Annotated in this window: 53 protein-coding genes (2 of these 53 cut by a window edge); 19 read left to right on the forward strand and 34 right to left on the reverse strand. The window is 71.9% G+C overall.

Translation table 11 applies throughout. The features are described from left to right. On the reverse strand, positions 1-1,057 hold the 5' portion of the coding sequence (locus ABD841_RS02215) for an SPFH domain-containing protein (RefSeq protein ID WP_344967244.1). The gene continues 191 nt to the left of window position 1, outside the view; 1,057 of the gene's 1,248 nt are visible here — the first part of the coding sequence; it begins with the start codon at positions 1,055-1,057; its stop codon lies off the left edge, out of view. A 39-nt stretch (positions 1,058-1,096) separates the two neighbouring features. Further along, the gene (locus tag ABD841_RS02220) at positions 1,097-2,692 is read right to left on the reverse strand and encodes an SPFH domain-containing protein (RefSeq protein ID WP_344967247.1); all 1,596 of its coding nucleotides are present in this window, start codon (positions 2,690-2,692) and stop codon (positions 1,097-1,099) included. A 190-nt stretch (positions 2,693-2,882) separates the two neighbouring features. Between ABD841_RS02220 and uvrB the strand changes: the two genes are divergently transcribed. Next, on the forward strand, positions 2,883-4,994 hold the full coding sequence (gene uvrB / locus ABD841_RS02225) for an excinuclease ABC subunit UvrB (protein WP_344967249.1): 2,112 nt from the start codon (positions 2,883-2,885) through the stop codon (positions 4,992-4,994). 264 nt (positions 4,995-5,258) lie between these two features. Then, on the forward strand, positions 5,259-5,846 hold the full coding sequence (locus tag ABD841_RS02230) for a hypothetical protein (protein ID WP_344967251.1): 588 nt from the start codon (positions 5,259-5,261) through the stop codon (positions 5,844-5,846). Here ABD841_RS02230 and ABD841_RS02235 read toward each other — a convergent pair. The 4 genes from ABD841_RS02235 to ABD841_RS02250 form a co-directional block, all read right to left on the reverse strand. Next, on the reverse strand, positions 5,833-6,414 hold the full coding sequence (locus tag ABD841_RS02235; protein WP_344967253.1) for a Uma2 family endonuclease: 582 nt from the start codon (positions 6,412-6,414) through the stop codon (positions 5,833-5,835). The two genes, ABD841_RS02230 and ABD841_RS02235, sit on opposite strands and share 14 nt — an antisense overlap. A 115-nt stretch (positions 6,415-6,529) precedes the next feature. Beyond that, positions 6,530-7,144 carry a hypothetical protein gene (locus tag ABD841_RS02240; protein ID WP_344967255.1) on the reverse strand — a complete coding sequence of 205 codons (615 nt, stop codon included), beginning with the start codon at positions 7,142-7,144 and terminating at the stop codon, positions 6,530-6,532. 330 nt (positions 7,145-7,474) lie between these two features. Next, positions 7,475-8,065 (reverse strand): DUF4126 domain-containing protein, encoded by a 591-nt coding sequence (locus tag ABD841_RS02245; RefSeq protein WP_344967257.1) that lies wholly within the window; start codon positions 8,063-8,065, stop codon positions 7,475-7,477. 185 nt (positions 8,066-8,250) lie between these two features. Beyond that, a complete protein-coding gene (locus ABD841_RS02250) occupies positions 8,251-8,955 on the reverse strand; it encodes an acyltransferase (RefSeq protein WP_344967259.1) in 705 nt (234 codons plus the stop codon). Positions 8,956-9,111: 156 nt separating this feature from the next. Here ABD841_RS02250 and pyrG point away from each other — a divergent pair, with 156 nt between their 5' ends. From pyrG to scpB, 6 genes are all read left to right on the forward strand, one after another. Then, a complete protein-coding gene (gene pyrG, locus ABD841_RS02255; protein ID WP_344967262.1) occupies positions 9,112-10,782 on the forward strand; it encodes a CTP synthase in 1,671 nt (556 codons plus the stop codon). Beyond that, complete coding sequence (locus ABD841_RS02260; RefSeq protein ID WP_344967264.1) at positions 10,779-11,432, forward strand: NUDIX domain-containing protein; 654 nt, start codon at positions 10,779-10,781, stop codon at positions 11,430-11,432. The genes pyrG and ABD841_RS02260 overlap by 4 nt, the downstream gene beginning before the upstream one ends. Before the next feature lie 12 nt (positions 11,433-11,444). After that, positions 11,445-12,371 carry a tyrosine recombinase gene (locus ABD841_RS02265; RefSeq protein ID WP_344967478.1) on the forward strand — a complete coding sequence of 309 codons (927 nt, stop codon included), beginning with the start codon at positions 11,445-11,447 and terminating at the stop codon, positions 12,369-12,371. A gap of 99 nt (positions 12,372-12,470) precedes the next feature. Further along, the gene (locus ABD841_RS02270) at positions 12,471-13,418 is read left to right on the forward strand and encodes a ParA family protein (protein WP_344967266.1); all 948 of its coding nucleotides are present in this window, start codon (positions 12,471-12,473) and stop codon (positions 13,416-13,418) included. Positions 13,419-13,457: 39 nt separating this feature from the next. Next, positions 13,458-14,291 (forward strand): segregation and condensation protein A, encoded by an 834-nt coding sequence (locus ABD841_RS02275; RefSeq protein ID WP_344967268.1) that lies wholly within the window; start codon positions 13,458-13,460, stop codon positions 14,289-14,291. Then, a complete protein-coding gene (gene scpB / locus ABD841_RS02280) occupies positions 14,284-14,844 on the forward strand; it encodes an SMC-Scp complex subunit ScpB (protein ID WP_344967270.1) in 561 nt (186 codons plus the stop codon). Before ABD841_RS02275 ends, scpB begins: the two co-directional genes overlap by 8 nt. Before the next feature lie 230 nt (positions 14,845-15,074). On the opposite strand, the gene ABD841_RS02285 is transcribed toward scpB, so the two are convergent. Continuing rightward, positions 15,075-15,605 (reverse strand): hypothetical protein, encoded by a 531-nt coding sequence (locus tag ABD841_RS02285; RefSeq protein ID WP_344967272.1) that lies wholly within the window; start codon positions 15,603-15,605, stop codon positions 15,075-15,077. Between the two features lie 120 nt (positions 15,606-15,725). On the opposite strand from ABD841_RS02285, the gene ABD841_RS02290 reads away from it, so the two are divergent. From ABD841_RS02290 to ABD841_RS02315, 6 genes are all read left to right on the forward strand, one after another. Beyond that, positions 15,726-16,592, forward strand: coding sequence for a pseudouridine synthase (locus tag ABD841_RS02290; RefSeq protein ID WP_344967274.1), 867 nt, complete (start codon positions 15,726-15,728; stop codon positions 16,590-16,592). Positions 16,593-16,672: 80 nt separating this feature from the next. Beyond that, complete coding sequence (gene aroH / locus ABD841_RS02295) at positions 16,673-17,032, forward strand: chorismate mutase (protein WP_344967276.1); 360 nt, start codon at positions 16,673-16,675, stop codon at positions 17,030-17,032. A gap of 97 nt (positions 17,033-17,129) precedes the next feature. Next, positions 17,130-18,209, forward strand: a complete 1,080-nt coding sequence (locus ABD841_RS02300; RefSeq protein WP_344967278.1) for a prephenate dehydrogenase — start codon at positions 17,130-17,132, stop codon at positions 18,207-18,209. Positions 18,210-18,402: 193 nt separating this feature from the next. After that, complete coding sequence (gene cmk, locus ABD841_RS02305; protein ID WP_344967280.1) at positions 18,403-19,059, forward strand: (d)CMP kinase; 657 nt, start codon at positions 18,403-18,405, stop codon at positions 19,057-19,059. Then, the gene (der, locus tag ABD841_RS02310; protein WP_344967282.1) at positions 19,056-20,486 is read left to right on the forward strand and encodes a ribosome biogenesis GTPase Der; all 1,431 of its coding nucleotides are present in this window, start codon (positions 19,056-19,058) and stop codon (positions 20,484-20,486) included. Before cmk ends, der begins: the two co-directional genes overlap by 4 nt. A 573-nt stretch (positions 20,487-21,059) precedes the next feature. Next, complete coding sequence (locus tag ABD841_RS02315) at positions 21,060-21,602, forward strand: RICIN domain-containing protein (protein WP_344967284.1); 543 nt, start codon at positions 21,060-21,062, stop codon at positions 21,600-21,602. Between the two features lie 76 nt (positions 21,603-21,678). Here the strand turns inward: ABD841_RS02315 and ABD841_RS02320 are convergent, their stop codons facing one another. Both ABD841_RS02320 and ABD841_RS02325 read right to left on the reverse strand, forming a co-directional pair. Continuing rightward, positions 21,679-23,895 carry a multicopper oxidase family protein gene (locus tag ABD841_RS02320; RefSeq protein ID WP_344967286.1) on the reverse strand — a complete coding sequence of 739 codons (2,217 nt, stop codon included), beginning with the start codon at positions 23,893-23,895 and terminating at the stop codon, positions 21,679-21,681. Positions 23,896-23,994: 99 nt separating this feature from the next. Further along, positions 23,995-24,468 carry a DUF6220 domain-containing protein gene (locus ABD841_RS02325; RefSeq protein ID WP_344967287.1) on the reverse strand — a complete coding sequence of 158 codons (474 nt, stop codon included), beginning with the start codon at positions 24,466-24,468 and terminating at the stop codon, positions 23,995-23,997. Positions 24,469-24,844: 376 nt separating this feature from the next. Here ABD841_RS02325 and ABD841_RS02330 point away from each other — a divergent pair, with 376 nt between their 5' ends. Next, complete coding sequence (locus tag ABD841_RS02330; protein WP_344967289.1) at positions 24,845-25,306, forward strand: BP74-related protein; 462 nt, start codon at positions 24,845-24,847, stop codon at positions 25,304-25,306. A gap of 48 nt (positions 25,307-25,354) precedes the next feature. Here the strand turns inward: ABD841_RS02330 and ABD841_RS02335 are convergent, their stop codons facing one another. The 18 genes from ABD841_RS02335 to ABD841_RS02420 all read right to left on the reverse strand — a co-directional run bounded on the left by ABD841_RS02335 (position 25,355) and on the right by ABD841_RS02420 (position 44,435). Then, positions 25,355-26,968 carry an MFS transporter gene (locus ABD841_RS02335; RefSeq protein ID WP_344967291.1) on the reverse strand — a complete coding sequence of 538 codons (1,614 nt, stop codon included), beginning with the start codon at positions 26,966-26,968 and terminating at the stop codon, positions 25,355-25,357. Positions 26,969-26,970: 2 nt separating this feature from the next. Then, positions 26,971-27,651 (reverse strand): LppX_LprAFG lipoprotein, encoded by a 681-nt coding sequence (locus ABD841_RS02340; protein WP_344967293.1) that lies wholly within the window; start codon positions 27,649-27,651, stop codon positions 26,971-26,973. 75 nt (positions 27,652-27,726) lie between these two features. Next, positions 27,727-28,281, reverse strand: a complete 555-nt coding sequence (locus tag ABD841_RS02345) for a MarR family winged helix-turn-helix transcriptional regulator (protein ID WP_425581935.1) — start codon at positions 28,279-28,281, stop codon at positions 27,727-27,729. Positions 28,282-28,348: 67 nt separating this feature from the next. Then, positions 28,349-29,320: a hypothetical protein gene (locus tag ABD841_RS02350; RefSeq protein WP_344967295.1), complete on the reverse strand. Its 972-nt coding sequence runs from the start codon at positions 29,318-29,320 to the stop codon at positions 28,349-28,351. Positions 29,321-29,322: 2 nt separating this feature from the next. After that, positions 29,323-30,660: an MCE family protein gene (locus tag ABD841_RS02355; RefSeq protein ID WP_344967297.1), complete on the reverse strand. Its 1,338-nt coding sequence runs from the start codon at positions 30,658-30,660 to the stop codon at positions 29,323-29,325. Then, complete coding sequence (locus ABD841_RS02360) at positions 30,657-31,721, reverse strand: MCE family protein (RefSeq protein WP_344967299.1); 1,065 nt, start codon at positions 31,719-31,721, stop codon at positions 30,657-30,659. The genes ABD841_RS02355 and ABD841_RS02360 overlap by 4 nt, the downstream gene beginning before the upstream one ends. Beyond that, the gene (locus ABD841_RS02365) at positions 31,718-32,791 is read right to left on the reverse strand and encodes an MCE family protein (protein WP_344967301.1); all 1,074 of its coding nucleotides are present in this window, start codon (positions 32,789-32,791) and stop codon (positions 31,718-31,720) included. Before ABD841_RS02365 ends, ABD841_RS02360 begins: the two co-directional genes overlap by 4 nt. Next, on the reverse strand, positions 32,788-33,813 hold the full coding sequence (locus ABD841_RS02370; RefSeq protein ID WP_344967303.1) for an MlaD family protein: 1,026 nt from the start codon (positions 33,811-33,813) through the stop codon (positions 32,788-32,790). The genes ABD841_RS02365 and ABD841_RS02370 overlap by 4 nt, the downstream gene beginning before the upstream one ends. Continuing rightward, complete coding sequence (locus ABD841_RS02375) at positions 33,813-34,871, reverse strand: MCE family protein (protein WP_344967305.1); 1,059 nt, start codon at positions 34,869-34,871, stop codon at positions 33,813-33,815. Before ABD841_RS02375 ends, ABD841_RS02370 begins: the two co-directional genes overlap by 1 nt. Positions 34,872-34,875: 4 nt before the next feature. Next, positions 34,876-35,892, reverse strand: coding sequence for an MlaD family protein (locus tag ABD841_RS02380; RefSeq protein ID WP_344967307.1), 1,017 nt, complete (start codon positions 35,890-35,892; stop codon positions 34,876-34,878). 6 nt (positions 35,893-35,898) lie between these two features. Beyond that, positions 35,899-36,765 (reverse strand): ABC transporter permease, encoded by an 867-nt coding sequence (locus ABD841_RS02385; protein ID WP_344967309.1) that lies wholly within the window; start codon positions 36,763-36,765, stop codon positions 35,899-35,901. Next, positions 36,765-37,574: an MlaE family ABC transporter permease gene (locus ABD841_RS02390; RefSeq protein ID WP_344967311.1), complete on the reverse strand. Its 810-nt coding sequence runs from the start codon at positions 37,572-37,574 to the stop codon at positions 36,765-36,767. Before ABD841_RS02390 ends, ABD841_RS02385 begins: the two co-directional genes overlap by 1 nt. Positions 37,575-37,769: 195 nt before the next feature. Further along, positions 37,770-39,206: an aminopeptidase P family protein gene (locus tag ABD841_RS02395; protein WP_344967312.1), complete on the reverse strand. Its 1,437-nt coding sequence runs from the start codon at positions 39,204-39,206 to the stop codon at positions 37,770-37,772. Positions 39,207-39,306: 100 nt separating this feature from the next. Next, on the reverse strand, positions 39,307-40,581 hold the full coding sequence (locus tag ABD841_RS02400; protein WP_344967314.1) for an ABC transporter substrate-binding protein: 1,275 nt from the start codon (positions 40,579-40,581) through the stop codon (positions 39,307-39,309). 4 nt (positions 40,582-40,585) lie between these two features. Continuing rightward, positions 40,586-41,704 carry a branched-chain amino acid ABC transporter permease gene (locus tag ABD841_RS02405; RefSeq protein WP_344967316.1) on the reverse strand — a complete coding sequence of 373 codons (1,119 nt, stop codon included), beginning with the start codon at positions 41,702-41,704 and terminating at the stop codon, positions 40,586-40,588. Beyond that, entirely contained in the window at positions 41,697-42,587 is an 891-nt protein-coding gene (locus tag ABD841_RS02410) for a branched-chain amino acid ABC transporter permease (RefSeq protein WP_344967318.1), read from the reverse strand. Before ABD841_RS02410 ends, ABD841_RS02405 begins: the two co-directional genes overlap by 8 nt. Beyond that, on the reverse strand, positions 42,584-43,459 hold the full coding sequence (locus ABD841_RS02415; protein WP_344967320.1) for an ABC transporter ATP-binding protein: 876 nt from the start codon (positions 43,457-43,459) through the stop codon (positions 42,584-42,586). The genes ABD841_RS02410 and ABD841_RS02415 overlap by 4 nt, the downstream gene beginning before the upstream one ends. 130 nt (positions 43,460-43,589) lie before the next feature. Continuing rightward, positions 43,590-44,435, reverse strand: coding sequence for an ABC transporter ATP-binding protein (locus ABD841_RS02420; protein ID WP_344967323.1), 846 nt, complete (start codon positions 44,433-44,435; stop codon positions 43,590-43,592). A gap of 186 nt (positions 44,436-44,621) precedes the next feature. On the opposite strand from ABD841_RS02420, the gene ABD841_RS02425 reads away from it, so the two are divergent. Both ABD841_RS02425 and ABD841_RS02430 read left to right on the forward strand, forming a co-directional pair. Beyond that, on the forward strand, positions 44,622-45,821 hold the full coding sequence (locus ABD841_RS02425) for a PucR family transcriptional regulator (protein ID WP_344967325.1): 1,200 nt from the start codon (positions 44,622-44,624) through the stop codon (positions 45,819-45,821). A gap of 95 nt (positions 45,822-45,916) precedes the next feature. Next, positions 45,917-46,345, forward strand: a complete 429-nt coding sequence (locus tag ABD841_RS02430; RefSeq protein WP_344967327.1) for a CBS domain-containing protein — start codon at positions 45,917-45,919, stop codon at positions 46,343-46,345. Between the two features lie 209 nt (positions 46,346-46,554). On the opposite strand, the gene ABD841_RS02435 is transcribed toward ABD841_RS02430, so the two are convergent. The 6 genes from ABD841_RS02435 to ABD841_RS02460 form a co-directional block, all read right to left on the reverse strand. After that, positions 46,555-49,863, reverse strand: coding sequence for a S8 family serine peptidase (locus ABD841_RS02435; RefSeq protein WP_344967329.1), 3,309 nt, complete (start codon positions 49,861-49,863; stop codon positions 46,555-46,557). A 239-nt stretch (positions 49,864-50,102) separates the two neighbouring features. After that, on the reverse strand, positions 50,103-50,750 hold the full coding sequence (locus ABD841_RS02440; RefSeq protein ID WP_344967331.1) for an ABC transporter ATP-binding protein: 648 nt from the start codon (positions 50,748-50,750) through the stop codon (positions 50,103-50,105). Then, a complete protein-coding gene (locus ABD841_RS02445; RefSeq protein WP_344967334.1) occupies positions 50,743-51,684 on the reverse strand; it encodes an ABC transporter ATP-binding protein in 942 nt (313 codons plus the stop codon). The genes ABD841_RS02440 and ABD841_RS02445 overlap by 8 nt, the downstream gene beginning before the upstream one ends. Next, positions 51,681-52,541, reverse strand: a complete 861-nt coding sequence (locus ABD841_RS02450; RefSeq protein WP_344967336.1) for an ABC transporter permease — start codon at positions 52,539-52,541, stop codon at positions 51,681-51,683. The genes ABD841_RS02445 and ABD841_RS02450 overlap by 4 nt, the downstream gene beginning before the upstream one ends. Before the next feature lies 1 nt (position 52,542). Then, complete coding sequence (locus ABD841_RS02455; RefSeq protein WP_344967338.1) at positions 52,543-53,520, reverse strand: ABC transporter permease; 978 nt, start codon at positions 53,518-53,520, stop codon at positions 52,543-52,545. A gap of 227 nt (positions 53,521-53,747) precedes the next feature. Further along, a complete protein-coding gene (locus ABD841_RS02460; RefSeq protein WP_344967340.1) occupies positions 53,748-55,304 on the reverse strand; it encodes an ABC transporter substrate-binding protein in 1,557 nt (518 codons plus the stop codon). A 229-nt stretch (positions 55,305-55,533) separates the two neighbouring features. Between ABD841_RS02460 and ABD841_RS02465 the strand changes: the two genes are divergently transcribed. After that, the gene (locus ABD841_RS02465) at positions 55,534-55,788 is read left to right on the forward strand and encodes a Smr/MutS family protein (protein WP_344967342.1); all 255 of its coding nucleotides are present in this window, start codon (positions 55,534-55,536) and stop codon (positions 55,786-55,788) included. 441 nt (positions 55,789-56,229) lie between these two features. Further along, positions 56,230-56,856, forward strand: coding sequence for a Uma2 family endonuclease (locus ABD841_RS02470; RefSeq protein WP_344967344.1), 627 nt, complete (start codon positions 56,230-56,232; stop codon positions 56,854-56,856). A 37-nt stretch (positions 56,857-56,893) separates the two neighbouring features. Here the strand turns inward: ABD841_RS02470 and ABD841_RS02475 are convergent, their stop codons facing one another. After that, on the reverse strand, positions 56,894-57,312 hold the 3' portion of the coding sequence (locus ABD841_RS02475) for an ACT domain-containing protein (RefSeq protein ID WP_344967346.1). It continues 52 nt past the right edge of the window; 419 of the gene's 471 nt are visible here — the last part of the coding sequence; its start codon lies beyond the right edge, outside the window; the stop codon is at positions 56,894-56,896.

Below are 57,312 nucleotides of genomic sequence, written 5' to 3' on the forward strand. Positions count from 1 at the left end.
GGAGCACCGCGCGGTTGTCGCGGTAGGAGTCGGCCAGTCTGCGCAGCCCCTTCGCCTCGTTCTCGGCGGCGGTGAGCTCGGCCCGGCCCTTGGCCTCGATCTCCCAGCGCACCCGCTGCGCCTCGGTCTCGTGCTCCTCCAGCATGCGGGCGACGTCCTTACGCGCGGTGTTGGCGGCGGCTCTCACCTCGACGATACGCGCGTCGCGCGTCTTCTTGGCGCGTTCGATCTCCATCAGCAGCGTGTCGATGCGGCGCTTGCGGGTGAGCTCCCACTCGCGCTCGAAGGCCGACAGCTCCTTGGCGACCTTCTCGCGGGTGGCCAGGTGCTGCTGGTACTGGTCGGGCAGCTGCACGTCCGGGATGTTGGCGCCGGTGATGCGCACCCCGTACCGGCCGAGCTGGCGGGTCAGCAGCTCCTGCATGTCGCCCACGTCGGAGCCGCGCAGGTCGTAGGCGCGCTCGGTGTGGACCAGGCGGCTGCGCTGGCGGATGGCGTCCTGTACGGCGCTGCTGAGCACGAGGTCGAAGTTGCCGGCGCCGATGGTGCGGACGAAAGCCACCGGGTCGACGATGCGGAACTTCAGGAAGAACTCGATCGACTTGAGCGGGACGTTCTCCGCCGTCGGGCAGGCCGCGATCGGCGCCGAGTAGGGGATCTCGGTGGAGGTGTCGACCACCGCGTCCACCCGGTCCCACGGCAGCCACAGGTAGTGGCGGCCGGGGGCCAGGGTGCCGACGACGGCGCCCCACCGGCTGCGCACGCCGGTGGTGCCCTCCTCGATCTCGATGATCGCCCGGCGCCAGAGCCATACCAGCGCGGTGACGAGGAAGAACACGGCCCCGACCGCGGCCAGGAGTGAGAACACCCCCCCGGCGAACACCGCGGTGCCGGCCAGGTAGATCGCCAGGAGCAGCAGCGTCACCCAGGCGAAGCCCCGGCGGTCCTTGGGGATCACGACCGGGACGAGCTGTCCCGACTCGCCGCCGCGCAGCAGCTGGCGGATCTCCGACCACGTGGCCAGGGATTCCTTGATCTTCGAGAACTCTTTGCTCACTGCTCGCTCACCGTTCCTCGTCCGTCACACATGTCCGTCTCACGCCTCTTCTTCTCGCGCGGGGGGAGCCGGGGCCTCCCGCACCGGCGCGACCGGCGCGGCGGCGTCGGCGGGCGGGTTGAGCAGGGCGTCGATCTCGGCGGAACGCTCCTCGACACGGCTGCTGATTTCGATCACGCGTGCCCGGATCGCGGCCATGTCCGCCTCGGAGAACAGTTGCGTCTCGCGGCTGCCGACCAGCTGCCGGGCCAGGGCGAGCAGGTCGATGTCGGTGGTCTCGCCCACCTGCACCACACGGGGCAGGTGGGCGGCGACCGCCTCCAGCTTGTCGAGCAGGTCCTGCTGGAACCGGTAGTCGAGGATCTCCGGGGCCTCGGCGGCGCTCAGCGCCCGGATGTCCAGCGCCTGCGCCTCCAGCAGCGCCGCGTTGGCCTTGGCGGTCGACTCCGCCTCCACCAGCCGCTGGCTGGCCTGGGCCTTGGCCTGGTGGGACGCGCGCTCCAGCGCGGTGTCCATCCGGGCCTGGTAGCCGGCGATCTCGGCCTGGATGGCGGACAGCTGCTCCTGGAGACCGGCCAGCTCCTTGACCAGGTCACCCTCGTTCTGCTCCTTGCGGAGCTGGAGCTCGTACTCGTAGGTGTACGCCTCCTTGGCGACCCTGATCATTTCCGGGGCGGCCAGGTCCATCCGGTACTCCTGGCTGGACGGCTCGGCGTGGGTGATGTTGACGTCGGTGAGCCGGACGGCGGGCAGGAACTGCTGGTTGAGGCTGTCCAGCATGCCGATGGTGCTCTCGCCGACCAGGTCGTAGATCTCCTCGGCGCGCTGGGCGTAGATGAGGGAGCGGGTCACCTCGCTGATGGCGTTCTGCAGCTTGGCCTGGAAGCCGCCGACCGAGCCGAGCACGAAGATGAACTCGGCCGGGTCCTCGATCCGGAACTGCAGGAACAGGTCGACGCTGGCCTTGACGCCCTGCTGGGTGGGAGCCTCGCCGATGGGCGCGTTGAAGGGGTACTCGCGGGTGGTGTTGACGATGTAGCTGACCCGGTTCCACGGGTTGAACAGCGTCACCCGGCCGGGGTCGGCGATCTGCACGAGCTTGCCGAACTTGGTGATGAGGGCCTTGCAGCCCTCGGGCACCATGACCACGCTCCGGCGCCACCACAGGAACGCCGCGGCCAGCACGAGCACCACCCAGTAGTGGGGGCCGAACAGCGCGCGGGCGCCCTCGGGCAGGCCGGTGGCGACGAGCCCGGCCAGGCCGAGCACCGCCAGCACGATCAGCGGGAGGACCATCCGGGCGGTGGTGCCCTTGGGGATCACGACCGGGGAGATGACGTGGACCGGCTCGCCGCCCGAGCCGTTGGCGGTGAAGCTGCGGTTGACGATCTCCCCGGCCTCGGTGAGCGACGCGCTGCGCGCCTCGATGAGCGTCCCCGGGGAGGCCGCCTGGTCGCGGGCGGCGACGAAGTCGGAGGGGTTGAGCGCGAAGCCCTTCTCCCCGGAGGACTGACCGGTGATCTGACCGGCGTACTGCCCCACGGCCTGTCCGACGACCTGCCGCACGTCCGCACCCTGTCCTATCGCCTGGGCCGCAGCCATCGCGGTCTGCACGGCTTCTCTTGGCCGGGACATCAAACCTCCGGGATCGCTACACGTCGAAAGGCCGATATATCACGCGTGGTGAGCATTCGCACGCATGACAGTCAAACGGGTGCTACTTGCGGTTCGCTTGTTGTGCAGTTGAAACCCGGGCGGCCTTCCGGCGGAGGGCCGGGCGGTGTTCCGGGAAGGAATGTCGGTGGCGCCGCCTACAGTGGGTCAGGTGAGGCCGGTAACTGATTTGCAGCGCAAGGTGGCCCCCATCGAGGTCGTCACCGACATGATCCCCTCGGGTGACCAGCCCGCCGCGATCGCCGAGCTGGAGCGGCGTGTCAAGGCGGGGGAGAAGGACAACGTCCTGCTGGGCGCCACGGGCACGGGCAAGACCGCGACGGTCGCCTGGCTGATCGAGCGCCTCCAGCGGCCGACCCTGGTCATCCAGCCCAACAAGACGCTCGCCGCGCAGTTCGCCAACGAGCTGCGCGAGATGATGCCCAACAACGCGGTCGAGTATTTCGTCTCCTACTACGACTACTACCAGCCCGAGGCGTACGTCCCGCAGAGCGACACCTACATCGAGAAGGATTCCTCGATCAACGAGGAGGTCGAGCGGCTCCGCCACTCGGCGACCAACTCGCTGCTCACCCGCCGCGACACCGTCGTGGTGGCCTCGGTCTCGTGCATCTACGGCCTGGGCACCCCGCAGGAGTACGTCGACCGCATGGTCCGGCTCCACGTCGGCCAGGAGATCGAGCGCGACCGGCTGCTGCGCCGCCTCGTCGACATGCAGTACACCCGTAACGACATGGCCTTCACCCGGGGCACCTTCCGGGTCCGCGGCGACACCGTCGAGATCATCCCGAAGTACGAAGAGCTCGCCGTGCGGATCGAGATGTTCGGCGACGAGATCGAGAGGCTCTCGACCATGCACCCGCTGACCGGCGAGGTGATCACGGACGACGAGGAGCTCTACATCTTCCCCGCCTCCCACTACGTGGCGGGCCCCGAGCGCATGGAGAACGCCATCCGGGGCATCGAGACCGAGCTGGCCGAGACCCTGGAGAAGCTGGAGCGGCAGGGCAAGCTGCTCGAAGCCCAGCGGCTGCGCATGCGCACCACCTACGACCTGGAGATGCTGCGCCAGATCGGCACCTGCTCCGGCGTCGAGAACTACTCCCGTCACATGGACGGGCGTCCCGCCGGCAGCGCGCCCAACACCCTGCTCGACTACTTCCCCGAGGATTTCCTGCTGGTCCTGGACGAGTCCCACCAAACCGTCCCGCAGATCGGCGCGATGTACGAGGGCGACGCCTCCCGCAAGCGCACGCTCGTCGACCACGGCTTCCGCCTGCCCTCCGCGATGGACAACCGCCCGCTGAAGTGGGAGGAGTTCCTGGAGCGCATCGGCCAGACCGTCTACCTCTCGGCCACCCCGGGCCCCTACGAGCTGGGCCGCACCGGGGGCGAGGTGGTCGAGCAGGTCATCCGGCCGACCGGCCTGGTCGACCCCGAGGTGGTCGTCAAGCCGACGAAGTCGCAGATCGACGACCTGGTCCACGAGATCCGCATCCGCGCGGAGAAGGACGAGCGCGTCCTGGTCACCACGCTGACCAAGAAGATGGCCGAAGACCTCACCGACTACCTGCTGGAGCTCGGCATCCGGGTGCGCTACCTGCACAGCGAGGTCGACACCCTGCGCCGCATCGAACTCCTGCGCGAGCTGCGGATGGGCGAGTTCGACGTGCTGGTCGGCATCAACCTGCTGCGCGAGGGCCTCGACCTGCCCGAGGTGTCGCTGGTGGCCATCCTCGACGCCGACAAGGAGGGCTTCCTCCGGTCGGAGACCTCCCTGATCCAGACCATCGGCCGCGCGGCCCGCAACGTCTCCGGCCAGGTGCACATGTACGCCGACCGGATCACCCCCTCGATGGAGCGGGCGATCGACGAGACCAACCGCCGCCGGGCCAAGCAGATCGCCTACAACGAGGCCAACGGCATCGATCCGCAGCCGCTCCGCAAGAAGATCGCCGACATCCTCGACTCGCTCACCCGGGAGGACGCCGACACCGCCCAGCTCTTCGGCGGCGGCGGCCGTCAGCAGTCGCGCGGCAAGGCCCCGGTCCCCGGCTTCGCGGTCAAGCAGGTGGGCCAGCACGCCAAGGCGATCGCGGGGGAGATGCCCCGGGCCCAGCTGGAGGCGCTGGTCGAGTCGCTCACCGAGCAGATGCACCAGGCCGCCGCCGACCTCCAGTTCGAGGTCGCCGCCCGGCTCCGCGACGAGATCAAGGAGCTCAAGCGGGAGGTCCGCGACATGCGCGAGGCCGGCGTCTCCTGACCCGCCGCCTCCCGGACTCCCCGGCGCCCCGCGCCGGTGGGCAGGCGGGAAGCGGGCGAGCGCGGGCAGGTGGGAGGCGGGCGAACGCGGGGAGGTCAACCGCGGCGGGCAGGCGGGAGGCGGGCGAACGCGGGCAGGCGAAACGCGGCGGGCAGGCGGGAGAGCGCGGGAAGACCCCGGGGAGGTGGGGGCACCGGAGAAGCAGGCGGGGCACACCCGGAAAACGGCTCGCCCGGCGCCGGGCCGGGCGGATACGGTCGCGGCATGCGACGGTGCGCCGCCTGCGGCTGCTGGGAGTACGGCGGGGCGCCGGAGTGCGCCCGGTGCGCGGAACTGGTCGACCGGATCGTCGAGGACGGCTGGCGGGGGTTCCTGCGCGAGCGGTTCGGCACGGACGCGTTGCCCGCGCAGGAGGAGACCGCGATCGCCGAGATGGTCGCCGACGAGCCCGACCGGCACGACTGGCGGGTCGTCGACGGCGCCCTCGACCGGCTGGCCTGCGGCGCCTGCGGGGCACCGCTCGGCCGGGGCCCCCGGGGCTGTCCGCCTTGCGACCTCGCCGACGGGTTCCGCTACTCGGCCGTCGAGACCGACCGCCCGGGGGTGCCGCCCGGCAACGAGCACGCGATCAGGGTCGGTGTCTCGGTGCTCCGCGCCGGGCACCGGCAGTCGCCACAGGCGCTGCTGGGATGGCGTCTCGGCCTGCCCAACCTGCTCGACGGCCTCCTGCCCACCACCGCCCAGGCACAGGCCCTGCGCGCCCGCATCAACGCCGGCGCCACCTACGCCGACCTCGCCGACCTCTGGTCCGACCTCGCCGCCGGCTCCGGATCGGGCCTCACGAACCGATGAACCTGCCGAGGTCGAGATCGATGTCGACCTCGAAGCCGATGCCCGTCTTCAACCGTCCACGGTGGATGCCCGTCGGGACGTAGGCCCTGACCGCGGGTTCCAGCTCGAAGGTGTAGACGACGGGGTTGCCGTTCTCCTGCTCCACGCGCCAGAGGTATCTGATCCCCGCGTCGGAGTATTTGATGGGTTTGGTGCTTCGGTCGCGCTCGACCGACTCCGGAGAGGTCACCTCGACCACGAGGTGGACGTCCTCAGGACTGAACGAGGTCGTCTTCAGATTCGTCAGTGCCGATCTCGCCACCACCATGATGTCGGGCTGGGGGCGTTGCCGAATTCCCAGGGTCACGGTCATCTCACGAACGACGATGAGATCGTCGGGCGGCGTGAGCGCTTGCTCGAAGAGCCTGAGCATGAGCATGTGGAGGGCGGTCTGCGGAGACATCAGGATGAGTGACCCGTCGATCAGCTCGACGTGCCGGGGCGCGTCGGGGGGAAGATGATCGAGCATGTCGGCGGTCCATCCGCCTGCCGGCCCCGGGTAGAACCACTCGGGGAAGGCGGCTGTCATCGGAGGACCTCCTTCGGTGACACTCCGAAATCTCACTCGATGGATCCATCCTGCCACTTTCCGTAGTCGGCCCGCAGGTGATGGGATCCGCGGGCCTGCCGCGCCCTCCCGCGGGTCAGCGGGGGTCGTCGGGATGGGCGCGGTTGATCATCGTGCGGTTGTAGAGCTCGTCGATCTGGTCGAGCGGGTCGGGGGTCCGGCGGCGGGCCTCGATCTCCAGGTCGGTGCGGCTCTGGATCTCGTCGATACCTCCGCCCGAGTGCGCCATCTGGTCGTTCAGCAGGTCGGCCCGGATCCGGGCGCAGGACGTGGTCAGCTTGGCGTGGTGCTCGCGCAGGCGGCTGAGGGCGGTGTGGTCGACGTAGGCCGACACGCGCCGCTCCTGGGCGTAGCGGGCGAGCTGGGCGTCCAACTGCTCGGCGTGCATCGAGATCTCGGCGACGAGCTGGGGGAGGTCGCCCAGACCCCACCCGTCGTGCAGCGCGCCGTCCACGGCCTGACGGGTCAGGGAGACCTCGCGGCGCAGGTCCAGGCGCATCCGTTCGGTCTCCGCGGCGTCGCCGGTGCCCATCGCCGCCACGTTGGAGGCGATGCGGCCGGAGACCTTCCTGGCCTTCTTCGCGGCCTTCTTACCGACCTTGACCAGCAGGTAGAGCCCGACCGCTCCCAGGAGAAGGAAGAACAGCAGGATCACCAGCAGGACGATGAGCAGATCGCCGATCGGAGCCACCTCCCGGCACAGGCTGGATGGAGTGTTTCGAGCATATCCCGCGTCCCCAGGTACTCGCGGGCGTCGAGCGATCCGGGGTCGGTCACCGGGGAACCCGGCCGCGGCTCGCGGGAGCCGCTGAGGCACGGCCGGGCCGTGACGCCCGGGGGTCGCGCCGGGCGGCCTCCGGTCGTGATGACCCTGAGATGCGAGGGACTTCTCCGGCCACGGCCTCCGGGAGCGGGGCGGGCACGGCCGGAAGGATCATCGCGGCCCCGGCCGGGTGGGCCGTCGCAGGCCCGGCCGGTCGGAAGGGGCGCGGCAGGCCCGGTCCGGCCACGGGTTCCGAGATCATGACGGGCTCGGTCCGGCCAGGCGCCGCCGGCGCATCCGGCGGGTCGCCCGCCAGGCGAACAGCGCCAGTCCCGCCACCACCACGACGACCAGGACCGGCAGGAAGATCGCCACCAGGCTGATGCCGAGCGATCCCGCGTCCTCCACCGTGCTGACCACGGGTGCGCCCACCCCGGCCGTGGTGGCGTTCACCACCGGTCTGGCGGCCGACTTCATCAGGTGCACGGCCAGCGCGATCCCGATGCCCAGCACCCAGCCGACCCAGGGGTGGTCGCTCATCCACGCCGAGCCGTCGAGCCGGGCCGCGGCCTCGGTGGCGCTGAAGACCACCCCGCCGGACGCCGGGCGGACGACGGTCTGGATCATGTCGTTGACGCTGTCGACCACCGGGACCTTGTCGAGCACGAACTCGGCCAGGAGAAGCACGCCGATGATCCCCAGAACCCACCCGTCGGCGAGCCAGGCGAACTCCTGCGGCAGCCGCACCTGATCGGTGAGGTTGGCGAGCAGGCCGACCACGAGCAGCGGGATGTAGGCGTTGAGCCCCGCCGCGGTGGAGAGCCCCAGCCCTGTCAGTGCCGCGAGCATCGCACCTCCGTTGTGTTCCCTCCTCCTCAACGATCCGGGGCCCGTCATCGATCCCGGGCTTGCCACCGGGTTCGGGTCCGCCACTGGGTTCGGGTTTGCCACCGGGTTCGGGTTTGCCGCCGGGTCTCGGGCCCGCTGCCGGTTCGGGGCTCGCCGCTGGTCTCGGGCTCTCGGCCCCGGTCGGCTCAGGTGGTGCCGACCGGCTCGCTGGGCTCGGCGGGCCCGGCTCCGGCGCCGTTCACACCGGTGCCGCCCAGGTGGGGCGGGAGCCACCCCTCACCGGGTACGTAGCGGCGCACCACCTTGGCCGGGATGCCTGCGATCACGCTGTGGTCGGGGAACGTCCCGCGCACCACCGCCCCGCCCGCGACCACGCACTGCCTGCCGATCCGGGTGCCCGGGAGGATGATCGCGCCGGTCCCCAGCCACGACCCCGAGCCGATCACCACGGGGTTGTTGCGCGGCCACTGGCGGCCGATCGGCGTCTCCGGGTCGTCGTAGACGTGGTTCTGGTCGGTGATGTAGACGTACGGGCCGGTGAAGACGTCGTCGCCGATGTCGATCGACTGGTGGCCCACGATGTGGCTGCCCCGGCCGATCGAGCAGCTCCTGCCGATCCGTACGATCGAGTCCGGGCCCAGGTCGACCCCCGGGCCCATGCCGGCGGAGATGGAGACCCGCTCGCCGACGAGGGTGTGGTCGCCGATCTCGATCCAGGCCTCGCCGAAGACGGCCCCGATCGGGAACGACAGGCAGGCGCCCTCGCCGAGGCGCCGGAAGCGGTATCCGGCGGGGCTGGCGGGGCTGACGGTGCCGGCCGCGCGGACCGCCTCCCAGACACGGTGCACGAGAGCGCCCGCAGCACGCCGTACCACACCACGAAGTGACATAGCGGCCAAGTTACCGCTAGGTCAGGTTTCGCCTGCACGCGGGGCCGGGATGTTCGGGCACTTCGCCGGTACCGTTTGATATTCTGAGAGCCCGTGGACCTTCAGGCCATTCATCAGAGTGCGCCGACTGATCTGTAACGACCACGGGAGCCCCTCTTGCGCAGCGCCGCACACACCAAACATCTGTTCGTCACCGGCGGCGTCGCCTCCAGTCTTGGCAAGGGGCTGACGGCGTCGAGCCTCGGGCGCCTTCTCAAGCTGCGTGGCCTGCGCGTCACCATGCAGAAGCTCGACCCGTACCTCAACGTCGACCCGGGCACCATGAACCCGTTCCAGCACGGTGAGGTCTTCGTCACAGACGACGGCGCCGAGACCGACCTCGACGTCGGCCACTACGAGCGCTTCCTCGACACCGAGCTGCACGGGTCCGCCAACGTCACCACCGGCCAGGTGTACTCCAACGTCATCGCCAAGGAGCGCCGCGGCGAGTACCTCGGTGACACGGTGCAGGTCATCCCGCACATCACCAACGAGATCAAGGACCGGATCCGGTCCATGGCCGGTCCCGACGTCGACGTGGTCATCACCGAGGTCGGCGGCACGGTCGGCGACATCGAGTCGCTGCCCTTCCTGGAGGCCGTCCGCCAGGTCCGTCACGAGGTCGGCCGCGACAACGTCTTCTTCCTCCACGTCTCCCTGCTGCCGTACATCGGGCCGAGCGGGGAGCTGAAGACCAAGCCGACCCAGCACTCGGTCGCCGCGCTGCGCAGCATCGGCATCCAGCCCGACGCGATCGTCCTGCGTTCCGACCGGCCGGTCGGCACCTCGATCAAGCGCAAGATCAGCCTCATGTGCGACGTCGACGAGGACGCGGTGGTCTCCGCCGTCGACGCGGCGAGCATCTACGACATCCCCAAGGTCCTGCACTCCGAGGGCCTCGACGCGTACGTGGTGCGCCGCCTCGGCCTGCCCTTCCGCGACGTGGTCTGGAAGGAGTGGGAGCAGCTCCTGCGCCGGGTGCACCACCCGGCCAAGGAGGTCACCATCGCGCTCGTCGGCAAGTACATCGACCTGCCCGACGCCTACCTCTCGGTCACCGAGGCGCTGCGCGCCGGTGGCTTCGCCAACGACGCCCGGGTCAACATCCGCTGGGTCAAGAGCGACGACTGCGAGACCCAGGAGGGCGCGGCCCGCGAGCTCGACGGCGTGGACGGCGTGCTCATCCCCGGCGGCTTCGGCGTGCGCGGCATCGAGGGCAAGGTCGGCGCGGTCCGGCACGCGCGGGAGAACAAGGTCCCGCTGCTCGGCATCTGCCTGGGCATGCAGTGCATGGTCATCGAGGCCGCCCGCAACCTGGCGGGCGTCGAGGGCGCCGACAGCACCGAGTTCGACCCGGGCGCCGCCCACCCGGTCATCTCCACCATGGCCGACCAGGAGGACGTCGTCTCCGGCGAGCGTGACATGGGCGGCACCATGCGCCTGGGGCTGTACCCCGCCAAGCTCGCCGAGGGCTCCCTGGCCCGCCAGCTGTACGGCATGGCCAAGGTCGACGAGCGCCACCGCCACCGCTACGAGGTCAACAACTCCTACCGCGACCGGCTGGAGAAGGTCGGGCTGGTCTTCTCGGGCCTGTCGCCCGACGGCCGCCTGGTGGAGTACGCTGAGCTGCCCACCGACGTCCACCCCTTCTTCATCGGCACGCAGGCGCACCCGGAGTTCCGCTCCCGGCCGACCCGCTCGCACCCGCTGTTCAAGGGTCTGATCGGCGCGGCCCTCGCCTACGCGGACGTGCGCGGCGCCGTCGTCAAGGCCGGGCGGGGCAAGTGAACGCGTCCGGCACCCGGGCCGAGGGACGCGGGGACATCCTGGAGATCCGCGACGTCCCCGAGGAGTGGAAGACCGTCTCCTCCGCCGAGCACTTCCGCGGGCGCGTCATCACGGCGGTGACCGACGCCGTCGTGATGCGGGACGGGGAGGTCGTCAACCGCGACTACGTCCGCCACCCCGGGTCGGTGGCCGTGGTCGCGCTCGACGACCGGGGGCGGGTCCTGATGATCCGCCAGTACCGCCACCCCGTCCGGCGCCTGCTGTGGGAGCTGCCCGCAGGCCTGCGCGACGTCGAGGACGAGCCCCTGCACGTCGGCGCGGCCCGCGAGCTGGCCGAGGAGGCGGGCTACCGGGCGGCCACCTGGCACACCCTGGTCGACGCCTTCACCTCGCCCGGGATGACCGACGAGCGGACCCGCATCTTCCTCGCCAGGGACCTCGAACCCATCCCCGAGGGGGAGCTCGACTTCGTCCACCGGCACGAGGAGGCCGACATGCCGGTGGCCTGGATTCCCCTGTCCGAAGCGGTTCGGCGTGCCATGGCGGGAATGATCCACAATTCCCAGGCGGTGGCCGGTATTCTCGCCGCATACGCCGCTTCGGCGGATGGATTCGCCTCGCTGCGGCCCGCCGACGCACCGGAGGCATGACAGGAGGAGACCCTGAGCGAGACGGAGGCCGTCCTCTCCAGCTACCTCGCCCATCTGGCGGTGGAGCGTGGTCTGGCGGCCAACACCCTGGCCTCCTATCGCCGTGATCTCATCCGGTACGTGGAGCATCTGAAGCGCCGTGGCCGCGTCGCCTTCGGCGAGGTGGCCCAGGACGACGTCACGGCGTTCCTGGCCGCGCTCAGGGAGGGCGACGAGGAGCACCAGGCCCTCGTCGCCAGCTCGGCGGCGCGCGCCGTCTCCGCCGTGCGCGGCCTGCACCGCTTCGCGCTGAGCCGGGGCGTCTGCCGGCACGATCCGGCCCATGACGTGCGGCCGCCGCGCCAGCTCCGGCGGCCGCCCCGGGCGATCAGCGTCGACGAGGTGGAGCGCCTGATCGCCGCCTGCGGGCCCGACGGAGCGCCGCTGACGCTGCGCAACCGCGCACTCCTGGAACTGCTGTACGGCACCGGTGCGCGCATCTCCGAAGCCGTGGGGCTCGCCGTCGACGACGTCGACCTGGCGGCCGGGGCCCAGCGGGTGCGGCTGCGCGGCAAGGGCGGTCGCGCCCGGCTGGTGCCCCTGGGGCGCTTCGCCAGGGAGGCCCTCGGCGCCTATCTATCCTGTGCCCGCCCGCGCATCGTCGCACAGGGGCGCGGCGGCTCGGGGCTCTTCCTGAACGCCCGGGGCGGGCGGCTGACCCGCCAGGGCGCCTGGGAGGTCCTCCAGGCCGCCGCCGAGCGCGGCGGGCTCGAGGGCGTCTCGCCTCACATGTTGCGACATTCGTTCGCAACGCACCTCCTTGACGGGGGTGCGGACGTTAGGGTTGTCCAGGAACTGCTCGGCCACGCCTCGGTGACCACCACCCAGGTGTACACCCAGGTCACGGTCGACAAGCTCCGCGAGGCCCATGCCGCCGCGCACCCGCGCACGCGGCATTGACCTTACTTGTGTCCGGGCGTGCCGCCTTGCCGCATACGTGTTGACGCCATAGTGTCCGTCCGGACGGTCCGGTTCGAGGCCGTCAGGGAGGTTCGACTGGTGACTGTGACCACCGACGGTTCTATCCGGGGAACGACCCCCGCAAACCCCGAGAATCCCTGGGGTGACACCAAGACCGCCGGGGCCCCTCACAGCGGGGGTGTCCTCGGCCCGACCGGGCGGCCCCGTCCGGTCTTCCCCGACCCGCCCCCCCGGACGGTGCACGGTCCGGCGCGAGTCGTCGCCATGGTCAACCAGAAGGGCGGCGTCGGCAAGACGACCACCACCATCAACCTCGGCGCCGCGCTGGCGGAGGCCGGGCTGAAGGTCCTGCTGGTCGACTTCGACCCGCAGGGCGCGCTCTCCGTCGGCCTCGGGATCAACCCCCTCCAGCTCGACCTGACGGTCTACAACCTCCTCATGGAGCGGCAGATCACCGCCAGGGACGTGCTGCTGGAGACCGGCGTCGAGAACATGGACCTGCTGCCCAGCAACATCGACCTGTCGGCGGCCGAGGTCCAGCTCGTCACGGAGGTCGCCCGCGAGCAGGTGCTCGGCCGGGTGATCAAGCCCCTCCTGCCCGAGTACGACGTGTGCCTGATCGACTGCCAGCCTTCCCTGGGCCTGCTCACGATCAACGCGCTGGCCTGCGCGCACGGCGTCATGGTCCCTCTGGAGTGCGAGTTCTTCGCGCTGCGCGGTGTCGCGCTGCTCATGGACACGATCATCAAGGTCCAGGAGCGCATCAACGACGAACTGGTCATCGAGGGCCTGCTCGCCACGATGTACGACGCGCGCACCCTGCACGGCCGCGAGGTGCTGGCCCGGGTGGTGGAGGCGTTCGGCGACAAGGTCTTCCACACGGTGATCAACCGGACGGTCCGCTTCCCCGACGCGACGGTGGCCGGTGAGCCGATCACCAGCTTCGACTCCTCGTCGCTCGGCGCCAGCGCCTACCGTGAGCTCGCCCGCGAGGTTCTCGCCAGGTGGGCCGCGCTGGAGCGGTGACCCGGCTCCCGGGCCCCGCCGGTGCGGGACAATGGAAGGATGACCGAGACCGAGCAGCCGCAGACCTCCGATGACACCTTCAAGGTGCATCTGGAGGTCTTCGAGGGGCCCTTCGACCTGCTGCTCGGCCTGATCTCCAAGCACAAGCTCGACATCACCGAGGTCTCCCTCAGCCAGGTCACCGACGAGTTCATCGCCTACATCCGGGCCAGAGGCCCGGAGTGGGACCTGGACCAGACGAGCCACTTCCTGCTCGTCGCGGCCACCCTGCTCGACCTGAAGGCCGCCCGGCTGCTGCCATCCGGCGAGGTCGACGACGAGGAGGACCTGGCCCTGCTCGAGGCACGTGACCTGCTGTTCGCGCGCCTGTTGCAGTACCGGGCCTACAAGGAGGTCGTGAAGGTCTTCTCCGCGCGGATGGCCGAGGAGGCTCTGCGTTTCCCCCGGTCGGTGCCGATGGAGGCCCCGTTCGCCAACCTGCTGCCCGAGCTCGTCCTGGGCATCGGCCCCGAGCGCCTGGCGGAGATCGCCCGGCGGGCCTTCACCCCCAAGGCGCCGCCGTCGGTCTCGGTGGCCCACATCTACCAACCGCTCGCCAATGTCCGCGAGCAGGCGGCTATCCTTGTCGAGCGGCTGCGGCGGGTGCGCCGGGCGACCTTCCGGGCACTGACCTCCGACTGCGCGGGCACCTTCGAGGTCGTCGCGCGTTTCCTGGCCGTCCTGGAGCTCTACCGCGAGGCGGCCGTCACCTTCGAGCAGGTGGAGCCCCTCGGGGAGCTGCACGTGACCTGGACCGGCAGCGACGACGGTGACGTCACCGTCGTCGACGACTACGACGAGAGCCCGAAGAGGAAAGAGCCCGCCGATGACTGACGCGGCACCCGAGCCGGACCTGCGCGCCGGGCTGGAGGCCATCCTCATGGTGGTCGACGAGCCGGTCGCCGAGGTGACCCTCGCGCAGGTGCTGGAGCGGCCCACCCAGGAGGTGGCCGGGGCGCTGCGGGAGCTCTCGGCGGAATACATCGCCGCCGGCCGGGGTTTCGACCTGAGAGAGGTCGCCGGCGGCTGGCGGTTCTACACGCGGCCCGAGTGCGCGCCTCTCGTGGAGCGGTTCGTCCGCGACGGCCAGCAGGCGCGGCTCACCCAGGCAGCGCTGGAGACGCTGGCCGTGGTCGCCTACCGGCAGCCGGTCAGCCGGGCCCGGGTCGCGGCCATCCGCGGCGTCAACAGCGACGGCGTCATGCGCACGCTGATGACCAGAGGGCTGGTCGAGGAGGCCGGCACCGAGCCGGAGAGCCAGGCCGTGCTCTACCGGACGACCCCGTATTTTCTCGAGCGGATGGGCCTGCGGGATCTCGACGAGCTTCCCGAGCTGGCACCGTTTCTGCCCGACGACATGGATTCCTTAGAGGAGCGAAAGCAGTGAACAGCAGGCGCAGCACCCCGTCCGGTGATGGACGCGGTCGAGGCCGTGGCGGAGCCCCGCGCGGCGGCAACTCCCGAGGAAGCGGTGGCTTCCGGGGAGGTTCGCAGTCCGGCGGCTCCCGGGGCGGGTTCCGCTCCGACACGCCGCGCCGTGACGACCGCGGTGGCTTCCGCGCCGACCGTGACGGTTCCCGTGACGACCGCGGTGGCTTCCGCGCCGACCGCGACGGCTCACGCAGCCGGTACGACCGGCCCGCGGGCGGCCCCCGCGGCGCCCTCCGGTCCCCCTCCGAGCGTCGTGACGACCGGGGTGGTTTCCGTGACGACCGGGGTGGCTTCCGCGCCGACCGCGACGACGCCCGGTCCCGTCAGGGCGAGCGTGACGGCTTCCGGTCCCGTCAGGGCGAGCGTGACGACGCCCGGTCCGGCTTCTCCGGCCGTGGTGGTCGCGACCGCTCCGGCGGCGACTTCCCGCGCCGGGACGAGCGGGACGGTTTCCGCGCGGAGCGCGGCGGTTCGCGCAGCCGGTACGGCCGCGCGGAGGGCGGTTCCCGCCCCGGCGCGCCGCGTCGTGACGACCGGGGTGGCTTCCGCGCCGACCGCGACGACGCCCGGTCCCGTCAGGGCGAGCGTGACGGCTTCCGGTCCCGTCAGGGCGAGCGTGACGACGCCCGGTCCGGCTTCTCCGGCCGTGGTGGCCGCGACCGCTCCGGCGGCGACTTCCCGCGCCGGGACGAGCGCGAAGGGACCCGTGCGGAGCACGGGCGAGGCCCGTCGGCCGCTGGAGGCTCCCGCGGCCGGTACGGGAGGACCGGGCGCCGCGACGAGGTCCGGACGATCGGCGGCGGCCGTGCCGACGCGTACGGTGAGCGCCGGGGGGATGTGAGCCGCGCGGGCGCCGCCAAGGCCGAGCGGCGGCCCGGCACGATCGAGAACGACCGGTTCAAGACCGCCCGCCAGCCCCGCCGCGACCCCGACTTCTACGACAGCGACTACACCGACGAGCGCGACACCACCGAGGTGCCCGACGGCGTCCGCCTGCAGAAGGTTCTCGCCCAGGCGGGCGTGGCCAGCCGGCGCGCCTGCGAGGAGATGATCGGTGAGGGCCGCGTGACGGTCGACGGCCAGGTGGTCCGCCGCTTCGGCGCCCGGGTCGACCCGGCCCGGCAGGTCATCCACGTCGATGGCAAGCGCCTGCCGACCATGCCCGACCTGGTCTACCTCGCCATCAACAAGCCGATCGGCGTCGTCAGCACCATGTCCGACCCGGAGGGCCGCCCCTCGCTGGCCGACTACGTGGCCGACCGCCCCGAGCGGCTGTTCCACGTCGGCCGCCTCGACACCGAGACCGAGGGCCTCATCCTGCTCACCAACGACGGCGAGCTGGCCAACCGGCTCACCCACCCGAGCTACGGTGTGCAGAAGAAGTACTGGGCGAAGGTCCCCGGCAAGATCGAGCGTGATCTGGCCCGCCGCCTGAAGAAGGGCGTCGAGCTGGAGGACGGCATCGCCAGGGTCGACTCGTTCACCGTCGTCCAGGAGCACGGCCAGCAGGCTCTGGTGGAGGTCGTGCTGCACGAGGGCCGCAAGCACATCGTCCGCCGCATGCTGGAGGAGGTCGGGCACCCGGTCATCGACCTGGCCCGCATCGAGTTCGGCCCGGTCAAGCTCGGCCGTCTCAAGCCGGGCACCGTCCGTGCGCTGACCGTGAAGGAAGTCGGCGACCTCTACGCCGCCGTGGGCCTGTAACCTTCCCTGATACGCACGTTCAGGACACGCCGGGCCGTCTTCGCGTACGGTCCGGCGTGCGGCGATACGGAGGAACGAGGATGGTGCGGGCGATCCGCGGAGCGATCCAGGTCGAGGCGAACGACCGGGACGCGATCCTGTCCGGGGTCACCGAACTGGTCACCGAGGTGATGGGGCGCAACAGGCTGACCACGGACGAGGTGATCAGCGTGATCTTCACCGCGACACCCGACCTCACCGCGGAGTTCCCCGCGCTGGCCGCCCGCAAGCTCGGCTTCCACGACGTTCCGCTCATCTGCGCGTCCGAGATCGACGTCCCGGGCGCGCTCCCGCGTGTGGTGCGGCTGATGGCCCACGTCGACACCGACCGGCCGCGCCATGAGATCCAGCACGTCTACCTGCGCGGCGCGGTCGCACTGCGGGTGGACATCGCCCAATGATTCCGTCATGCGGTCACACGATCCGGGGAGCACTCGTGAGCGAGCGATCCAGTGGGCGCGGCGGCGCCACGCGAACGCCGCCGGCGAAGGAGACAACGTGAGCCTCATCGAGAGCGTCCTCGTCGTCGGCACGGGCCTCATCGGCACCTCGGTGGCCCTGGCCCTGCGTGATCAGGACGTCGCCGTCCACCTGACCGACCGCGACGCGGGCGCGGTGCGGCTCGCCCGCGAGCTGGGCGCCGGCGTCGAGTGGGCCGAGGGCGTGACCGTGGACATGGCGATCGTCGCGGTCCCCCCGCACATGGTCGCCGATCAGCTCGCCGCCCTTCAGAAGGCCGGCGTGGCCCGTTTCTACACCGACGTGGCCAGCGTCAAGGCGCTCCCGCTCCGGCAGGCCGCGAGCCTCGGTTGCGACCTGACGACCTACGTCGCCGGGCACCCGCTCGCCGGTCGGGAGCGTTCGGGGCCCGCCGCGGCGCGCGCCGACCTGTTCCTCGGGCGCCCATGGGCGGTGTGCCCGACGCGGGAGACCTCCCCCGAGGCCGTGGAGGCCCTGCACGGTCTCATCAAGCTCTGCGGCGGTGAGGCCGTGACCGTGGACGCGGCCGAGCACGACAGGGCCGTGGCGGTCGTCTCGCACGCCCCCCACGTGGCCGCCGCGGCGGTGGCCGCCCGTCTCGCCGACGCGCCCGGTGTCGCGCTCAGCCTGGCCGGGCAGGGGGTCCGCGACGTCACCCGCATCGCCGCGGGTGACCCCGCCCTGTGGACCGGCATCCTGTCCGGCAACGCGCTGCCGGTGGCCGAGGTGCTGGAGGCGGTGGCGGCCGACCTGGCCGCCGCGGCGGCCTCGCTGCGCACCGCGGCCGGCGCCGACCCGGACGCCGTGGCCCAGGTCACCGCGCTGCTGCACCGCGGCGTCACGGGCACGGGCCGGATCCCCGGCAAGCACGGCGGTCCCGCCCGCACCTACGCGACCGTCCAGGTCATCATCGGCGACCGCCCCGGAGAGCTGGCCCGGCTCTTCCAGGTGGCCGACGAGGTGGGCGTCAACATCGAGGACGTCCGGCTGGAGCACGCCCCCGGTCTGCCGCTGGGCGCCGCCGACCTGTCGGTGCAGCCGGAGGCGGTGGAGACGCTCTCCGAGGCCCTGCGGACGCGCGGCTGGCATCTGCCCTGACGGGCCGGGTGTCCGCCGTACCGGTGCGGGCGCCGGCCGTGCGCGCCGGGCGGTCGGGGCCGGGCGGCCGTACGGCGGTGCGGGGCGGGCAGGGCGTTCCCGGGGATCCCCGTGGCCGCTCGATGCGCGGTTCCCCGCCCGGCCCCGGTAGCCTCGTACGGACAATTGAAACGGGCTGCAAGGGAGAGGCGTCGTGACCGGACTGGTCGTCGCCATGGACGGTCCCTCGGGATCGGGCAAGTCGAGCGCGTCGCGCGGGGTCGCACGGGCGCTGGGGCTGCGCTACCTCGACACCGGGGCGATGTACAGGGCGGTCACCTGGTGGATGCTCCAGCGGGGCGTCGATCTCGCCGATCCCGAGGCGATCGCCGCTCGGGCGCTCCAGCCGGTCCTCACCATGGGCACCGACCCGGACGCCCCGGCGGTGGCGGTCGACGGCGTCGACGTCGCCGGGCCCATCCGCACCGCCGAGGTCACCGCGGCCGTCTCGGCGGTCAGCGCGGTCCCGGAGGTGCGTCGCCGGCTGGTGGCCGAGCAGCGTGAGATCATCGGTGCCGGAGACATCGTCGTCGAGGGCCGGGACATCGGCACGGTGGTGGCGCCCGACGCCCCGGTCAAGATCTTCCTGACCGCGAGCGCGGACGCCAGGGCGCTCCGCCGCACCGCGGAACTCACCGGCACCACGGTGGAGGCGCAGCGGGCCGCGATGGCCCGCCGCGACACCCTCGACTCGACACGGAAGACCGACCCGCTCGCCAAGGCGGCCGACGCCGTCGAGCTTGACTCCACGGCGTTGAACCTCGAAGAGGTCATCGCCGAGATACTGCGCGTCATTAAGGAAAAAGAGTGACCGGGGAATACGACGACGACAGCGGCTGGATCGACGCGGAGCTCGCCGATCTGGGTACCGACGACAGCTCCCGGCAGGCCGGTCCCGACACCGGCCCGCAACCGGTCGTGGCCGTGGTGGGCCGCCCCAACGTGGGCAAGTCCACCCTGGTCAACCGGATCATCGGCCGTCGCGAGGCGGTCGTGGAGGACGTGCCGGGCGTGACCCGTGACCGGGTCACCTACGACGCCACCTGGCGCGGGCGCCGATTCACGGTGGTCGACACCGGCGGCTGGGATCCCGACGCGACCGGCATGGCGCTGCGGATCGCCGAGCAGGCGCAGGTCGCGGCCGAGCTGGCCGACGTGATCCTGTTCGTGGTCGACGCCACGGTGGGCGTGACCGACGCCGACGAGATCGTCGGCCACGTGCTGCGCGGGTCCGGCAAGCCGGTCATCCTCGCCGCCAACAAGGTCGACAACCAGCAGATGGAGATGGAGGCCGCGGCGCTGTGGTCCCTGGGCCTGGGGGAGCCGCACCCCGTCTCCGCGCTGCACGGCCGTGCCAGCGGCGACCTGCTGGACGTGATCCTCGACAAGCTGCCCGAGACGCCCGCGCAGCGGTTCGGCGCCGAGCGCGGCCCGCGCAGGATCGCCCTCGTCGGCAAGCCGAACGTGGGCAAGTCCTCGCTGCTGAACAAGCTCCTGGGAGAGGAGCGCGTCCTCGTCGACCCGATGGCGGGCACCACCCGCGACCCGGTCGACGAACTGGTCGAGCTGGGCGGCAGGACCTGGCGCTTCGTCGACACCGCGGGCATCCGCCGGCGTGACCGCGAGCTGAAGGGCGCCGACTTCTACGCGAGCATGCGCACCCGGGGGGCCCTCGAACGCTCCGAGGTCGCCGTGGTGCTCATCGACGCCAGCGAGGTGCTGACCGAGCAGGACCTGCGCATCATCTCACTGGTGATCGAGTCCGGCCGGGCCATGGTCGTGGCGTTCAACAAGTGGGACCTCCTGGACGAGGACCGCCGCTACTACCTGGAGAAGGAGATCGACCGCCAGCTCGTCCGCGTGCCGTGGGCGCTGCGGGTCAACATCTCCGCCAAGACCGGCTGGCACGTCGACAGGCTCGTCCCGGCCATCGAGAAGGCCCTCGACTCCTGGTCCACCCGGGTGCCCACGGCCCGCCTCAACGCCTTCCTCAGCGACCTGGTCGCGGCCACCCCGCCCCCGGTCCGTGGCGGCAAGCAGCCCAAGATCCTCTTCGCCACCCAGGCGTCGACGGAGCCGCCGAAGTTCGTCCTGTTCACCTCGGGCTTCCTGGAGGAGACCTACCGCCGCTTCATCGAGCGCCGCATCCGCGAGGAGTTCGGCTTCGCCGGGTCCCCGATCGAGGTCACGATGAAGATCAGGGAGAAGCGGCAGGCGCAGGCCCCCAGGAGGAAGTAGCCGCTTCCGGGCGGCCCCCGGGGCAGGCGCCCGCGGCGCCACTTCCCACCCGGGGGAACGACCCTTGTCACGAACGACCCGGCCCGCGCCGGGTCGTTCGTCGTGTCGGGCGTCTGTCGTGTCGGGCGGCTGCTGCGTCCGGTGTTCGCCGTGTCGGCCGCCCGCTGTTCCGGGTGCCCGCTGTGCCGGGCGTCCACCGCGGTGCGCACCTGTCGCGGCCGGAGCCGCCGTGTCCGGCGCCTGCCTTTTCGCCTCCCCGGCCGCTGTGTCCGGCGCCTGCCTTTTTCGCTTTCCTCGCCTCCGCCCCTTCCCGGTCCCTTCTCCGGGCCGGCGGGTTCCATCGCCTCCCGGGGCCACCGGCGCGGGGGGCGATTCCCCGTGAGGTCGTTCCGCCGGCCGGGTCTTTGGGGGAGGCGGTCATGGAAGGTGCCGTACGGGTCCTTCATCCCGTGTGCGAGGTCTCAGATGGGTTATCCGCGACACGAAGCGATTACCCACGGTCACTTCTCGATGCGCTCCGTAATTCGTGCTACGAAATCCCTGTTGATCTTTCAGAGCGCCTGAGGAGGCCTGATGAAACTCGTCAATGCTGGTCGCGCCCTGGCTGCCGCGGCCGCGCTGCTCGCTTTCCCGGCCCTGACCGTGTCGGTGGCGGACGCCGCCGCCGACCCGGCGGAGCGGTCGGGTGCCAGGTTCACCGCGACCCTGGTGGCCCGGCACAGCGACAAGTGCCTGGACGTGGAGGGCGTCAGCACCCAGCAGGGGGCCAACGTCCACCAGTGGACGTGCATCAACGGTCAGCCGAACCAGCAGTGGCACCTGGTGGCGACCAGCGGTGGTTACTACACCATCCGGGCCGCGCACAGCGGCAAGTGCCTGGACGTCTGGGGCGTCAGCACGGCGGACGGGGCCAACGTGCACCAGTGGACCTGCCTGCCCAACCAGCGCAACCAGGAGTGGAAGCTCGTCCAGAAGGACAACGGCTACTTCACCGTCGTGGCCCGCCACAGCGGCAAGTGCCTGGACGTCTCCGGGGTCAGCGCGGCGGACGGGGCCAACGTGCACCAGTGGACCTGCCTGCCCCGCCAGCGCAACCAGGAGTGGCGTCTCGGCTAGCCGGTGATCCGGCGGGATCGTCCCGCCGTGGCCGGGGCGGTGCCGGGGTCCTCCCGGTCCGCCCCGGCCCCGCGGGTCACTCGGGGTTGTTGCCCGAGGCGTGACCCGCGTCGTACGGGGTGGTGACGCCCTCGTACGAGAAGTGGAACGTCATGCCGAGGGTCGCGTGGCTCAGGTCGTGGCAGTGGGACAGCCAGATACCCGGGTTGTCCGCCCGCATGGCCACCTCCCAGACCTCGCCGGGGCCGACGTCGAAGGTGTCGGTCCACAGCGCGCCGGTCGCGGGTACGCCGTTGCGCGACAGCACCAGCACGTGGTGACCGTGGGGGTGCATGGGATGGGTGTCCCGGCTCCGGTTGACCACTGTGATCTTCACGAGCTCGCCTTCGCGCAGCACGGGGGTGGGGATGCGAGGCCAGACGTCACCGTTGACCGTGTGGGCCAGCGTGGGAATCCCGTCGAGCATGGCCAGGCCCCGGTCGAGCGTCCAGGCGATCTCCCGGTCGAAGCGGCCGAGCTCCGGCAGCCCACCGGAGTCGTACGTCGCGATGTCCAACAGCGGACCCGCCGCGGGCGGCGGCGCGGTGCCCGAGCCGGGGGACACCAGCACGCCCAGGTCGGAGCGGTCGTCCACCGAGAGCAGGACGGGCGTGGCGGGCATGGTGAAGGTCAGGTCGTAGCGCCCGCCCGCGGCCAGCCGTACCCGCCCGCCCCGGATCTCGCCCGGCCGCGCCAGCTCCCGCCCGTCCACAGCGGCGATCCGATACGGCGCGCCGCTCAGGCCCAGCGTCCGGCGGGCGTTGTCGGTGCCCGTGACACGCAGCCGCACCGGCGTTCCGGGAGCCGCCCGGAGCTCCGCCACCCCGTCCACCGGGCCGCGGTCGTCCACGGCCACTGTCTGCACCCCGCCCAGCACATGGGTTGAGACGGTGTGGTCGGAGACCTTCCCCGTGGAGTCCGCCGAGTCCGCCGAGCCGATCGAGCCGGCCGGGCCCGCCGGACCCTCGCCGGCGCCCGGAGCGGAGGGCGCAGCGGTCCCGCTCCCCGTGCCGGTGCGGCCCGCGCCCGCCGGCGGTCCGGCCGGTCCGCTCGCGGTGCGATCCGGTTCGCCCGCCGATAGGGCCGGTCGGCCCGCGGCGGGAGACGTCTTCTCGCCGGGTGCCGCGGGATCGACCACGAACATGCCGTACAGGCCCATCCGGACCGCCGGGTCGGACAGGTCGTGGCTGTGGTACCAGTAACTGCCCGGGTCGTCGGCGCGGAAGCGGTAGACGAACTCGCCTCCCTGCCGGACCGCGTCCTGGGTGACCCCGGCGACGCCGTCCTCGCCCGCCGGGACGTCGTACCCGTGCCAGTGGAGGGTCACCCCGACACCGGGGATCTCGTTGCGCAACCGCACCTCGACCGTCTCCCCCTGGCGGACACGGAGGGTGGGACCCGGCACCGTGCCGTCGAACCCCCACGCCTCGACGCGTTTCCCCGAGGGGAGGGTCACGGTCGTGGGCTTCGCGGTCAGCGTGAAACGCCGGGTCGCCGGGCCCGCGGCCGGTCCCCGCAGGTCGGTCACCGCCCTCGTCTCGGCCGCGGGACGCGCGGTGCCGGGGTGGTGGGCGCCGAGGTTGAGCGTCGCGGGAGTCCGGCTCGACCACGCGGACAGCCCCGCCCAGACGAGCGCGGCGCACAGGACGGCGATCCCCGCCGTCGTGCTCCAGCCTCCCCACGCTGCGGCCCCGGCCACCGCGGGGCCCGTGACGCCGTCGCCGTCGCCGTCGCCGGAATCGGAACCGGGAGGGGCCGCGGGTGCCGGGCCGAACCGGAGATCCGGGTCGGCGGCGCGGAGCCGGCGCCAGGTGATCGCGGTGGCGGTGACCACCAGGGCGACGAGTATGCCCGCGGTCACCGGGGGCACGGGGTAGGACACCGTCAGCGCCGCGACGGCGCCTCCCAGCGCGCCGTACGCGGCGCTCAGCGCGGGGACGGCCGCCGAGGGCGGCGGCGACGGGCGCAGCAGGCGTGGCACGGCGACGGCGGCCACCAGGGCCGGGATGCCGACCAGCGGGAGGGCGAGCAGGAGTTTGTCCGCGGCGAACCACCACCCGGAGTGGCTCAGCGCGATCACCAGGGCGGCGCGCAGACCGGTGGCGGCCAGGGCGGCAAGCGTCAGACCGAGGGCGACCAGGCGGGTACGGCGGTCGCGGTGGGCCAGCGTCGTGCTCACCCCGGCGCCGGTCCAGAGCGCGGCGACGAGGACGAGCACGATGTGGTCCAGGGCGAGGAGTTGCGCGGTGTTCATGGTGTCCCGGAAGGATCGAAGGAGCGGGCTCGACGGCTCGGTGGCGGCCGACCGGGTGGCCGGGGGCGGGCCGGAACAGGGAGAAGAGGGAGAAGGAGGTCAGAACGAGGAGGAGAGCGTCCGGGCGGTGTCGCCGTGCGGCGCGACGGTGGCGGCCGACGCCAGGTTTCTGGCCCCGCGGAAGAGCAGCACGGAGGTCAGGAGCAGCAGCAGCTCGAGGACGGCGTGGAAACCCATGACGATGTGGGTGAGCGTGTTGGTCCGCTCCGGGGTGCCGCCGGACAGTTCGGCCAGGGGGAAGATCACGAAGAGTTGTCCCACCACGACCCCCACGGGGGCGATGCTCAGCCAGACCAGCCGGGCGCCGGCCTTGGCCACGGCGGCGACGATCGTGGTGAGCAGCGACAGCACCGGGATCACCATGACGCCGTTGATCACGTGGGGGGTGGTGGCTCCCCAGTCTCCCAGGGTGGTCGGGGCGGGGCGCTGGAAGGCGCCGAAGGTGGCCAGATAGAACTGGGTGATCACGGTGAGCAGCAGGAGTGCGGCGAAGCCGAAGAAGACCTTGCGCATGGAGCGCTCCTCGGGAGTCGTGTTTGGAGATTGACGCCCCAAGGGTGGTTTCCGGGGCTTGGCGGCTTCTTGTGGCTGTCTGCGCGCTTGGCGGCTTCTTGTGGTTGTCTGCGGGTTCGCTTGGTGCCGCGTACCCGCCGGGCAGATCCGTGTCCGTCCGGGGCGCGCGCCCGGGTGGGTGGTGGCCGACCCCACCTCGCGTCCGAGCGCGTGAACGGCGACATCGGGCCGCCCCTGACCCGGCGGCCCGGCTCATCGGCGTCCCCGGGCCGATCCATGGACTTGCGACGACCAATGATTTCACTTTGTGTAATCATTGCGTTACGCTGCGTTGCGAACGGTCGTGGACACGGCCCGACAGGCACCGGAGGTGCCCATGCGACGTCTCATCACCAAGGTCGGCATCCTCGCGGCGGTCGCGATGCTCGCCCTCACCCAGCCCGCCGCAGCGAAGCAGGCCGACGGCACCGCGCACCGCGCCGCGGCCGAATCGGAGGCCTACTTCGAGTTCGACTACCCGCCGCTCCCCGAGCGGGTCGTCTTCAAGCTCACCGACCCCGCCAGGATCCAGGAGGCCAGAGACATCCTGAGCGGCACGCAGGCGGACAGGACCCACGTCCTGGGGAGGATCGTCAAGCGTCCCGTCCCGTACAACCCCGGCTGGGACTTCCACCTCGACCCGGCCTCGATCTCGTTCTTCCAGGTCGCCATCGAGGTGTGCGACGCGAGGCCGCAGTACGTCGAGGACCACCTCGACGAGGTGGGCGGCGCGTTCCTGCCCGGCGCCATCTGGTGCCCCTGGGGGTCCCGCCTGCTGCGGGAGGTCCCCGCGCCGTAAGGCCCCGCACCTCCGGTCGCTGACCGGCCTCGCAGGCCGCGGGGCGGGTCAGTCCGTGCCGGCGGCCTCGGATCCGGAGCCGGCCGCCGTCCCCGGACCGTCTCCCGCCCCCCGGCCGCCTCCCGCACCGTGACCGCGCGGCAAAGCCAGCGCGACCAGCACGCCCACGGCACAGAGGACGGCGGTGATGAGGAAGATCTCGCTGTACTCGGTGTGCAGGGCCGCCCGGATCCGGGTCTCGTACTCGGCGAGCCGTTCGGCGTACACGGCGGGGTCGACGCCGAACGGCAGCGGGGTGTCCAGGTCGGCGGTGAGCGACTGGAAACGGTGGAAGCCCCAGGCCGACAGCCCGGCGACGCCGAGCAGCATGCCCATCATCCGGGCCACGACCACCGCCGCCGAGGCCACGCCGTGCTGGGCAGCCGGGGTGGCCCGCAGCACCGCGGAGGAGACGGGCGCGATCACCAGGCCGAGGCCCAGTCCGGTGACGACCAGGTCGGCGTCCATGCGGTAACCGGTGGAGGCCAGGTCCAGCGGCCACTGGCCGATGCGGACGTAGCCGACCGTGGCCACCGCCAGCCCGACCACCGTCACCGCGCGCTCGCCGTACCGGCGGGCCATGACCCCGCCGGCGAGCGCGGCCACCGACAGCGCGACGAGGAAGCGCGAGAGCACCAGCGCGCCGTCCAGGGTCTCCAGCCCCAGCAGCGTCTGCGCCGACAGTTGCACGTCGACGAGGGTGACGAGCAGCGCCGCGCCGGTCAGGAAGCTCACCCCCAGGGTGGCGAAGAACGGGCCGCGGCGGACCCCCGCCATGTCGACCAGCCGGGTCGCGGACCGTGTCTCCCAGACGACGAACGCGGCCCCGGCCACGGCACCGGCGACGATCGCGGGCAGGCCCCAGGACGGCAGGACCGACTTACCCGGGTCGGGGTTGTACAGACCGGCCACGAGCAGGCCCAGCGCGAGTGCCAGCAGCAGCCCGCCGACCACGTCGACGCGCCCGGCACGGCCGGTGCGGGCCCGGTCGCGGGCGGGCGGCGGCACGGACCGCTGTACGGCGAACGCGGCCAGGGCGACCAGCGGGACGTTCAGCCAGAAAATCGATCGCCAGCCGCCGAGCTGGACGCCGCCCACCTGGAGGGCGGGCGGGACCAGAGCGGCCAGGGCCGCGCCGTACAGGGGGCCGAGCACGCTGCCGAGTTCCTGGGCCGATCCGACGGCGCCGAGCGCCACCGGGCGCTCGTCCTCGTCCCACAGGTCGCCGATCAGCGCCATGGTGATGGGCAGCAGCGCGCCGCCGGCGACACCCTGGAGGGCGCGGCCCACCACCAGCCAGGTGACGTCGCCGCCCAGCGCGGTGACGACCGACCCGGCGGCGAAGCCCGCCAGGCAGAGGTGGATGAGCGGACGCCTGCCGTACCGGTCGGAGAGCTGGCCGAGCAGCGGCATCGCCGCGACGTAGCCGAGCAGGAACCCGGTGACGATCGGGGTGGCCCGCTCCAGATGGTTCAGCGGGACGTCGACGTCCTTGGCGATGTCGACGAGGACGGTGACCACGACGTAGGCGTCCAGGGCCGCCAGCAGCACCGCGGTGCCGCCGACGCCGAGGGCGACCCGCCGCCGGGCCGCGGGGACGCCGTCGAGGGCGGGGCGGGCCACCGTCACTCCGCCGGCGCGGTCACCTGGACCGGCACGTCGTAGTCGCGGAAGGTCACCAGCACCTTGCCGTCGGTCAGCGGCAGGTCCGCCTTGAGCAGACGGCTGGTGGCCTTGTCGATCCAGAGCTTTCCGGTGACGTCCTGGCCGAGGCCGGGCACCATCGTCGAGAGGACCTGCTGGGAGAGGGTGGCCGAGACCCGGTAGGCGTCGGCGCCGTCCAGCTTCTCCTCGGCCTCGGCCTTCGGGTCGAGCGCGTTCGTCAGCAGTTGCACGACGCCCCTGTCCGGGTTGAGGATGACGGACGGATCGTAGATCGCGGCCAGTTGGCTCCGCGACATCTTCTGGAAGCCGCCGGTGACGCCTTTGAAGTGCACGGTGTCGCCGATCAGCACGAAGCTGATCTCCTGGAGGTTGCCCAGCACGTCGACCTGGATGGTGCCGTCCCCGTCGCCGGTCTCGCTCAGGCGGCCGTCGGCCTTCTTGACCTGGACCGGAGGGGTGCCCTCCGTCTCCATCGAGAAGGCGGCGGACTTGACCGTCCGCATCGCCTCCGCGGCCCTCTTCACCAGTTCGGGGCCACTTGGCAGAGCCGCGCCCGTGCTGGAGGCTCCGCCACCGCTGCACGCGGTGACCAGGGAGAGCGCGGTGACCACCGCTACGATGAAGATCCGGCGAGGAGACATGGGCGGATCGTAGCTACCGGTCGGTCTACTACCGGAGTACTCGCGGTATCGGTTTCGCTTCGGCGCCGGTCGCGGTCAGCGCAGGCTCTTGAGGTGCTCCACCACCGGGGCGTAGGCCGTCTCCAGCTCCCGCAGCTGGTCGTCGGTGAGCAGGTCGATGAAGTGGCGGCGGACGCTGGCCACGTGGTGCGGGGCGACCTTCTGGATGGTGGCCCAGCCGTGGTCGGTGAGAACGGCGAAGGTGCCGCGCCGGTCGTCGACACACGTCTCACGCGCCACCAGGCCGGCCACCTCCATGCGGGAGATCTGGTGCGACAGGCGGCTGCGGGACTGGATCGTGGCGTCGGCCAGGTCGCTCATGCGCATGCGGTGACCGGGCGTCTCCGACAGGTTCACCAGGATCTCGTAGTCGTTCACGGAGAGCCCGAAAGCCTGGAGCTCACGGTCGAGCCGGTGCTCCAGGAGCTTGTGCGCCGCCAGGTGCGTGCGCCATGCCCGCTGTTCCACCGACGACAGCCAGCGGGTGTCCTCGTCGTTCACCGCTCGCTCACCACTTTCGCTCGCCGCGTGGGCGGAGGCGTCCCCCAGCCGGCCACTCCGCTCACCGGGCGGGGCTTGCTTCAGGCTCATGGTCAGAACCTACCCCAGAAGGCGGCGCTGCCCTCGTAACGGGCGGGGTGGTGGCCGGTTCGGGTCGCTACCTGCTTTTCTTCTTCGCGCCGGAGGACGCGCTGGGAGTGGGGGAGGGCTCGACGGGGTCGCCGTCGGGATCGGTGACCAGTTCCTCGGCCGCGCCCATGACGGTCGCGTCGTTCACCTTCCACTCGCCCCCGGTCTTGATCAGGCCCAGTTCCATGTACGTGCCCAGCATGCGGCGGGTGCCCGCGGTGCTCGTCACCTGCGAGTCGACGACCGTGATGGCCTTGGCCCTGCCCTCGGCGACCTCGGAGACGTAGACGCCGCGGATCGACGCCGACGAGCGCGCCTTCATCGAGGTGATCACGCCTTCGAGCGGGCTGAAGGCCGTGTCGTAGGTCTTCTCGAAGTCCTCGCCCGAGATGGCGAAGACCCGGTCGCGGTAAGCCTGGAGGTCGGTGTGCTCGTAGGTCTGCAGCGCCACGGCGAACTCACCGGCCCGTGCCGACACCGCGCCGCGCTCGGCCTTCTCCTCGGCCAGCCGTTCGGCGGCCGTCCACTGCAGCACCGCGGTGGCCGCGGTCGCCGCGAAGGCCATCGCCGCGACCGCCCCGACCGCCTTCGCCCGCCACCCCCGCCGCGCCCGGCCGGGCTCCCCGGCCCCGGCCCCGGCCTCGGCCTTGGTTCCGGCCCCGGTCTCGCCGGTCCCGGCCTCGATTCCGGCTTTCCCGGCTCCGGTCTCCGTCTCCGTCTCGGCTCCGGTCTCCGTCTCGGCTCCGGCCTTCCGGGCCCCGGCTTCGCCGGTCCCGGCCTTCGCCTCGGCCCGGGGCTCTGCCGTGTCCGGCTCCGCCCGTGTCGGGGTCTCCGGCTCCGTGCCCGGCGCCGCCGTGTCTCCGGTCGTCGCCTGCGGCTCCGGGGGCGCGGGTGACGCGGTGCTTCCGAGACCCTCGGCCGGCCCGGGGGCCGGGGGGTCGGCGGGCGGGGTGCCGGGAACGGCTGCGAGCTGCTGGGACGGGCGGGGGGTGGGGCTCATGGTTACTCCTGTCCGCGGCGGCCGGCCCGGCCGACGGCGATCCAGCCGATCACGCCGCCGGAGATGACGACCGCGACGAAGATCGCGACGATGAAGGGGGTCAGGTTCTGGGCGGCGGCCCCGGTGCCCGGGGCGGTGTCGCCGGTCGCGGCGGGGGCGTCGCTCTCGGCGGCCTGCGGCGGCCCCTGCGTCTCCTCGGGCGCCGGGGTCTCCTCATCGGGCGCGGCGCTCGCCTCGTCGGTGGGTTCGTCCGAGATCTCCTCGTCCTCGTCGCCGGTCCCCACCTTGCTCGCGGGCCCCTTCGGGCAGGCGCGGAGCGCGGGGACCGTCGGAGGGGCCAGCGGGTTGCGGTACTCGGCCGGAACCCTGGGCCCGCCGGGGACGCTGAAGAGGAACGTCGCCCTGCCGTACACCCCGTCGGCGCGCCGGTCGGTCACGTCGGAGAGCAGCGCCTGGGCGGTGGGCACGATACGCAGCAGGTGGTCCACGTTGGCCCGGGTCCGGGCGGTGAACACCACGCCCGGCCTGGTGCCCAGGGCGGTCAGCGCGCACGACAGGCCGGGGCGCGCGGTGGTGAGCAGGTGATCGACCTGGCGGAAGAAGCCCGGCCCGTGGTCGAGGGCGGCGTTGAGCCGCCGGCGCGACTCGCGGAGCGCCCCGGTCACCCCGGCCAGGTCGGTCACTCCCCGCGCCAGCTTCTCCCGCCTGCCCGCCAGGGTGCCGGTGACCCGGGTCAGCTGCACCGAGAGCTCGTCCAGCAGGTCGGTGTTCTCCGCGAGGGTCTCGGTGAGGTCGTGCGCGTTGTCGACGATCTCCCGGATCGAGGTCGTCCGCCCCTCCAGGCCGGTGGCCAGTTCGTGCACGATCGTCTGGGCGTCCTCGGCCGGCACCGCGTTGAGCAGCTTGCCGACGCCGTCGAACAGCTTCTTGTAGTCGAGCGGCACCGAGGTGTCGCTCAGCGGGATGGTGTACCCCGCGGCCAGGGTGGCGCCGCCGGTTCCGGACCGCGGTGGGGAGATCTCCACGTACGGCTCGCCGATGGCCGACTTGCGGCGAACTTGGGCGGTGACGCCCCGGGGCAGCCGCACGTCGCGGTCGATGGCGAGGGAGACCACGATCTTCCCGGGGGCCAGCGCCACGTCGTCGATCTGGCCGACGCGGACGCCGAGGTAGGCGACGTCGAAGCCGGGCACGAGGCCGGGGGAGGAGAGGAACTCCGCGTTGATCCGGTACGGCCGCTCGACGACGTCCAGCTTGATGATGGTGGTGAACGCCCACACGGTCATCACGACGCCGAGCGCCGCGAAGAAGCCGAGGTTGATCCAGATGCGGTTCTTCATCGCGGCGGCTCCAGCAGCAGGCGGAAGTCGTCCACCGAGTTCGGCAGGCGGGGCCGTTTCCCGTTCCTGCCGTTCTCGTTCTCGCCGGGCCGGGGCAGCAGCAGCCCCTTGAGCCACACGAAGATCAGTAGCTGGCCGTTCACCACGATCGGCGGTGAGTCGATGAACTGCTGCACCCGGGCGACGAGGAGCTTCAGGTCCTCCCTGCCGCGGACCATCGCGCCGGAGACCGCGTCGAGATCGCGGAGCAGGGTCCGCAGCCGGGCCTCGTGCCGGGGATAGACGGTGTCGTTGATCTCCCGGGCCAGCGCGGTGAGCTCGCGGAGCGTCTTCTTGACGTGCTTGCGGCCGTGGCCGAGCCGGGCGGTGGCGTCGGCGAGCGTGCCGGGCAGTCTGTCCAGTTCCTCGGTTCCCTTGGCCAGTTCCTCGCCCAGCTCGGCCAGGCCGTCGATGGTGCGGGCCAGGTCCTCGCGGGAGCGCGCGTAGGCGGCGGTGACCTCGGTGGTCTGCCGGAGCAGCCGGTTGAGGTCCTTGCCCTGGCCGCCGATCCCGGTCGCCGCGGCGTCCAGGACGGCGTTCACGTCCTGGGCGCCGAGCGCGTCGATGAGCGGGCCCGCGCGCTCGGTGACCTGTTCGATGTCCGGTTCCACGGAGGTCCGGGCGATGCGCGCGCCGTCGGGCAGGAACGGGCCGGTCGTCATGTCCTTGCCGTCGGGCAGGTCCAGTTCGACGTAGTTCTCACCGAGGATGGAGGTCTTGGCGATGACGGCGCTCGTCCCCTCGGGCACCCGGTTGCCGTCCTCGATGGACATGGTGACCGTGGCGCGGTACCCCTCCAGCCGGATGTCGGTCACGCTGCCCACCCGCACGTCGGCGACCTGCACGCTGTGCCCGGCCACCAGGCTCTGCACGTCGTCGAAGGTCGCGGTCAGCGTGAGCTCGCCGGTCGGCGCGCCCAGGGTCTGCAGGCTGCACGCCGCGGTCAGCCAGAGCCCGGCCAGTCCCGCGGCCGGGCGCGTCCAGGCTCGCGGCCGGCGCGTGTCTCCGCCGGCGGCGGTCATCGGCCCCTCCTCGTCTGCCAGGGGCAGTTGCTCAGCTCACCGGGCAGGCAGGGCACCCTGCCCAGGCCCAGCGACTCGAACAGCGGGGTCAGCCAGGCCCGCGTCATGGCGTTGAGCACCAGGCGGATCCTGAGCAGGTGGTGCTCCTTGTCCCAGGCCAGGAGCAGGTTGTCGACGAAACCCCGGGCACCGGCGATGGCCTTGACCGCGGACTCGCTGTTGACCTTCAGGGTCAGTATCAGCTCGGTGAGGTTGGCCACGCCCCTGGGCAGCCGCTCCTGGTAGGCCTCGATGAGCACGTCGCCGCGCTGGACGAGATCCGCCAGGCCGGTGATGAAGCTCTTCAGGCGCCGGCGCTCGTCGGCGAGCGCGGCGCTGGCCTCGGAGAAAGCGTCGATGGTGGTCTTCACCTGGTCCTCGCGCCGGTTGAGGCTGGAGGCGATCCGGTTGAGGCCCTCGGCCAGCTCGATCAGCTGCTCGTCCTGACCGGCGAGGGTGCGGGTCAGGGACGCCGCGTCGTCCACCGCCCGGTTGATCTGCTCGCCCCGGCCCCGGACCGTGTCGGCCAGGTTCGCGGCCACGTCCCCCATCGTGTCGGTGTCGAGGGCGTCGGTGAGCTTGGTGAAGGCCGCCAGGGCGTCGTCGATCTCCACGGGCAGGTCGGTCCGCTCCAGGGGGATCACCGCGCCGGGCGCGATCCGGGGGCGGCCGGGCTTCCAGGGCGGGTGGAGCACCACGTTCCGCTCGCCCAGCGTGTTCTGCGCGGCCACGACGGCGCCGACGTCGGCGGGCAGTGGTATCCCCCCGTCGATCAGCAGGTCGGCCCGGACCCGGTTCCCCTCCACGGTGAGCTTCTCCACCGTTCCCGCGTCCAGGCCCATGACCTTGACCTTCGCCTGCTCGTACAGCGAGGGTGTCGCGCTGAAGTAGGCGGTCAGCCGGTACGGGGCCGACCCGCCGGGGAGGATCGAGCACCCGCCCGTGGCGGCCAGCAGCACGGTGGTGAGCAGCGCCGCGACCATCCCGCGCGCCCGCTCCCGTGCCGCCTTCCGCGGTCCGTGTGGTCTCACCGGTTGTTCCTGTTCTCGCGGATGGCGCCCAGCACCTCGGGGTTGATCGGTCCCAGCCCGGTGGCGATCGCCTCCACCCACGGCCCCTGGCCGCCGGCCGTGGCCAGCCCGGAGAAGGTGGGCCCGACCCAGGCCAGGACGGAGTTCAGGGCCTTGCCGCTGGTGGAGTCGAGACGGTTGCCGACGGCCGTCACGTCGTCGACCACCGCGATCAGGCTCTTCTCGTGCCGCGCGACCAGGGTGGTGATCTCGTTGACCAGGTCGCTGCCGTCGCCGAGCAGGGTTCTGAGCTCGTCCCGGCGGAGCCGCAGCTCGTCCAGCATGACCTCGATCGAGTCGATCAGGCGGCCGATCTGCGCGTCCTTCTGCTCCAGCACGTCCATGATCTTGTTGCCGTTGTCCAGCAGCCGCCGCAGCTGGGGCTCGCTCCTGCTGATGATCTCCGACAGCTCGCCGATGTTGTCCAGCAGCCTGCTGACCCTGCCCCGGGGGGCGGGCTTGAGCTCGGCCAGCTCTTCCAGGAGTGTGTCGACCGCGTCGGTGTCGAGCTTCTGCACCAGGCGGGTGGCGTCCTTGAGCGCGTCGGTGATCAGCACCGGCGTGCTGGTCCGCTCCATGGGGATCCGCCGCTGCTCCTCGGGCAGCTCGTCCATGTACGGGCGGACGACGGGCCCGGTGAGCCTGATGTACCGCCCGCCCAGCAGGTTGGACAGGGCGACCTCGGCCCGGGTCTGCGGGCCGAGCCTGATCCCGTCGTCGACCTTCCAGGTCACCACCACGTGGCCGAGGGCGTAGTCGGCGCGGACGCCGGTGACCTTGCCGACCGGCACGCCTGCCACCCGGACGTCGTTGCCGGAGCGCAGGCCCGCGGAGTCGGGGAACACCGCCGACATCGTGTAGCCGCCCTCCAGCAGCCCCAGGTTGCCGACGAGGAAGGTGACGAGCAGCACGGTGCCGAGGACCGTCATCGAGACCAGGCCGACGACGGTCTTGTTGCGGTCGCGGAAGGACTTCAGCGCCATCACGGCCCCACCAGGACCCGGCGGAGGTTCCCCGCGTCGGTGAGCTTCAGGCCGCCGCGCAGCGGCGGGGGGCTGTTCATCGGGTACGGGCACGGCAGCGGGCCCAGGGCCAGGCAGGGTACCGCCGTGGTGACGAAGTGACCCCGGCTGGTCACCTGGAACGAGCGCCGCATCGGCGGGGTGAACGTGTTGAGCATCTTCTCGATGCTGCCGATGTTGCGCCGGACCCCGCCGGTGAGCCGGGTCATGCGGTCCACCACCCGGCCGAACTCCTCGGCGTTCGCGCCGAGCACCCGGTCGCCGACCTCCATGGTGGTGGACAGCTCCACCAGGGCCTCGTCGACCAGCTTCCGGTTGCGGGCGAACGCGCCGGTCAGCGTCACCAGGTTGTCGACCAGCCGGGCGATCTGCCGGTCCCTGCGGGCGACGACGTCGGTGACGGTGGCGTAGTCCTCCAGCAGCCCCTGAATGATCTCCTTGCGGTCGGCGACCGTGGTGGTCAGGTCGTCGAGGTTCTCGACCAGCCGGGGGATGTTCTCCTGGTTGCCGTCCAGCGCCTCGCCCGCGGCGGTCAGCAGCTGGTTGATCTGCTCGGGGTCGAGGCTGCGGGTGAGCGGGCCGAGGTCGCTGACGAGCTCGCCGATGTCGACCACCGAGCTGGTCCGCGGCACCCGGGCGCCGTCGCCCAGCATGTCCTTGGCGGTGCCCGGCTCCAGGTAGACGACCCGCTGCCCGATCGTGTTGCGCCAGCGGACCGCGGCCGCGCTGTCGGAGGGCACCCGCACCGAGGTCCGTACGCTGAGCGTGACCTCGGCCCGGCCGGCGACCACCTCGATCCCGTCGACCTGGCCGACCGGGGCACCCGCTATCTTCACCTGGTCTCCCACGTGCAGCCCGGAGACGTCGTCGAAGGTGGCCACGAGGGTGTAGGTGTCACCGACGCTCACCCGGGCGATCTGGGCACCGATCAGCACGATCAGCGTGCCCGTCACAAGGAGGAAGAGGACGAACTTGGCGAGCGTCCACCGGCGCTGCACCTGCTCTCTCGACCTGGCCATCGGTTCACCTGCCGTCCGTGGGGCCGCACGCGCCGACGAAGAGCTCGCAGACGTCGGTCGAGACGAAGGCCTCCATCTTGATCTGGTTGGCGCCGTCCGGGCCCTGACCCGAGACCAGGTCGTTGAGCACGACGAGGATCTGGTTCAGCCCCCGCACGCCGCGGCCGGCGACGCCGAGCTCCGCGTACAGCAGCGCGGCGGCGCGCTCGCCGGCGTTGACCGCGGCCTTGAGGTCGCGGCGGTGCTTGCGCAGGCCGTGCGCGGTCAGGTGGGAGATGTCGTCGAACTCCTTGAACAGCGCGCGCACCTTGTCGGCCCGTTTGAGCAGGTCGGGAGTGATCACGTTGGTGTCGGCGGAGATGGACACCAGATCGTCGCCCTTGTCGGCCAGGGCGGCGCTCAGGTTCCCGGCGTCGCCGATGAACCGCCGGAACTCCGTGCGCCGCCGGTGGGCCACGTCCACGATCTTCCCGGTGTCGGCGAGGATCGCGCGCAGCTGCGGGCCCTTGCCGTCCAGTCCGCGGCCCAGGGTGTGCACGATGGTCGTGACGTCCCGCGGGTCGACCGCGTTCAGCCCCTCGTAGGCGTCGCCGAGGGAGTCGGACAGGTCGACGGGCTCCTCGGTCCTGGTGATGACCGCGCCGTTGGCCAGGTAGGGGCCGGTGCCCTCGCCCGCGCCGGGGATGAGGTCGACGAACTTGGGGCCGAAGATCGACGTCGGGTCGATCGCGGCGGTGACGGTGTCGGGGACCTTGACGCCGGGCTCGACGTACAGGGAGACGACGGCCTGGCCCCGCCGGTTCAGGGTGACCGCGGTGACCCCGCCCACCGTCACCCCGCGGATCTTGACCGGGGAGTTGGGGTCCATGCCCTGGCCCGCCCTGTCGAACACCGCGGTCAGCCGGGTGCCGTTCACCTCCGACGCGCCGCGTACGACGGCGACGACCGACACCACCAGTGCGGCCAGCACGACCAGCGAGATCGCCAGCCGGGCCGGGAACGGTGTCTCACCTCGGGCCATCGCCGCTCACCCCGTCAGCCGCAGCGTGCCGCCCCCACCCCAGAACAGGTAGGACAGCAGCAGGTTGAGGAGGACGACGGTGACGATCGACTGCCGGATCGCCCGTCCGGCCGCGACACCCACCCCGACCGGGCCGCCGGTGGCGTTGAACCCGTGGTAGCAGTGGATGCTGATCACCGCGAACGCGAAGACGATCACCTTGGCCACGCTGTAGACGATGTCCATCACCGGCAGGCCGAGGTAGAAGTAGTAGTCGTACACGCCCGGCGACATGCCGAACAGGAACGTGCACATCAGCCGGGTGGCGAAGAAGCTGGCGAACAGCGCGACCAGGTAGACCGGGACCAGCGCGATCAGCGCGGCCACCACCCGGGTGCAGATCAGGTAGGTGAAGGCGTTGATGGCCATCACCTCCAGCGCGTCGATCTCCTCGGAGATCCGCATCGCGCCGAGCTCGGCCGTGAAGGACGACCCCACCTGCGCGGCGAGCGCGACCGCCGCGATGATCGGGGTGATCTCGCGGACGTTGGCGAAACTGCCCACCAGCCCGATGAAAGACTCGGCGCCGATGGCCTGCAGCCCCTGGTAGCCCTGGAGACCGACGGTGGCGCCGACCGCGAAGGCCATCGTGAACGTCACGAAGATCATGCCGCCGCCGATGATGGTCGCGCCGACGCCCACCACCACGTCGCTGACCTGGCGCAGCACCACCTTGGTGAACTTCAGCCGGAGGACGATGTCCCTGACCGAGTAGAAGACGACCTTCCACAGGAAGACCGGCCAGTCCGACAGGGCGGCCAGCCGGTCCGCGCCGTCGCGCAGCAGGCCGTGGAGGCGGAGCCCGGCGGTGCGCGCTCCCGGGATGGCGGCCATCACAGGGCCCTCGGCGGGTAGGCGAGGAAGTAGATCATAGTGATCACGTAGTTGACCGCGAACACCAGCATGAACGTCACGACCGTCGACTGGTTCACCGCGCGGCCCACGCCGACGGGGCTGGTCTGGCAGGTCATCCCGAAGTAACAGGACATGATCGCCGCGATGAACCCGAAGATCCACGCTTTGAGCAGGGTGACCAGCAGGTCGCTGGTGACCAGCAGGGAGACCGCGCCGTCGAAGTAGGCGCCGGGCGTGACGCCCTGGACGATGACGTTGAAGAAGTAACCGCCGCCGGCCCCGGCCACGATGACCAGGGGGACCAGCAGCACCGCCACCGTGCTCGCCGCCCACAGCCGGGGGGTCACCAGGCGGTGGATCGGGTTGACCGCCATCACCTCCATGGCGGCCAGTTCGTCGCGGATGTTGCGGGCGCCGATGTCGGAGGTCATGGCCGAGCCGCCCGCGCCCGCGATGAGCAGGGCCGAGGCCATCGGGGCGACCTCCCGGACCAGGCCGACGACCACGGCGCCGCCGGTGGCCGAGGAGGCGCCCAGCTGCCAGGCCAGCTGGCCCACCTGGAGGGCGACGGTCGCGCCGAGAGGGAGCGAGACGAGCAGGACGGGGACGCTGGTGACCCGGGCGAGGAACCAGCACTGCTGGACGAACTCCCAGAACCAGGTCTTCACATCCCAGCTGCGGCGGAACCCCTCCAGGGCGATCACCGACATGTCGCCGACCCGGTCGAGCACGCCGGTGGTTCTGCGAGCGACGTAACCGGTGATCCCGCTCCGCCCGCCGACCGCCATCAAACCGCCGTCCGTTGCGCCATGACCACCCCGGGGTTCGCGACTCCGACCATGGACCAGCCACGCTACTGACGGGTATTCCGGTAAGTCGATGCTTTCCCTGGAATTTGAGGAAAAGGTATGAGGCCCAGCTCACAACTTGTCAGGGCCTCACACTTTCACCTCACCCCGGTGAGCGCCGGGCGATTCCCCGACTCACCCCCCTCCCTGTCCCCAACTGGCCAACCCCTCCATCCACCCCTCCACCTCGTCCGGGTGGCGCGGCAGGCCGGACGACATCAGGCGGGCGCCGCCGGCCGTGATGACGAGGTCGTCCTCGATGCGCACGCCGATGCCACGCAGTTCCGGCGGGAGGGTCAGGTCGTCGGGCTGCAGGTAGAGGCCGGGTTCGACGGTGAGCACCTGCCCTTCCTCCAGCACACCGTCCAGGTAGACCTCCGCGCGGGCCCGGGCGCAGTCGTGCACGTCCATGCCGAGCATGTGGCCGCTGCTGCACAGGGTGTAGCGCCGGTACAGGTCGTTGCCGGGCTCCATCGCCTCGTCCGCGCTGATCTTCAGCACGCCCCAGTCGTGCAGGCCCTCCGCGATGACCCGCATGGCCGTACGGTGGAAGTCGCGGAAGCTCGCCCCCGGCCGCAGGGTGGCGATCGCCGCCTCCTGGGCCTCGTAGACCAGCTCGTAGACCTGCCGCTGGACGGGGTCGAACCGTCCGGACAGCGGGAGGGTCCTGGTGATGTCGGCGGTGTAGAGGTGGTCGGTCTCCACGCCCGCGTCGAGGAGCAGCAGTTCGTTCCCGTTCAGCCGCCCGTCGTTGCGGATCCAGTGCAGCACGCAGGCGTTGGCGCCGGAGGCCACGATGCTCTGGTAGCCGACCGCGTTGCCCTCCAGCCGGGAGCGCAGGCCGAAGACCCCCTCCAGGTAGCGCTCGCCGCGCCGGTGGTTCAGGGCGGTGGGCAGCGCCCGCACCACGTCCTCGAACCCGCGCGTGGTCGCGTCGACGGCGAACTGCAGTTCGGCGATCTCCCACTCGTCCTTGACCAGCCGCATCTCGGAGAGGACCGACTCCAGCTCCCCGTCGCCGTCGTGCGGGGCGATCCGGGCGTCCACCGACGCGTCCACCCCGCGCAGGACCCGCGCGGGCCCGCCGAGCGCCCCGTCCAGGTGGTCGATCGGCGCGCAGTCGATCTGGTACAGCGCCTCGGCCTCGGTCAGGTCGGGACGGCGGCCCACCCAGAACTCGCCGTAGCGGCGGTCGCGGTAGAACTCCTGCCCCGCCGTGCCCTGCGCTCCGCGCGGCGAGCGGGGGCGCAGGAACAGCCGGGCCTCCCCGGAGGGCTCGACGACCAGGACCTGGTCGGGCTCCTGGGCGCCGGTGAGGTGGGCGAACGCGCTGTGCGCCCGGAACCGGTAGTCGTCGTCGTTGCTGCGCACCTTGAGGGTGCCGGACGGGATGACGAGCCGCTCGCCGGGGAAACGGGCGGCGAGCGCGGCGCGGCGCTTGGCGGTGTAGGCGGCCTGGGGGAGGGGGGCCAGGTCGTCGCGGTGGGTGTCGGCCCAGCCCGTGTTCATGAACGCGGCCAGGGCGTCGGAGATCGGCAGGTCGTGGCTGCCGGTGTTGAGCTTCTCGGTCATCGTGGTCCCGGGAGCGGTAGGTACTGTGGTATTTCACACGCTACCCGGGGGCGGCGCGGCCCGCACCCGGCCGGATACGAGCCGCGCCGCGGATCCGCGATCAGCCCACCGGGACCTGGTACTCCTCGGCCAGGTCGGACACGGCGGCCTCCTTGAAGATCACTGCGCCGCCCAGCGCGGCCTTGTCGGGCTTGGCGACGTACGACCGCAGCGAGGCGGGCTTGTCGAACCGGGTGAAGTCCATCGTCGTGCCGAACTGCTCACCCCAGGCGGACTGGCTGCGGTGCGCGTCGACCACGCCGGCCCGGGTCAGGTCCTTGTTCTCGCAGGCCTTCTTGAGCGCGTCGACGACGATCGCCGCCGACGAGTAGCCGGCGGCGACGCCGCTGTCGATGGGCGTGTCCGGGTACTTCGCCGCGTAGTCGGCGGCCAGCTTCTTCAGCGCGGGCCGGTCGGAGCCGATCGGGGCGCCGCCGGTCATGTAGTAGAAGTCCTTCAGCAGCGCGGGCCCGGCCGGGGTGGGCAGCAGCTGCGGGGAGTAGGCCGAGTTGCTGCCGACGAACGGCACGTCCATGCCCTTGGCGAGTGAGACGCCGACGAGCGAGGCGGTCTGCCTGGGGCCGACCGAGACCAGCACGGCCTTGACGCCCTCGGCCTTGAAGGCGGCGACCTGGGCGCTCATGTCCTGGTCGGTGGCCTTGATCTTCTGTTCCACGAGCTTCAGGCCGAGCTTCTCCGCGGCGTACTTGGAGCCGTTCAGCGCGCTCTCGCCGTAGTCGCCCTCGAAGTAGAGGTGCCCGATCTTGTCCCCGGCCTTGATCCCCTTCTCCTTGGCCAGGAAGTCGACCCCGTTGATCATGTCGATGTCGTAGGTCGTCGCGGTGACCTGGATGGGCCTGCTGCCGAGCAGCCCGGTCGCCCAGGCCTGCGGGATGGTGAGCATCTGGTCGGTCTCGATGCGCTGCTTGATCGCGTTGACCATGGGGGAGCCCACCACGTGGGCCAGCGCCACCACCTTCGGGCCGATCTCGGTGTAGGTGGCCACGGCCTTCTGCGCGTCGTAGCCGTGGTCGCGCACCACGGCCTCCAGCTGCCGCCCGCACACGCCTCCGGCCGCGTTGGTCTGCTCGAAGTAGAGCTGCTGCGCCTGGGTCAGGCTCTTGCCGAAGGAGGCGTACGGGCCGGTGAGGTCGGTCATGAGACCGATCGAGATCTTGTCGGCGGTCACGCCGGGACCGGTCTTCACCCCGTCCCCCCCGACGGCGGAGGGTCCGGCCGCGCCCCCGGTGGCCTTCTGACTGGCGCACGCGGTGACGGCCAGGGCGAGCACGGCGAGCGCGGCGATTCGGCGGGCCGGGGTTCCTGGGATTGCCATCTCATCAGTTCCTTGTGTCGGGGGCGGGGGAGGGGGACAGCGAGGTTTTGCGTCTCGCCGAGGCGGGGACGAGGCGGCGGGTCGTGGCCAGGCGCAGCCGGGCGGCGAGGCCGACCAGCCCGCCGGGCAGGAAGAGGACGATGACGACGACGGCGGCGCCGTACAGGATGCGGGCGGCCTCGGCGGGTGTCACGCCGCCGGAGCCGGGCTCGGCCACCAGCGGCAGGGCGTCGCTGTAGCGGCTGAGCAACTGGGGCAGCATGGAGATGAAGACCGCCCCGGTCACCGCGCCCGCGACCGAGCCGAGCCCGCCGATGACGATCATCGCCAGGTAGTCGAGAGAGAGCAGCAGGCCGAAGTAGTCCGGCACGGTGCGCTGGAAGACCAGGGCGATCAGGACCCCGGCCAGCCCGCCGTACATGGACGACAGCACGAACACCCCGGCCCGATAGCGGGCCACGGGCACGCCCATCACCCCGGCGGCGATCTCGTGGTCGCGGATGGTGTTCATGGCCCGCCCGGGGCGGCCCCGCAGCACTCCCCGGGCGAACAGCGCCGCGCCCGCCAGCAGCGCGATCCCGAGGAACCACAGCCGCTCCAGCGCCCCGAACGGGACCTGGGCCACCACCAGTTCCGGGGAGTCGGCGAAGGTGAACCCGAACAGCTCCATCGGCGGCACCGGCCGTCCGTTGTAGCCGCCGGTCACCGGCTCGGCGTTGAACAGCACGTGCTGGCCGACGAAGATCAGCGCGAGGGTGGCGATGCCGAGGTAGGCGCCTTTCAGACGCCCGGCGATGGGGCTGAAGAGCCCGCCCGCCACGCCCGCGGCGAGCACCGCGAGCAGCGCCGCCAGGGGAGTGGGCAGGCCCAGCCCGCCCAGGCCGTGCGCGCCCTCCTCGGGCTCGGCGGCGAAGTAGACGTAGGAGTAGGCGCCGACGGCCAGGAAGAACGCGTGCCCCATGGACAGCTGGCCGGTCGCCCCGGTCAGCAGGTTGATGCCGATCGCCCCGATCGCCGCCGACATCGCGAACAGCCCGGCCTGCAGCCAGAAGCCTTCGAGGTAGAACGGTACGGCGACCGCCGCGAGCAGCGCGACGCCCCAGAGGACGACCTTCCTAGACACGTGCCAGCTCCCTCGTCCCGAACAGCCCGGCAGGGCGGATGAGCAGGACCACGATCATCACGAGGAACGGCGCGACGTCGCCGATGCCCCGGCCGAGGAAGGCCAGGTCGTTCTGGTAGCCGCTCATCATGGCCTCGGTGATCCCGATGATCAGACCGCCGGCCAGCGCCCCCGTGGTGGAGTCGAGGCCGCCGAGGATCGCCGCGGGGAAGGCCTTCATCGCGGCGAGGGTCGTGCTGCGGTCCAGGCCCGGGGTGGGGAACACGCACAGGAACAGTGCCGCCACGGCGGCGAGCGCCCCGGCCACCGCCCAGGCCCCCATCGAGACCCGTCCGCGCCGCACGCCCATCAGGGCGGCGGTCTCGGGGTCCTCCGCGGTGGCGCGCATGGCGACGCCCCAGCCGGTGTACTTGAACGCGAGCAGGAACACGGTGATGAGGGCCGCCGCCACCGCCAGCGCGACGACGCGGGTCTCGGCGATGCTGACGGGCCCCAGGTGCAGCACCCGGTCGTGCCACGGGTCGCCCAGGGCGAGCACCTCGGTGCCGATCTGGCGGGTGAGTTCGGTCGTCAGCACGATGTCGACGCCGATCGTCACGATCGCGAGGACGCCGTGCGAGGAGACGTTCGCCCGCCGGATGATCAGGAACTCGACCAGCGCGCCCACGACGGCCGCCGCCGCGACGCCCAGGACCAGGGCCGCCCAGAAGCCGACGGACGGGTGCAGCCTGGCCACCACGTAGCCGCCGACCAGCAGCAGCGAGGCGTGGGCGAAGTTCACCACCTCGGTGGCCTTGAAGATGATGACGAAGCCGAGCGCGATCAGCGCGTAGACGGCTCCGACGGAGATCCCGTTGGCCAGGAGCTCAAGAAAAGTGATCATGAAACGTCCTTCCGGGGCTCGCCCGCGCCCGGGGTCCCGCCCGTGTCCGGGCTCCCGGCCGGGGTCCGGCCCGGGGTCTCGTCCGCGTGCGTGTCCGTGTTCTCGGCCGCGGCGCCCAGGTAGGCGCGGATGACCTCCGGGTCGCGCTGCACCCGGTCGGGCGGGCCGTCGGCGATGCGCCGGCCGAAGTCCAGGACCGTCACGGTGTCGGCCAGGCGCATGACCATCCCCATGTCGTGCTCGACCAGCAGGATCGAGATGCCGAGGCTCTCCCGTATCGCGACGATCAGCTCGGCCATGTCGCGGCGCTCGCCGCCGTTCATGCCGGCCACCGGCTCGTCGAGCAGCAGCAGCCGCGGCTCCATGCACAGCGCCCGCGCGAGTTCCACGCGCTTCTGCACGCCGTACGGGAGCAGCCCGACGGGGGTGGCCAGGCGGTCGGCGAGCCCGACGAACGCCGCGATCTCGGCCACCCGCCCGCCGTGCTCGGCGGCCTCGCGCCGGGCGGACGGCAGCCGCAGCCCGGCCGCCAGGAACCCCGCCCGGGTCAGCCGGTGCCGGCCGAGCATCAGGTTGTCGCGCACCGACAGGTGGGGCGAGAGGGCGATGTTCTGGAAGGTGCGCGCCACGCCCAGGGCGGCGATGCGGTGCGGGGCCAGGGCGGTCAGCTCGGCCTCGCCGAACCGCACGCTGCCCGAGGAGGCGCGGTAGACCCCGGACAGGACGTTGAAGCAGGTCGACTTGCCGGCCCCGTTGGGCCCGATCACCGCGTGCAGGCTGCCCGGTTCGACGGTGAAGCCCACCGTGTCCAGCGCGGTGAGACCGGCGAAACGGACGGTGACGTCCAGGACCTCCAGTCGTGGAACGGACATGTCCATACCGCCCGGTTGGTATGTCGTGGTCACGCCGGCCTCCCGGGGTTCGTGCCGGTACGTGCCGCCCGGAGCGGACCGGTCCGGGGAAGACACCGGGGGCGTGTGCGGAGCGTCGGGCCGGGGCCGGTCACGCCGACCACCTCGCCAGGTTCGGGCGCGGGGAAGCGGGGACGGCCCGGCGGTCGTTCCCGGGGGCCGGCCCGGCCGGCTCGCCGTCCTCGACGCCCAGGTAGCGGCGGCGTACCTCGTCGCTCCGGGCGAGTTCGGCGGCCGGGCCGGAGAGCACCACCTCGCCCACCTCCAGCACGTACGCGGAGGAGGCCAGGGACAGCGCCGCCGCGGCGTTCTGCTCCACCAGGAGCACCGTCGTCCCCTGCTCGTTGATCTCGCGGACGGTGTCGGCGATCCTGGCCGCCATCATCGGGGCCAGGCCCAGGGTGGGCTCGTCCAGCAGGAGCATCCTCGGCCGGGCCATCAGCGCGCGGCCGATGGCGAGCATCTGCTGCTCACCCCCGGATAGCAGCCCCGCGCGCTGCCGGGCGCGCTCGGCCAGGACCGGGAAGAGCGTCAGCACGCGCTCCCTGGCCTCGGCCGCCGCCCGCCGGTCACGCGCGCCGAGCGCGCCGGCCCGCAGGTTCTCCTCCACGGTCATCCGCGCGAACACCCGGCGCCCCTCGGGGACCTGGACGACACCGGCGGCCACGACGGCCGAGGCGGCCGTACCGGACAGCCTCGCCCCGTCGAAGCGGATCTCGCCCGCGGTGACCCCGCCCCGGTGGAATCCGAGGGTGCCCGAGATCGCGCGCAGCAAGGTGGACTTCCCCGCGCCGTTGCCGCCGAGCACCGTGACGATCGAGCCGCGCGGAACGCGCAGCGAGATCCCCCGCAGGGCGGCGACCGGGCCGTAGCCCACCGCCAGATCCTTGACGGACAGCCCGAAGTCATCGGGCGGGCGAGGGTCGTGCGCGTCCATGTACATGCCTCCTGACAGCCGATGAACCGCACCCAACACAGGCGGTTCACCGGCGTCCAGAGGGCGGGGTGAAGTCGGGGCGGGCGCCCACGCCGGACGGGCACCGGTTGTGCACGGGCACAGCCGAGGATCACGAAACAGAACAGAACCTTGTTCCGCCAGGGGTGACGCTGGCACCATCGCCAGATGGGGACTCGCGACGTCACCGACGACGAAGTACGCAGAATCATGCGCCTGGCCGCCCAGCGGCTGATGCAGCGGCTTCCCGAGCTGGCCGACGAGCTCACCGCGAAGATCCGCGACACCGATGAGGCGTACCGCCGGATGGTGCCCACCGACGACCACTGGCAGAGCATCCACGAGGCCATGCGCCACGGCATCGGCGCGATCCTGCTGCCCCGGCCCGAGCGGCGCGACGTGCCGCAGGCGGAGACGACGGCGCGGCGCAGGGCCGAGCAGGGCCTGCCCATGGACTCGCTGCTGCGCAGCTACCGCCTCTCCGCGCAGGTGATGTGGGACGCCCTCATCGATGTGATCACCGAGGAGGAGATGGAGAGCCTTCCGGTGCTGATCCGCAGCGCCACCAAGGTGTGGCACGCCATCGACCGGCAGGCCATCGCCGCCGCCGACGCCTATCGCAGACGGGAGGCGGAGATGTTCGGGCGCACAGCCGAGCGGGTGCAGTCTCTGCTCGACGCGCTCCTGCGGGACCGGGCCGACGCCGCCCTGGTCCGCAACGCCGCCGCCGCGCTGGACCTGCCCGAACGCGGCCGGTACGCGGTGGTCATCACCCGGCTGCCCGGCCGCCCCGACCACGGGGACGAGGCCGTGCGGCCGACCGCCCTGGGCGCGATGCGGCTGCTGTGGCGGATGCGCCCCGACGACGAGGTGTCGGTCGTCCTGTTGCACGACGCGGGGATCGACGACCTCACCCGCGAGCTCCGTCCGTATGTCGCCGGGTACGCGGGGATCAGCCCCGTGGTCGAGGGCCTGGCCGAGCTGGGCCGCGCCCGGCGGCTCGCCGAGGTCGCCCTGCGGACCTGCGCGGGGGAGGGGCCGGAGATCGCCAGGCTGGAGGACCGGTTGCCGGCGGCACTGGTCGTCAGCCAGCCCGAGCTGGCCGGCCACCTCAGCGGGGCTGTGCTCCGGCCCATCCTCGCCCTCGACCAGGCCGACCGGGAGGTGCTGCTGGGCACCCTGGAGGCGTGGCTGCGGTGCGAGGGCTCGGCTGTCCGCGCCGCCGGACAGCTGTACTGCCACCGCAACACGGTCTTCAACCGCATCCGCCGCATCGAGCAGCTCACCGGCCGCTCGCTCTCGCGCCCGCTGGACATCGTGGAGCTCACCCTGGCCCTCGACGCGGTGCGGTTGCTCCCCGCGACGTGACGACCGCACGAGTTGCTCCCGCGGACGCTTAGCGAAACGCCCGACGGGGCAAGGGATATGGATACCTGCGCCAGGTTTGAGCCGAGGTGGTGTCGATGCTGATCGGTACGATTCTGCGAGGCAAGGGAACCGACGTGACGACCGTGCGCCCTGATGCGACGGTCACCGAACTCCTGGCCGTGCTGGCCGAGAACAACATCGGCGCCGTGGTGGTGTCCGAGGACGGCTCGTCGATCGCGGGTATCGTCTCGGAGCGCGACGTCGTGCGCCGGCTCCACGACCGCGGTCCGGGCGTGCTGGACGCCCCGGTGTCGTCCATCATGACGGCCGAGGTGCGCACCTGCCCTCCCGACGCCAAGGTCGACGACCTGCGGCACACCATGACCACGCACCGGATCCGGCACGTGCCGGTCGTGGTGGAGGGGCGGCTGGCCGGAATCGTGAGCATCGGCGACGTGGTCAAGAGCGCCATCGAGACGCTGGAGACCGAGAGGGCCTACCTGGTCGACTACATCCACCGCTGACACCGCCGGCGTCCGCCTCGCCGGGGGCGGCGCTCACCCGGGGCCCGCCGCGGCGGGGCCGGCGCCCGCCCGGCTGCCGCCGCGGGAGCCGTCCGGATCGTTCCGGCCGTCGCGGGAGCCGCCCGGACCCCGGACCGCAGCCGGGGACCGGGTCGCGCCCGTCCGGGCGGGCCCGGCGCCGCGCGCCGCGCCCGCCCGGAGCGGTCCGCCTACTGCACGGTTATCTTGTCGACCTCGATCGTCACGCCCTTGACCTGCGGCGTGGACGTGCCGGTCGTGATCGTCCCGGTTCCCGGGGTGACGCCCTTGACCTTCAGCGTGTAGGTCAGGCTGCCGCCCGGGGCGCCCGGCGTGCTGGACACCCGGAGGTCCTGGGTCGGCGGGCCGTCGATCTGGCCGCCGGCCGTGCCCTCCGCGTTCTCCGCGCCGACGGTCAGGCCGTAGCCCTCCGGCGTCGTGCCGGGCAGGTTGGCCGGGTCGTAGGTGTAGGTGATGTCCTCCGTCCCGTTCAGCCCGATCCACTGCTGGAACACCTTGGTGTCGGTGGTGCCGTAGATGTTCAGCCGCCACTCGACGACGAGCCAGTCGTTGACGCCGTCGGTCAGCGTCCCGACGAAGACGCCCGGCGCTCCGGTGCCGTCCAGGTCGGTCCAGTAGGGGGCGAGCACGTTGTTCGGCGCCGCCGGGTCCGGCAGCGACTGGGGGGTGACCTGGATGTCGGCCGAGCCCGAGGTGCCGCCCGCGACCGTGTAGCCGTTGGAGACGACGCCGATCCGGGTGTAGGTCCGGCCCGCGTACTGGAACGCCGGAACGGTGAAGTTCAGCGCCTGCTCGTCACCGATCGGCGTCGGCGCGATGCCGAAGGAGTCGAGCGGCAGGTACGGGGCGGGGCCGGTGCCCGGGGCGATGCCCGGCTTGTCCGGCTGCCTGGCCGCGAGGGTGGTCTTCACCGTCGCGATCTGGGAGCCGACCTTGGTGGCGCCGGTCACCGAGTTCAGGCGCAGCCTGGCGTCCAGCGTGCTGACCGCGGTCACCTCGGCGTCTTCAAGGGTGTTGTTCTGCACGCTGACGGTGCAGGTGGACTCGCCGGTGTCCCGGGCGATGGTGTCCGGTGTGCAGGTCTGCTCCACCGGGACCGCGCCCTCCTTGCGGAAGAACGCCACCGGCAGGTGCAGGTGGCGGGAGCCGCCCACCTGCTTGAGGTTCACCTGGCCGAAGTACTGCCCCTCGGGCAGGTCCGGTGCGGTGATCACCACGGTGATCTTGGTGCTCTTGCCCGGCTTGACGGTGAACAGGGGCGGCAGCACCGAGATGTTCGCGCCGTTCACGGTCGTGCCGCTCGCGGCGAAGGTGAGCGACTTGCCGGTGACGTTGGTGACCGTCCGCTTGGCGGTGATGAGGCCCGGCATGGTCGGGGCGTTCACCGACGGCAGGTTCAGGTCGATGCGGTTCAGCGGGTCGCCGGCCGAGGCGAGGAAGTTCGCCCCCGTCTCGTCCAGGGTCAGGCCGGGGTCGCCGGCCTTCGTCAGGTCGATGCGGCCGCCGCCGGTGTCGAACGGGTCGGCCGGGGTGACGCGGTCCTGCTTGGTGACCGACGTCTTGGCCGTCGTCTCCAGCGCGGACTTCACCTGGCCGGGCGTCCAGTCCGGACGCAGCGCGAACAGCAGGGCGGCGGCCCCCGCGACGTGCGGCGACGACATCGAGGTGCCGGAGATCACCTGGTACAGATTGTTCTGCGGCCCACCGGCCGGGCCCTCCAGCGTCGGCGTCTGACCCGCCACGATGTGCAGGCCGGGCGCGGTGACGTCGGGCTTGAGGAAGTCGCCGCCGGGTCCCCGCGAGGAGAAGGTGGTGATCGAGTCGCCCTGCCAGGTGGCCTCCGCGCCCTGGGTGAACGAGGCCGTCGCGCCGGGGTTGGCCGACAGGAAGGAGAGCAGCGTGTCGGTCTCGGGCTTGTCGACGTGGACCGAGGGGACCCAGTGGTTGTCGGTCATCACGTCCTGCGGCGTGGTGTTGTACAGGATCATTCCGGCCGCGCCGCCCTGCAGGACGTTGTGACTCTTGAGCACCCGGTTGGGGCCGCGTTCACAGGCGACGATCTTCCCGGTGAACAGGCCCGCCGGCGCGGGCGCGGTGCACAGCGCGTTCGAGTACGGCGGCGCCGAGGCGAGCACCACCGGCAGCGGCGAGGTGACGCCCGGCGTGATGGAGGCGCCCTTGACCGTGGCCTTCGCGCCACCGGAGCCGGTCAGCGTGATCGTCGACTGGTAGGTCCTGGTCTGCGTGGAGGCCGCCACGGTGGTCACCCACGGGCTGACGTGGTTGACGGTCGCCGCACCCGGGCCGGCGTTGCCCGCCGAGGCCGCGACGAGGACGCCCGCCGCGTAGGCGTCGAGGAAGGCCAGCTCCACCGGGTCGCTGTACGGGGAGGTGCCGCCCGAGATCGAGAAGTTGATCACCTTGACGCCGTCGAGGATCGCCCGGCCCACGGCCTGCGCCGAGTCGGAGGGGAAGCAGCCCTGCTCCCCGCAGACCTTGTAGACCGAGACGTGCGCCGCCGGGGCGATGCCGTGGATCGGTCCGCGGCTGATGCCCAGCGGGTTGGCGTCGGCCACCGGGCCGCCCGCCGAGGTGGTCGCGGTGTGGGTGCCGTGCCCGTTGGAGTCGCGGGCGCTGTCCGGGTAGACCTCACCGGGGTAGATCGAGTTGTAGGTCTCCAGGAACGGCGCGCCGCCGATCAGCTTGCGGTTGCAGGCGAAGGGGTCGGCCGCCGGGGTCTGCGGGTTGTCCCCGAAGTTGCAGACGCGCGGCGTGCCGTCCTTGGTCGGCGGCACCGGGGGCAGCGTGCCGGGGTCGGTGAACTGGGGATGCTCCGGCCAGGCGCCGGAGTCCAGGATGCCGACGACGACGCCCTTGCCGGAGGAGGAACTGCCGCCCAGCTTGCCGTAGATCGTCGGGGCCCCGATGAAGGCGGGGCTGGAGTTCGTGAGCAGCTGCTCGGGCTTGTCCTCCTGGACCGCGGCCACGCCGGGCAGCTTCAGCAGCGTGGCGGCCTGGTTGGCGGGGATGCGCAGCGCGATGCCGCCGTAGACGGTCCGCAGCCGCTGGCCGGCCTTGGCGCCCGGCACGGCCTTCGCCAGCGCGGTGAGGAAGCCGTTCTCGACCTCCTCGATGTGCTTCTGGTACTTCTTCGCGTCGCTGCTCTTGATATCGAGAGGCTTGCCGGTCTTGGCCGGGCTCGTCGCGGGAAGCCCGTCGAGCCCGCCCTGGTAGGCGGCGAAAGAGTCGTAGTCGAGCTTGACCATCACGTTGACCGTGGCGCCCGAGGTCGACTTCAGCAGCCCCTCGTCACTCCGGGCGAGCTTGCCGGTGGGCGATTTCGCGCCCTGGACCGGCTCCCCCCCGGTCAGGGGGGTGGCCGTCCACTTGGTGGACGGCGTGGGGGTGGGGGTGGGATCCGCGCTCGCCGGCGGCGCCATCGCCGCGACGAGCCCGACGCCGGCGGCGAGCACCGCCACGCGCCTGATCCTCGGTAAGTAGGGCTTCCTGGCCAACGAGACCTCCCTGTGGGGATGCATGAACCGCTCACGAGGCAGGGAGGGCGGGGCACCCGCATGCCAGGGGCAGGGCATGCCTGATGAGGCCTCGACCCTCCCCGTCGGGTGACGCGCGATCGGCCACCCGGTGAGGGTGGACGATCATGACAGGGAGACTAATCAGAGGTTATTTGTTTGCCTAGGTATTGAAATTGACACAATCATCGGCTGAATTGGTCAAATTTAGTGACGGAGTCGGCCCAGCGGTTCAGGAGAACGTCGTCGTGGCTGATGGCCAGCACCCCGGCGCCCGTCCTGTCCCGGTAGGCGGTGACGACCGCGACCAGGTGGGCCTGGGTGGAGGCGTCCAGCATCGTGGTCATCTCATCGCAGATCAGGTAACGCGGCTCCAGCGACAGCGCCCTGGCCAGGCAGGCCCGCTGGAGCTGGCCGTCGGAGACCTCGTGCGGGCGCCGGGTCAGCAGGTCGGCGGTCAGCCCGACCTCGGCGGCCAGCGCGCCCGTCCGCTCCGGGGCGGGCCTGCCCACCGCGGCCCGCGGCTCGGCGATGATCTCGGCGAGCGTCAGCCGGGGATCGACGGCCAGCCGCGGCTGCTGGTAGACCAGCGCCACCGAGGTGCGCAGCTCGCGGCTCGCGCGCTGCCGCCAGCCCCGCACGGGCCGGCCGTCCACCGTCACCGTCCCGGAGGCGGGCCGGAGCATCAGCGCCAGCACCCGCGCCAGTGTCGACTTGCCGCAGCCGCTGGGGCCGCCCAGGCCCGTCACCCGGCCGGGCCGCACGGCGAAGCCGACACCGTCCAGCACCGCCCGCCTGCCGTACCTGACGGTGACGTCCCTGGCCTCAAGCACGGCCGTCCTCCCGGGGGTGGTGGCAGGCCACGCCGTCGACCGTCGGCGGCGGGGTCCCGCAGGCGGGGCTCGCCGACGGGCAGCGCGGGGCGAAGGCGCAGCCGTCCGGCAGCCGGGTCAGCTCGGGTGGCATCCCCGGGACGGGGACGAACGCCCGGTCGGGCCGGGCGTCGAGGAGCCCGGCGGTGTACGGGTGGCGCGGGTGTCCCAGAACCCGCCCGGCGGGGCCGGTCTCGACCAGGCGGCCGGCGTACATCACCGCGAGGTCGTCGGCCACCTGCTCGGCCGCCCCCAGGTCGTGGGTGATGAGCAGCACGGCCCTGCCCTCGTCGCACAGTTCCCGCAGCGAGGCCATCGCGCGGTCCACCAGCGGCCGGTCCAGCCCGCTCGTCGGCTCGTCGGCCAGGAGCAGCCACGGGTCCCCGGCCAGCGCCATCGCGTTGGCCACCCGCTGGGCCATGCCCCCGGACAGCTCGTGCGGGTAGCGGTCGAGGTCGGCCGGGCGCAGCCCGTACCGCTCGGCGAGGGCGTCGGCCCTCTCCCCGGCCCGCGCGGCGGGCGTGCCCAGCTCCCGCAGCGCCTCCTGCAGTTGCGCCCGCGCGGTCCGCACCGGGGTCAGGTGGGTGGCGGGGCTCTGCGGGATCAACCCGACCGAGCGTCCGCGCACCCGCCGCGCCAGCACGGCCTGCGGGGCGCCGAGCAGCTCCGTCCGCTCGCCGCCCTGCTCCAGCCAGGCCTTCCCGGAGACCGTCGCGTTGCCGGGCAGCAGGCCGAGCAGCGCGTGCGCCAGCACCGACTTGCCGCAGCCGGACTCGCCGACCAGCGCCAGGCACCGGCCCGGTCGTACCTCGAAGCAGGCGCCGGACACGGCCCGCACGGTCGCCCCCGGGATCCGGAAGGAGACCGTCAGATCCTCCACGACGAGCGCGTTCACAGGGACAGCTCCGATCGCCGGCGGGGGTTGAGCCGGTCGCGCCAGTGCTGCGCGAGCACCGCCACGGCCAGCGTCGGGACCAGGATGAACAGGCCGGGAACCAGGCTCGACCACCAGTCGCCGGTCAGCAGCGAGTGCCGCCCATCATTGATCATGTTGCCGAGCGAGGCCAGATGGGCGGGGAGTCCCAGGCCCAGGAAGCTCAGCGCGGTCTCGTGCCAGATCGCGTGCGGCACCATCAGCACCGTGGCCAGCAGCAGGTGCGGGAGCAGGTGCGGCAGCAGGTGGCGGCGGATCACCCGTGAGCGGCTCGCGCCCCCGGAGATCGCGGCCTCCACGAACGGCCGCGACCGCAGCGACAGCACCTCCGCGCGGACGATCCGGGCCGCCGTCGTCCAGTGCGTGACGCCCACCGAGACGACCACCGCGGCCGGGCTCGGGGCGAACAGCGCCACGATGAAGATGCCGAACAGCAGGTGCGGCACCGAGGTGAAGCCGTCGACGAGCCGCATGAGCAGGCGGTCGGGCGTGCCGCCGAGGCTGCCCGCCGCCAGGCCCACCAGCCCGCCGATCACCATGCTGACCAGCGCGGCGACCAGGCCCACCAGGAACGACACGCGCAGGCCGTAGATCGAGCGCAGCAGCACGTCGCGGCCGACCTGGTCGGTGCCGAACGGGTGCGCGAGGGACGGGGGCAGGCCCGCGGCGCGCAGGTCCACCAGCTGCTGGTCGAGCCGGACGAGCGGCGGCACCAGCAGCACGGCCAGGGCCAGGACCGCCAGGGTGAGAGCGGCCAGGCGTACCTGACGCGGCACGCCGGCCCACGGGCGGGGTACGCCGGTCCACGGACGAGGCACGTCAGCCCACCCCCAGGGTCCGCACGCGCGGATCGGCGATCGTGTAGGCCACGTCGGCCAGCAGGTTCCCGCAGACCACCGCGAGGGTGCCCAGCAGGGTGAGCGCGGCCAGCAGCGGGAAGTCCACGGCCAGGGCCGCCTGCACCGAGGCCGAGGCGACCCCCGGCCAGGAGAAGACGGTCTCCACCAGGATCGCCCCGGTGACCAGCTCGGGGATCCGCGCGCCGAGGAGGGTCAGGAAGGGCAGCAGCGCCGAGCGGAGCGCGTGCCGGACGATCACCGTCCGCTCGCGCAGGCCGCGGGCGCGGGCGCCGATCACGAAGTCCTCACGCAGGGTGCCGATGACCGACTCGCGGACGTACAGGACGAGCCACGACGACTGGGAGATCGCCAGGACCGTCACCGGAAGGATCATGTGCACGGCCACGTCCGCCGCCTCCACGGTCGAGGAGCGGGCGCCGGTCAGACCGCCCGCGGGCAGCCAGCCCAGCTGCACCGAGAAGATCCAGATGGCCAGCAGCCCGGACCAGAACACCGGGGCCGCCTCGTTGGCGAACGCGCCACCGGTGATCACCCGGTCCAGCCACGATCCCTGCCGCCACGCCGCGAGGGTGCCCGCCACCAGACTTCCGGCCAGCATGAGCGCGATCGCCGCCGAGGTGGCGAGCAGCGTCCACGGCAGACGTTCGGCGATCACCTGCGCCACCGGCAGGTGCAGCGAGCGCGAGTCACCCAGGTCGCCGCGGAGCAGGTTGCCGGCCCAGGCGGCGTACTGCTCCAGGACCGGCCGGTCCAGGCCCCAGTTGGCCCGGATCCGTTCGACCACCTCGGGGTCGGTGACCATCGCCCGGTCTCCGAGGTACTGGCGGACCGGGTCGAACGGGGAGGCCTTGGCCAGGGCGAACATGCCCGCGGTCACCGCGACCAGCAGCGGCGCGGCGAACGCCAGCCGCCAGGCCACGAGTCGCAGGATCACCACCCCCGGTCCGCGGCGGGCGGACCGGGGCCCGGACCCGGTGCCGTCGGGGACGGGGGGACGTTCCGGTCCGCCGGCACCGGGCGCCGGTCCGTCGTGGCCGGGGGCGGGAGGGGTTTCCGGCGTCGAGCCGCCTGCGGCGGGCGAGGCGTCCGGGGCGCCACCGGGGGCGGGAGGGGTTTCCGGTCCGGGGTCGCCCGGGACGTGCTTCCCGGAGGGGGCGGGCCGCCTCACGCCGCCGGCTTCCAGGTGTGGATGTCGCGGAACAGGCCGCCGGTGGCGTGCTCGTGGGCGTCCACACCGGGCCGGATCCCCGTGTGGTTCCCGCGGATCACGTAGACGTGCTTGAGGAAGACGAGGTACGTCCAGACCTCGTCGTCGCGCACGATCTTCTGGAAGTCGAGGTAGGCCTTCCTGCGAACCGCCGGGTCGCCGGCCTCGCGCCCCGTCTTGAGCAGCCTGTCCACCTCCGGGTTGTCGTACCTGCCCGGATTGAAGAAACCCCGCCCGGCGTAGCCGGAGTGGAAGAGCTCGTAGTTGACGTAGTCGGGGTCGTACGGACTGCCCCAGCCCATGATCAGGGCGTCCTCGGACATGCGCGGCTCGATGGCGTCCCAGTCGAGCCCGGCCGGTTCCACGTCGATGCCGATCTTCCGGGCGTCGGAGGCCACGGCCAGCGCGAGCTCCTTGCGGAGCGTGTCGCCGGCCGGGTACATCAGGGTGAACTCGGCCCGCCTGCCGTCCCTGACCCGGATGCCGTCGCCGCCGGCCTTCCAGCCGCCGTCCTCCAGGAGCCTACGGGCGGCCTCGGGGTCGCCGGCCGGCGTGCCGGTCACCTCGGGGTTGTGCCAGGCGGTGTCGGGGGAGACGGGCCCGAAGGCCGGGGTACCCGCCCCGGCGAGGATGGTGTCCACCATCGCCCCGCGGTCGATCGCCAGGCCCAGCGCCCTGCGGATGGTCCGGTCGCCGGTGACCGGCTGTTCCAGCGGGAACATGATGCCGCGGTAGTCGGCGCTGGGCACCCGGTGGACCGTGACGTCCCGCCGACCGTCGAACTGCGCCGCGGCCTTCGGCGGCAGGATCGCGGCGTCGAACTCCCCGGCGGACATCCGCGTCGCCCGGACGTTGTCGTCCTCGGCGAAGGCCAGGACGAGCCTGGTGATGGCCGGGGCGCCCGCCCAGTAGTCCTTGTTCCCCTCCAGCACGACCTTGTCGCCGGGCGTGCGCGACACGAACCGGTAGGGTCCCGCGCCGACCGGTGGCTCGCCCGTCAGCGGGCTGCCCTGGGGCACGATGCCGAGCGTGGTGCGTTGCACCAGCGGCGCGTACGGGTGCTTCAACGTGAAGACCACCGTTCCGGCGTCCGGCGCGGCCACCCCCTCGATCGCCGAGTAGTCGCCCCGGATGGGGGAGTTGTTGGCCTCGTCCAGCAGCGCCTCGTAGGTGTACGCCACGTCGGCGGCGGTGACCGGCCTGCCGTCGTGGAACCGCACTCCCTCGCGCAGCGTGAAGGTGACGGTCTTCCCGTCGGCGGAGGTCACCGGCGCCGCCGCGGCCAGCGCCGGTCTCATCGTCAGGTCGGGCTCGCGGCTCATCAGGCCCTCGTAGATCAGCGATCCGCCGTCGGGGGAGTAGCCCATCACCGGGTTGAGGGTGTCGAACTCGGAGCCGAGGCCGATCACGAAGGCGTCGTCGGGCACCGGGGCGCCGGTGGTGGGTGCGGAGCAGGCGGCCGTGAGCAGGCCGAACGTGACGGACAGGGCGGCCAGGCGTCGGGCCAGCCTCATTTGACCCTCCAGAAATCGACAAAACCTCCCGGAACATAACCTTGTTGCGAGTAACTTGCAACTACCATTTAGTGGCGTAGACCGTGGCGTGCCCCCGACCGGGAGACCAAGCACGATGTGTCCCGGGCGGCCTGCCCGTGACGGACGTGAAGGCCGTACTCTGTGAGGGCTGACCCCGTGCCGACGCCGGCGCGGCCGGTCACCCGAATCGCCTGGCAAAGGGGATGGTTTGAAGCTCAAGCTGGATCTGCACCCCATCTACAACCGGGGCGGAGAGATCGACAAGGCGCTGCGGGGCGTCATCGACGAGGCCATCAGGAAGCGGGCCACCGAGGTCGAGATCATCCCCGGCAAGGGCTCCGGCCAGCTCAAGAAGAAGGTCCTGCGGTTCCTGGAGCAGAAGGAGATCAAGGCGCTCTACCACCGCATCGACAAGGACGCCAAGAACCACGGCCGCCTGTTCGTCTACTTCCGCCACAAGTAGGAAGGGCGGCTCCCCGGCCTGGGGAGACTGCCGTCCTGCCCTCCCTGACCCGGGATTTCCCGGCCCGCTGGATCTCGCTGGATCGCGGGTCGTCCCGAGGTGATGCGCCCCGGATGCACCATGTCGTATGGCCTGGACCGTCAGGTCCCTCGCGAGGTCTGCCACCTTTTCACGTACGACGTTCGGCGAGCTCTGCTTCGGCCTTGGCGTTCCCGTGCCCACGTCGGTGTCGGGCAGGGCAAGGCTCAGGATGTCCGGGCGTACCCGGAGACTCCCGCCAAGGCCTGATGACCCCCGTACCCGCGCGGTGTGACGCTCTCGGGTGTCGCGCAGCGCGAAGGCGTGCCGTCCCCGGCGTTCCGACACGCGCGAACTCCCGCCGGGAGGCGGGGCAGACCGTAGTCTTGGACCGCCGAGCCGACATCGACGAGGAGAAGCGGGATGACAGCCCTACCCGACGACAGCTGGCTTCTCAGCATCCGTCCCCAGCCCGCGCGTGTCACCGCGGAGGAGTACGACGCCCTCCCCGAGGAGATCGCCAGGGCCATCGAGATCGTCGACGGCTATGTGGTCTATTGTGCGGCTCCCACGCCCGATCACCAGACGGCGGGGCGGCGACTGGCCAACATGCTGGAGCGCCATGCCCGCGCCGCGATGAGCCAGGGCCACGAGTGCCTGGCCGTGAACAGTGACGTGGATCTGAGGCTGAGAGATCTGCCGCTGCTCAACCGGCGGCCTGACGTCGTGCTCTACCGATGCCTGGACCGGGAGCGAGGCGAACGGCTCAGGGCCGAGCACGCCCTGCTCGTCGTGGAGATCGTGTCTCCGGGATCCGAGACGCAGGACACGACCGACAAGCTGGGGGAGTACGCCAAGGCCGGTGTTCCGTACTACTGGATCGTCCGGCTCGACCGGACCGGGGTGTCGATCATCGAAAGGTACCGGCTGGATCGGGCGTCGATGCTCTACAAGCACACGGGCACCTTCATGAAGGACGAGCCCGGTGACGCTCCCAGCATCAGCAATCCGATTCCCGTCACGATCGAATGGTCCGAGCTGCAGTTCTGAGCGGGGGCGAACGGGCGTCGTGGGCCCGCCGGCGCCCTTACGGGGGTGGCGGCTGAGGGTCGGCTTCTACGGTGCCGGCCGCCTGCGGAGGCGGTCCGGGCCGGGCGGACCGTTCCGCGAGGCGTTCCAGGGCCGAGATCGCGTCGGCGGCCCGGTCGTGCGGGACGAACAAGTGGTCGTGGTGGAAACCGGCCACGACGTTGCAGCTCACGCCCGCCCGCGCCAGCTCGGCGGCGACCGCCGCGGTCAGGCCCACCGCCGCCAGGGCCGAGCGGACGCGCAGGGTGATCCAGGCGGCCACGTAGTCGTAGGGCAGCCCGGCGGCGTCGGCCTGCTCCCGCGGCACCACAAGCGTCAGGCCCTCGTCCTCGGCCACGGTCACCACCGGGGTGACGCCGTCCGGCACCTGGCCGCGCACCGTGGCGAACACGTATCGCCCGGGACGCAGATACGGGG

The organism is Streptosporangium fragile, from assembly GCF_039534445.1.
Lineage (GTDB): Bacteria > Actinomycetota > Actinomycetes > Streptosporangiales > Streptosporangiaceae > Streptosporangium > Streptosporangium fragile.

Excerpts from the sequence above, each read along its gene's own strand:
- ABD841_RS02470 (WP_344967344.1), top strand. The coding sequence starts at position 56,230 with ATGACAGCCCTACCCGACGACAGCTGGCTTCTCAGCATCCGTCCCCAG.
- ABD841_RS02345 (WP_425581935.1), bottom strand. The coding sequence starts at position 28,281 with ATGAGCCTGAAGCAAGCCCCGCCCGGTGAGCGGAGTGGCCGGCTGGGG.
- ABD841_RS02275 (WP_344967268.1), top strand. The coding sequence starts at position 13,458 with ATGACCGAGACCGAGCAGCCGCAGACCTCCGATGACACCTTCAAGGTG.
- aroH (WP_344967276.1), top strand. The coding sequence starts at position 16,673 with ATGGTGCGGGCGATCCGCGGAGCGATCCAGGTCGAGGCGAACGACCGG.
- ABD841_RS02425 (WP_344967325.1), top strand. The coding sequence starts at position 44,622 with ATGGGGACTCGCGACGTCACCGACGACGAAGTACGCAGAATCATGCGC.
- ABD841_RS02330 (WP_344967289.1), top strand. The coding sequence starts at position 24,845 with ATGCGACGTCTCATCACCAAGGTCGGCATCCTCGCGGCGGTCGCGATG.
- ABD841_RS02385 (WP_344967309.1), bottom strand. The coding sequence starts at position 36,765 with ATGGCCGCCATCCCGGGAGCGCGCACCGCCGGGCTCCGCCTCCACGGC.
- ABD841_RS02230 (WP_344967251.1), top strand. The coding sequence starts at position 5,259 with ATGCGACGGTGCGCCGCCTGCGGCTGCTGGGAGTACGGCGGGGCGCCG.
- ABD841_RS02400 (WP_344967314.1), bottom strand. The coding sequence starts at position 40,581 with ATGGCAATCCCAGGAACCCCGGCCCGCCGAATCGCCGCGCTCGCCGTG.
- ABD841_RS02370 (WP_344967303.1), bottom strand. The coding sequence starts at position 33,813 with ATGGCGCTGAAGTCCTTCCGCGACCGCAACAAGACCGTCGTCGGCCTG.
- ABD841_RS02325 (WP_344967287.1), bottom strand. The coding sequence starts at position 24,468 with ATGCGCAAGGTCTTCTTCGGCTTCGCCGCACTCCTGCTGCTCACCGTG.
- ABD841_RS02340 (WP_344967293.1), bottom strand. The coding sequence starts at position 27,651 with ATGTCTCCTCGCCGGATCTTCATCGTAGCGGTGGTCACCGCGCTCTCC.
- ABD841_RS02220 (WP_344967247.1), bottom strand. The coding sequence starts at position 2,692 with ATGTCCCGGCCAAGAGAAGCCGTGCAGACCGCGATGGCTGCGGCCCAG.
- ABD841_RS02355 (WP_344967297.1), bottom strand. The coding sequence starts at position 30,660 with ATGAAGAACCGCATCTGGATCAACCTCGGCTTCTTCGCGGCGCTCGGC.
- ABD841_RS02430 (WP_344967327.1), top strand. The coding sequence starts at position 45,917 with ATGCTGATCGGTACGATTCTGCGAGGCAAGGGAACCGACGTGACGACC.
- ABD841_RS02245 (WP_344967257.1), bottom strand. The coding sequence starts at position 8,065 with ATGCTCGCGGCACTGACAGGGCTGGGGCTCTCCACCGCGGCGGGGCTC.
- ABD841_RS02360 (WP_344967299.1), bottom strand. The coding sequence starts at position 31,721 with ATGACCGCCGCCGGCGGAGACACGCGCCGGCCGCGAGCCTGGACGCGC.
- ABD841_RS02390 (WP_344967311.1), bottom strand. The coding sequence starts at position 37,574 with ATGGCGGTCGGCGGGCGGAGCGGGATCACCGGTTACGTCGCTCGCAGA.
- ABD841_RS02460 (WP_344967340.1), bottom strand. The coding sequence starts at position 55,304 with ATGAGGCTGGCCCGACGCCTGGCCGCCCTGTCCGTCACGTTCGGCCTG.
- ABD841_RS02250 (WP_344967259.1), bottom strand. The coding sequence starts at position 8,955 with ATGTCACTTCGTGGTGTGGTACGGCGTGCTGCGGGCGCTCTCGTGCAC.
- ABD841_RS02320 (WP_344967286.1), bottom strand. The coding sequence starts at position 23,895 with ATGAACACCGCGCAACTCCTCGCCCTGGACCACATCGTGCTCGTCCTC.
- ABD841_RS02380 (WP_344967307.1), bottom strand. The coding sequence starts at position 35,892 with ATGGCCCGAGGTGAGACACCGTTCCCGGCCCGGCTGGCGATCTCGCTG.
- ABD841_RS02350 (WP_344967295.1), bottom strand. The coding sequence starts at position 29,320 with ATGAGCCCCACCCCCCGCCCGTCCCAGCAGCTCGCAGCCGTTCCCGGC.
- ABD841_RS02235 (WP_344967253.1), bottom strand. The coding sequence starts at position 6,414 with ATGACAGCCGCCTTCCCCGAGTGGTTCTACCCGGGGCCGGCAGGCGGA.
- ABD841_RS02375 (WP_344967305.1), bottom strand. The coding sequence starts at position 34,871 with ATGGCCAGGTCGAGAGAGCAGGTGCAGCGCCGGTGGACGCTCGCCAAG.
- ABD841_RS02315 (WP_344967284.1), top strand. The coding sequence starts at position 21,060 with ATGAAACTCGTCAATGCTGGTCGCGCCCTGGCTGCCGCGGCCGCGCTG.
- ABD841_RS02410 (WP_344967318.1), bottom strand. The coding sequence starts at position 42,587 with ATGATCACTTTTCTTGAGCTCCTGGCCAACGGGATCTCCGTCGGAGCC.
- ABD841_RS02415 (WP_344967320.1), bottom strand. The coding sequence starts at position 43,459 with ATGTCCGTTCCACGACTGGAGGTCCTGGACGTCACCGTCCGTTTCGCC.
- ABD841_RS02420 (WP_344967323.1), bottom strand. The coding sequence starts at position 44,435 with ATGGACGCGCACGACCCTCGCCCGCCCGATGACTTCGGGCTGTCCGTC.
- scpB (WP_344967270.1), top strand. The coding sequence starts at position 14,284 with ATGACTGACGCGGCACCCGAGCCGGACCTGCGCGCCGGGCTGGAGGCC.
- ABD841_RS02395 (WP_344967312.1), bottom strand. The coding sequence starts at position 39,206 with ATGACCGAGAAGCTCAACACCGGCAGCCACGACCTGCCGATCTCCGAC.